35 protein-coding genes (2 of these 35 only partly in view) are annotated in these 57671 nt (G+C 39.0%); 14 read left to right on the top strand and 21 right to left on the bottom strand.

Translation table 11 applies throughout. The annotated features are described in order from the left end of the window. The 8 genes from ACN9MR_RS07120 to ACN9MR_RS07085 form a co-directional block, all read right to left on the bottom strand. Window positions 1-2084, bottom strand: partial view of a SusC/RagA family TonB-linked outer membrane protein gene (locus ACN9MR_RS07120; RefSeq protein WP_426328922.1) — the 5' portion only. 913 nt of this gene lie to the left of the window's left edge; only the first 2084 of its 2997 coding nucleotides appear in the window; it begins with the start codon at window positions 2082-2084; its stop codon lies beyond the left edge, outside the window. A 258-nt stretch (window positions 2085-2342) separates the two neighbouring features. Then, entirely contained in the window at window positions 2343-4184 is a 1842-nt protein-coding gene (locus ACN9MR_RS07115; protein ID WP_426328921.1) for a glycoside hydrolase family 35 protein, read from the bottom strand. Between the two features lie 107 nt (window positions 4185-4291). Further along, window positions 4292-5413, bottom strand: a complete 1122-nt coding sequence (locus ACN9MR_RS07110; protein ID WP_426328920.1) for a glycoside hydrolase family 43 protein — start codon at window positions 5411-5413, stop codon at window positions 4292-4294. Window positions 5414-5489: 76 nt separating this feature from the next. Next, entirely contained in the window at window positions 5490-6737 is a 1248-nt protein-coding gene (locus tag ACN9MR_RS07105; RefSeq protein ID WP_426328919.1) for a DUF2264 domain-containing protein, read from the bottom strand. 16 nt (window positions 6738-6753) lie between these two features. Beyond that, the gene (locus ACN9MR_RS07100) at window positions 6754-7887 is read right to left on the bottom strand and encodes a glycoside hydrolase family 88 protein (protein WP_426328918.1); all 1134 of its coding nucleotides are present in this window, start codon (window positions 7885-7887) and stop codon (window positions 6754-6756) included. After that, a complete protein-coding gene (locus ACN9MR_RS07095) occupies window positions 7887-10058 on the bottom strand; it encodes a family 43 glycosylhydrolase (protein ID WP_426328917.1) in 2172 nt (723 codons plus the stop codon). The genes ACN9MR_RS07100 and ACN9MR_RS07095 overlap by 1 nt, the downstream gene beginning before the upstream one ends. Window positions 10059-10074: 16 nt before the next feature. After that, a complete protein-coding gene (locus tag ACN9MR_RS07090) occupies window positions 10075-11397 on the bottom strand; it encodes a BNR repeat-containing protein (protein ID WP_426328916.1) in 1323 nt (440 codons plus the stop codon). 143 nt (window positions 11398-11540) lie between these two features. Beyond that, entirely contained in the window at window positions 11541-15536 is a 3996-nt protein-coding gene (locus tag ACN9MR_RS07085) for a two-component regulator propeller domain-containing protein (protein ID WP_426328915.1), read from the bottom strand. A 321-nt stretch (window positions 15537-15857) separates the two neighbouring features. On the opposite strand from ACN9MR_RS07085, the gene ACN9MR_RS07080 reads away from it, so the two are divergent. Next, window positions 15858-16064 carry a hypothetical protein gene (locus ACN9MR_RS07080; RefSeq protein ID WP_426328914.1) on the top strand — a complete coding sequence of 69 codons (207 nt, stop codon included), beginning with the start codon at window positions 15858-15860 and terminating at the stop codon, window positions 16062-16064. 91 nt (window positions 16065-16155) lie between these two features. Here ACN9MR_RS07080 and ACN9MR_RS07075 read toward each other — a convergent pair whose 3' ends face one another. The 3 genes from ACN9MR_RS07075 to ACN9MR_RS07065 all read right to left on the bottom strand — a co-directional run bounded on the left by ACN9MR_RS07075 (window position 16156) and on the right by ACN9MR_RS07065 (window position 23159). After that, window positions 16156-16437: a SelT/SelW/SelH family protein gene (locus tag ACN9MR_RS07075; RefSeq protein ID WP_426328913.1), complete on the bottom strand. Its 282-nt coding sequence runs from the start codon at window positions 16435-16437 to the stop codon at window positions 16156-16158. A 349-nt stretch (window positions 16438-16786) separates the two neighbouring features. Further along, on the bottom strand, window positions 16787-21625 hold the full coding sequence (locus tag ACN9MR_RS07070) for a chemotaxis protein CheB (protein ID WP_426328912.1): 4839 nt from the start codon (window positions 21623-21625) through the stop codon (window positions 16787-16789). 4 nt (window positions 21626-21629) lie between these two features. Beyond that, window positions 21630-23159, bottom strand: a complete 1530-nt coding sequence (locus tag ACN9MR_RS07065) for a GAF domain-containing protein (protein WP_426328911.1) — start codon at window positions 23157-23159, stop codon at window positions 21630-21632. 337 nt (window positions 23160-23496) lie between these two features. On the opposite strand from ACN9MR_RS07065, the gene ACN9MR_RS07060 reads away from it, so the two are divergent. Further along, window positions 23497-23916: an SRPBCC domain-containing protein gene (locus ACN9MR_RS07060; protein WP_426328910.1), complete on the top strand. Its 420-nt coding sequence runs from the start codon at window positions 23497-23499 to the stop codon at window positions 23914-23916. A 49-nt stretch (window positions 23917-23965) separates the two neighbouring features. On the opposite strand, the gene ACN9MR_RS07055 is transcribed toward ACN9MR_RS07060, so the two are convergent. After that, a complete protein-coding gene (locus tag ACN9MR_RS07055; RefSeq protein ID WP_426328909.1) occupies window positions 23966-25075 on the bottom strand; it encodes a PepSY-associated TM helix domain-containing protein in 1110 nt (369 codons plus the stop codon). A gap of 3 nt (window positions 25076-25078) precedes the next feature. Continuing rightward, on the bottom strand, window positions 25079-27430 hold the full coding sequence (locus ACN9MR_RS07050) for a TonB-dependent receptor (protein WP_426328908.1): 2352 nt from the start codon (window positions 27428-27430) through the stop codon (window positions 25079-25081). A gap of 176 nt (window positions 27431-27606) precedes the next feature. Here ACN9MR_RS07050 and ACN9MR_RS07045 point away from each other — a divergent pair, with 176 nt between their 5' ends. The 7 genes from ACN9MR_RS07045 (at window position 27607) to ACN9MR_RS07015 (ending at window position 33080) form a co-directional block, all read left to right on the top strand. After that, window positions 27607-28380, top strand: a complete 774-nt coding sequence (locus ACN9MR_RS07045; protein ID WP_426328907.1) for an SDR family NAD(P)-dependent oxidoreductase — start codon at window positions 27607-27609, stop codon at window positions 28378-28380. A gap of 977 nt (window positions 28381-29357) precedes the next feature. Then, complete coding sequence (locus ACN9MR_RS07040) at window positions 29358-30164, top strand: phytanoyl-CoA dioxygenase family protein (RefSeq protein WP_426328906.1); 807 nt, start codon at window positions 29358-29360, stop codon at window positions 30162-30164. 4 nt (window positions 30165-30168) lie between these two features. Then, entirely contained in the window at window positions 30169-30321 is a 153-nt protein-coding gene (locus ACN9MR_RS07035) for a hypothetical protein (RefSeq protein WP_426328905.1), read from the top strand. A 1-nt stretch (window position 30322) separates the two neighbouring features. Then, complete coding sequence (locus tag ACN9MR_RS07030; protein WP_426328904.1) at window positions 30323-31012, top strand: CDP-alcohol phosphatidyltransferase; 690 nt, start codon at window positions 30323-30325, stop codon at window positions 31010-31012. Further along, window positions 31012-31479: a GtrA family protein gene (locus tag ACN9MR_RS07025; RefSeq protein ID WP_426328903.1), complete on the top strand. Its 468-nt coding sequence runs from the start codon at window positions 31012-31014 to the stop codon at window positions 31477-31479. The genes ACN9MR_RS07030 and ACN9MR_RS07025 overlap by 1 nt, the downstream gene beginning before the upstream one ends. 93 nt (window positions 31480-31572) lie before the next feature. After that, window positions 31573-31758, top strand: a complete 186-nt coding sequence (locus ACN9MR_RS07020; protein WP_426328902.1) for a hypothetical protein — start codon at window positions 31573-31575, stop codon at window positions 31756-31758. 284 nt (window positions 31759-32042) lie between these two features. Next, complete coding sequence (locus ACN9MR_RS07015) at window positions 32043-33080, top strand: IS110 family transposase (protein ID WP_426325144.1); 1038 nt, start codon at window positions 32043-32045, stop codon at window positions 33078-33080. A gap of 428 nt (window positions 33081-33508) precedes the next feature. On the opposite strand, the gene ACN9MR_RS07010 is transcribed toward ACN9MR_RS07015, so the two are convergent. The 3 genes from ACN9MR_RS07010 to ACN9MR_RS07000 form a co-directional block, all read right to left on the bottom strand. After that, window positions 33509-34600: a phosphotransferase enzyme family protein gene (locus ACN9MR_RS07010; RefSeq protein WP_426328901.1), complete on the bottom strand. Its 1092-nt coding sequence runs from the start codon at window positions 34598-34600 to the stop codon at window positions 33509-33511. A gap of 112 nt (window positions 34601-34712) precedes the next feature. Further along, on the bottom strand, window positions 34713-36062 hold the full coding sequence (locus ACN9MR_RS07005; RefSeq protein ID WP_426328900.1) for a Gfo/Idh/MocA family protein: 1350 nt from the start codon (window positions 36060-36062) through the stop codon (window positions 34713-34715). A 126-nt stretch (window positions 36063-36188) separates the two neighbouring features. Next, window positions 36189-38516, bottom strand: coding sequence for a beta-galactosidase (locus ACN9MR_RS07000; protein ID WP_426328899.1), 2328 nt, complete (start codon window positions 38514-38516; stop codon window positions 36189-36191). A gap of 603 nt (window positions 38517-39119) precedes the next feature. On the opposite strand from ACN9MR_RS07000, the gene ACN9MR_RS06995 reads away from it, so the two are divergent. From ACN9MR_RS06995 to ACN9MR_RS06975, 5 genes are read left to right on the top strand one after another with little or no spacing between them, the layout of a single operon-like run. Then, window positions 39120-40934 (top strand): type VI secretion system Vgr family protein, encoded by a 1815-nt coding sequence (locus ACN9MR_RS06995; protein ID WP_426328898.1) that lies wholly within the window; start codon window positions 39120-39122, stop codon window positions 40932-40934. A 1-nt stretch (window position 40935) separates the two neighbouring features. Beyond that, on the top strand, window positions 40936-41103 hold the full coding sequence (locus tag ACN9MR_RS06990; protein WP_426328897.1) for a hypothetical protein: 168 nt from the start codon (window positions 40936-40938) through the stop codon (window positions 41101-41103). Window positions 41104-41143: 40 nt separating this feature from the next. Further along, window positions 41144-41956 (top strand): hypothetical protein, encoded by an 813-nt coding sequence (locus ACN9MR_RS06985; RefSeq protein ID WP_426328896.1) that lies wholly within the window; start codon window positions 41144-41146, stop codon window positions 41954-41956. Between the two features lie 11 nt (window positions 41957-41967). Continuing rightward, complete coding sequence (locus ACN9MR_RS06980) at window positions 41968-45540, top strand: PAAR-like protein (RefSeq protein ID WP_426328895.1); 3573 nt, start codon at window positions 41968-41970, stop codon at window positions 45538-45540. Next, complete coding sequence (locus ACN9MR_RS06975) at window positions 45537-46769, top strand: hypothetical protein (protein WP_426328894.1); 1233 nt, start codon at window positions 45537-45539, stop codon at window positions 46767-46769. Before ACN9MR_RS06980 ends, ACN9MR_RS06975 begins: the two co-directional genes overlap by 4 nt. 810 nt (window positions 46770-47579) lie before the next feature. Here ACN9MR_RS06975 and ACN9MR_RS06970 read toward each other — a convergent pair. The 5 genes from ACN9MR_RS06970 to ACN9MR_RS06950 all read right to left on the bottom strand — a co-directional run. Beyond that, window positions 47580-49229: an arylsulfatase gene (locus ACN9MR_RS06970; RefSeq protein ID WP_426328892.1), complete on the bottom strand. Its 1650-nt coding sequence runs from the start codon at window positions 49227-49229 to the stop codon at window positions 47580-47582. An 18-nt stretch (window positions 49230-49247) separates the two neighbouring features. Next, window positions 49248-50903 (bottom strand): arylsulfatase, encoded by a 1656-nt coding sequence (locus tag ACN9MR_RS06965; protein WP_426328891.1) that lies wholly within the window; start codon window positions 50901-50903, stop codon window positions 49248-49250. A gap of 25 nt (window positions 50904-50928) precedes the next feature. After that, complete coding sequence (locus tag ACN9MR_RS06960) at window positions 50929-52404, bottom strand: RagB/SusD family nutrient uptake outer membrane protein (RefSeq protein WP_426328890.1); 1476 nt, start codon at window positions 52402-52404, stop codon at window positions 50929-50931. 11 nt (window positions 52405-52415) lie between these two features. Further along, window positions 52416-55568, bottom strand: a complete 3153-nt coding sequence (locus tag ACN9MR_RS06955) for a SusC/RagA family TonB-linked outer membrane protein (RefSeq protein WP_426328889.1) — start codon at window positions 55566-55568, stop codon at window positions 52416-52418. A 616-nt stretch (window positions 55569-56184) separates the two neighbouring features. After that, window positions 56185-57671, bottom strand: the 3' end of a protein-coding gene (locus ACN9MR_RS06950; RefSeq protein WP_426328888.1) for an efflux RND transporter permease subunit. The gene runs 1537 nt beyond the window's last position; the window shows 1487 of its 3024 coding nt (coding positions 1538-3024); its start codon lies off the right edge, out of view; it ends in the stop codon at window positions 56185-56187.

Raw genomic sequence — 57671 nt, 5'->3', positions numbered from 1 at the left:
TTGTTTAATATGCCAAAATCTAAACCGATATTAGCTGTTTTAGTAGTTTCCCATTGCAGTGAGGTATTACCTAAGTTGGCTGCAATAACCCCTATGGTACTGATTCCATTAAATGGTGAGCGCGAAGAACCTTCAGTTGTGATAGTTCTGTACACAGTAACTGCCTCGTTACCTGTTTTACCGTATGATAATCTTAATTTTAAATTGTTAAAAAGTCTAACATTTTTCATAAAATTTTCGTTAATAATATTCCAACCGATAGCTGCTGATGGGAAAACACCATATTTTGTTGTGCTTGAACCAAATACCGATGAACCGTCTCTACGTGCAGTCAAGGTTAATAAATAGCGGCTATCATAAGAATAAAAAACACGTGCCATCTGCGAGTTGAGACCGTACCTATCTCGATAAGAGGCACTGGTTTGTGTTGCACCTGCGCCAATATTGTCTAAACCAAGTTCGTCATTAATAAAACCAGTAGCTCCAGCAGTAGTTTCATTGTATTTACGTTCTTGAGCACTATATAAAGCGGTAATGTCGAAATGGTGTTTTTTAATGTCCTTAGCATAAGTTAAAATGTTCTCTAACGTATAACTATTTGTCGAGGCATTAAAACTTCTGGCAGTTCCAAGCATATCATTGGCTAAGCGGCCAGTGTAACTTCCTTCACGTTTTGGAAAATAAGTATAGCCTGCATTTAACCTATATTTTAATCCGGTTAGTATCCCTGGAAATTTAATCTCCGCGTAACCATTACCATTTATATTGGTGGTTCTACTAATCTGAGTTGTGGTTAAACCCAACAGCGGATTTACATAAAGCTGCTCCGGGTCCATTGGATAAATGTTGTAGGTTCCATTGGCGTTATACTCTTTACCATAAGGGCTCATGGCTGTTGCCAGCAAAAGATTTGCCCTGCCTCCATCGTAATTATTGCTAGATAAGAATAGCGATGTTCCAACAGTCAAGAAGCTTGTTACATCTACATCGAGGTTTGAGCGTAAACCAATTCGCTTGAATTGATAACCTTTAACCACCCCTTTCTGATCGAGATAATCGCCCGAAATGAAATATTTTACATCTGGGCTTCCACCAGAAATGCTTACGTTATGATCCTGAATTTTTCCTGTTTGAGTAGCCTCCGCAACCCAATCGGTGGTTGTACCAGCATTGTATGCAGCTAATTCACCATTGTTTGGCACCGGTTTGGTTAGTGTTTGCCCAGTTTGTTTCATGTAATCTGCATATTTCTGTACATATTCAGCACCAGTACGCGGCTCCAGAATATTCGTTAGATTTTCGACCCCATAATATCCACCATAGCGGATAACAGGCTTACCGGAAGTACCTCTTTTTGTGGTGATTAAAATAACCCCATTTGAACCATTGGTACCATAGATAGCCGTAGCGCTGGCATCTTTTAAAACTTCTACCGATGCAATATCATTAGGGTTAATGTCATTTAAAGACCCACCTGTTTTACTTAAAGGCACCCCATCTACAACTACATATGGCCCAGCTGAAGCAGTAATGGAATTCTGCCCTCTAATTAAAGCACTAGGTTCTTTGCCTGGAACAGATGATGTAGTGGTAACATTTACACCCGCAACAGCACCTTCGATAGATTGAAGTACGTTGGTAACCGGCAATAGCGACAACCTAGCTTTTGGTACAGAAACAATGGAACCGGTAACATCTGATCTTTTTTGTGTACCGTAACCGATCACCACAACATCATTTAAACTTTTCCCTGTGTCTTCCACTAGGGTAATATTGAACTGTGTCTGATTATTAATTAAAAACGTCTGGGTTACGTATCCAACGAAAGTAATCACTAAACTTTCTCCATTCTGGGCGGTTACTTTAAAATTTCCATTGGCATCGCTGGCCACTACCTGGCTTGTTCCCTTAACACTAATGGAGGCACCGGGAATGGGATTACCTTTATTATCTTTTACTTTTCCAGAAATTGAGATTTGAGCGTTTGTTTGAGCAATTGCGTCGTTTGATTTACCTAATGATAAGATTAAAGCAAACAACAATATTACTGCACATTTAGATGTGACTAGTAGTTTTTTTTTCATTTTTTAATGATTACTTGGTTAGTTAATAAATTGAACCACGAAGGGGTTCAAAAGGGTCGCCTATCAAAAATATTTTTATTAAATATTTAATCTGATCTGCTGCGGAAATTATTCATGAATAGGGATGGATTGTTTACAACAAAGTAAACATTTAAAACCACAGTGTAGTGAGGGGTAATACGGTAATAAGTAGGGGTTAAATCGTTACTTTTTGTTAAAATTTTGCCTTTAACCCCTATTTTAAAGATTTTTAAACGTCTAGTCTACGTTTAATTTTTTTATTGTATTTAAGATCGGTTGATCTATTGCCTTTAAAATATTCTGATCAGTTTTAATCAGTTCTAAAACGGCGATATCATTTTTACCTTTTTTTAACCATTCCTGAGGGATATATAATGTTTGTTGTGGACCGATTGCCCAATACTTTCCTAAGTTGTGCCCGTTAACCCAAACTACTCCTTTTCCCCAATCGGTCATATCTAAATAGGTATCTGCAATGGTTGAAATTTGGAAGGATCCTTTCTGCAATGTTGGGCCATTTCCGGTGCCTGTTGATGGAGTAGCTTTAGTAGTATAACTATTGATGTTGCTAAAAGGAAAGCCATACATCGACCAGTTTTTAACTTCAGTCCCGGCAAAAGTTACCTGTTCAGTAATTCCTTTTTTGTTCTCTAACAAATACTTGCCAAAGTTTACCCGCCCCATATTTTCGACAAAAATATCGAGTTGTACTTCACCTTTCGGGAGTGTTAATGCCAGCGTATTTTGGTTTAACCTACGGTCTAAAATACCTACCCTTTTTTGATTGATAAAAATGAGGGCATAATCGCGCAACTGTCTAATTTGCAATTCGCCTTTTTTACCTCCTTCAATAGTGGTGCGGTACAATACATAGCCATAATCCTGTTTAAGATCTTCGAAAGTTAAAGGGGTCGTATTTTTCACCGCTTTTGGCAGTGCATTAAACAAAGCTACTTTACTCTCCAGTTTAAAAGGTGCAATAGCGATACTTGGTTTAGCAGCTGGGATCGGCGGTAAAGTTTGTCCTCCCGGAAGATGTTTTTCGATCACGCTTCTAAACGCTTTAAATTTGTCCGTTACGTTCCCAGCCTCATTTAAAGGCGCATCGTAATCATAGCTGCTGGTTTGTGGCTCGTAAGGAGAAATATCTTTATAGTTTGCCCCATTCATAAAATCGCGGTTTGTACCGCCATGAAACATGTACATGTTAATCGAAATACCTGCCGCTAAAACAGAATCTAACTTTTTGGTGTATTGCGCTGCCGGAACAGTGTGATGAGGCGTTCCCCACCAATCGAACCATGCAGGGTACCACTCAGCTATAAAATACGGGCCTTTTCCATTATGGTTCTCGTTTACCAACTGCCTGATTTTTGTCGGATTATCAATTCCGTTTACGGCTGGCAGTAATCCATCTAAATGTCCATCTTTTACATCTGCAGCCGGATCGCAGGTATAAAGCAATCCATCGAAACCTGCTTCGATAAACATTTTTCTGTTGATATCTAAATAATTTTTGTCAGCAGCGTAAGAACCATACTCGTTCTCTACCTGTACCATAATGATGTTACCACCATGATTAATCTGCAATGGTGCCAACTGTTTCCCTACTTCTATAATATACTTCTTATACTCATCTAAATATTGTTTTTCGGTACTTCTTACCACAAGACCTTTTTCGTTCTGAAGCCAATATGGATAACCACCAAATTCCCATTCGGCACAAACATATGGACTTGGTCTTAAGATAACCCAAAGGCCTTCTTGTTGGGCAATTTTCACAAATTCGGCAATGTTGTTATTCCCTGAGAAATCGAATTTTCCTTTTTGTGGTTCGTGCAGATTCCAGAATACGTAGGTACCAATCGTATTTAGTCCCATTGCTTTGGCCATTTTCATACGTGCCCGCCAAGCCTCTCTTGGTACACGGGGATAATGCAACTCGCCAGATATAATCTGAAAGGGTTTTTCATCTAATAGAAAGGCTGTTTCTCCTAGCTTAAACGTATGTTTAGCTTGCTGGCCAAAAGCTGGTAAGGAGAAACATATCGCCACCAACCATAATAATTTTACTTTCATTTTTTAAAGTTGTTTTAAGATGACCCGAATTTTGGGCAAAAAGAATCCCGTTTGCGCATTTTTACGCAATTCATCACCTAGATTTATACAAAAATTTTGTTTTTTCTCTACTTTTTAAACACGCTCAGATCCCATTCATCTGCCCAGTTTATCGAAATTTTATCGTTCTCAAATTTAATCGGCAACCATAAATAACGGCCATCAATAGCATTTTTGGGTTCCCATTTATCAGCCATAAAAATAAATTCTCCTTTTTTACCTGGAGCAGGCAATACATGTGTACTCTGCCCGCCATAGGTTAGCTTAGCCCCTTCGCCCTGGCATGGATTCCCCATATATGTCCACGGCCCCCAGATGGAGCTTGCTTTGAACCATCTCGCCGGATTTGGCGCCCAGCCTGTGCAGCCCGAACCAACCATATAATAGGTTCCGTTTTTCTTAAACAAAGCTGGTGCTTCTGTTTGCTGCCCCACATAAATTCTGATAAATTTTCCGGTATGCCCTAAATAATCAGGAGTTAACTCAGCTAAATGCAGCGTAAAATTTTCTTCTGAAGAGAATACATGATAGGCTTTTCCGTCATCGTCTACAAAAACTGTCATATCCCTCGCCATTTGCCCGCCAGGTAAATCCCTACAGAAAAAACCATCACTTTTATTGGCTGGTTGCTGGCAATTTACCATATCTTTTTCTGCTGTTCCTGCCGGATAGAAAGGCATTTTCTCTGGATTTGGGCGATAACTTTTGATAAAAGTATATGGACCAGTTGGGCGATCGGCCACCGCAACGCCCGATCTTGCCGCTGCATAACCTTTGCCTAAAAGTTCTAAGTGAAACCACATTACAAACTTTTTGGTTTTCTTGTTATACACCACTTTTGGGCGCTCCAGGATCGAGCCTTTAGCAATATCACTTTTCAAATCTTCGGAAACGGGAAGTGCAATGCCTTCATCTTTCCAATTGTATAAATCTTTTGATGAGTAGCAATGTACGCCTACTTGAGCCGTATTTCCTTTTTCACCTTCAATCTTATGCTCACCAAACCAATAGTAAACGCCTTTATATTCAACAATGCCTCCGCCATGGGCGTTAATATGAACACCTTTATTATCCTTCCAAAGTTTACCGGGAGTAAAAGAAGTATATTTTTCCTGCGCTGAAACATAACTATTTAGCCCCAAACTGAGGGCGATAAATCCTAAAACAAAACTGATTCTCTTATTCATCATTTTAATCAAATAATTTTTAACGTTACAAAGACGATAATTTACTTACATCTTCTTCAATTGTATAGCTATCTGCTATTTATTTTAAACTGGCACTATGATCGTTTTCAAAATTCTCACCACTCCAGATCTTTTGCGCACTCCATGTCTCTGCTGGATTGGCCCAAAAAGGATCTGCTTCTGGCAAACCTAATGGCAAAAAGATATTTGAAGCAATATATGGACTACCCTGGTTATTATAGAAGTCGCCCAGATTTGGCTGATCGCCATATAAACCTATCGTTAACCAACCATTTTTGTAGGTGCTTGGGCTCTCTAAAGTTTTTTTGATTACGGCCGTTAAAGCGCAACGTACCTGAGCTGGACTTAACTGTTTTGGTAATGCTTTTCTCCAGGCCATATCTGCCAGATGATGAAATGCTGCACCACGATAAATGATAGAGCGACCAGTTGCGGGGTAAGTGCCATCGGCGTTGATTAATCTTTCCTGAATGATGGCATACCGTTCATTGCGCTTTTTAATCTTCTCGAACATCTCTTTATAACTGCTCGTTTTAGCACCAATGATATTGGCCAAAGTAGCCAGATAAGGGTGGATAACATAACTATTATAATAATCGAAGGCAAAGGATGTTCCATCTGTGTACATTCCATCACCTGTGTACCATTGTTCCATTTGCTGTAGGGCATAATCAACCCGCATTGGATCCCAGCTATAACCGAACTTAGCCAGAAAGGCCTCGTTCATGGCAGAAAACAGTAACCAGTTAGAAAAAACAGGTTTGAATCTCCTGGTCGTCACAATAGATTTCATCATCAGTTCCTGGTTCTTCTTATCCAGGTTTTCCCACAACCAAGGTGCACGTACCAAAGCTAGTGCAACATAAGAAGCATCTACCAGTTGTTGCCCGCCGATATCGAAATTCATAAAATCTTTAGCATTAGAATCTAAAGCATTTTTTAGTCCTTGAATGGCCCACTCCCTGTACTGTTTCCTTAAAGCTACTTCTTCTGTAGAACCTCCTTCTAACTGCAACCATGGCGCAATACCACTTAAAACCCTACCCAAAACTTCTACATATTGGACTTTAATACGGTGTTCTTTATTATCAATATGGATAGAAGTAACTTTTGGCATCGCAATACGCAGGCTATCTTTAGCCAGGTTGTACAAAACGGGTTTCACCATCTTATCCATCTGTTGCAACCAAAACTGCCGATCGGTTAAAACTGCATTTTTGGTACTCTTGGTTTTCTTTTGCGCAAATACAAAACCACCAGACAAGATGACCAATAAACCAGTAATCAAAATATTTTTAAGTCTCATTTTTTCCGATAAAAATTTAGTTTTTGTTTGATAAATAGTGGTACATTTCACAACCAGCCAATAAAAAGGCCCCTACGCCAAAATTCGCTGTAGAATTTACATCAACCACCTGCCCTGGAATGGCTTTCTCTCCTATTGGCTGTACATACCCCAGTTTACCGTTAGGTTGTAATGCGGTTTTGCTTAGATATGTCCATGCTTTTTGTGCAGCAGGTAAATAGTTTTTTTCTTTTAAATACCCGTTGTTTATCCCCCATAACAAACCATAAGTAAAAAAGGCTGTTCCACTGGTTTCTGGTCCTGGGGCATGTTGCGGATCAAGGATACTTCTGGTCCAATAACCACCTGACTGCTGGCTTTTAACAATTGCTTTGGCCATATTCTGGTACTTGCTTAGGTATTCATTCCGATGTGGATCGTTAAGGGGCAGATCTTTTAACACTTTAGCTAAACCTGCAAACACCCAACCATCACCTCTTGCCCAAAAATCTTTTTTACCGTTTACACTTTTATGTTTTGGATACACGTATTTGGCATCCCGGTAATAAAGTTTTTCCTTTTTATCGTACATAATACTATTCGCATACATAAAATATTCGTACAGCTTATCGAGGTATTTTTGGTCTCCACTTACTTTATAAAGTTTGGTCATAACAGGCATTACCATATATAAACCGTCGGCCCACCACCAGTAGTCGTTATTGGGTGTACTCATCTCGTATTGCATTACCTCTTTTGCCCTTGCAATTTTATATTCTTCGGGTTTTAAGTAGTATAAATCGATATAGGTTTGAAAGCAGATCTGCCAATCGCCAAACAGTACATGTTCATCTGTTTCGCCATATTTATATTTCCAATTGGATTTATCAATTGATTTTGCACCCATCCATTGGTTATGAACGGCCCAGTCTTCTGAATATTTACGGTAAGCTTCGTTCCTGGTAATTCCATAAACTTCCATATTTCCGGTATGGTAAGCAGCATGATCCCAAAAAGCACGTACTTCGGGTTTATTGTTGCTTTGCCAGTAGGTATTTGCACGGTCGATCATTTCGAGCACTTCCTCTTTTGAAGTTGAAGTTTGTGCATTTACAGCAATGCTGCTAAAAAACAACAATAAGAAAAGCGCTTGATACAATTTAAAATTCATTAGTGTATTGGTTTAATGCCTATTACGGTTGGTATTGCAGGTTTAATGGTTCCATCGGTATTAAATTCCATTTTATCGATGCAAACCTCGCGGTTGTAGCCTGCAGCCCTTCCCATTGAGATTCCTTTTGGTCGGGTAAAACGATGGTAAACCATATACCATTCGTCTTTTCCGTTAACTTTGATTACACTATTGTGCCCTGTTCCGTAAATACCTTGTGCTGCATCTTTTGCCAGAATCAGATTATTTTCCGGAATGGTCATTTTTCCTGTGGGCGAATCAGAAAAGCCATAACGTACCCTGTAATTTTCGCTCCGCGTATCATCCTCAGACCATAGGAAGTAATACTTTCCATTACGATAAAAAACTTCTGTACCTTCTCTAAACCCCTTGTTAGGTGTAATGACTTTAATCTCATTGGTATCAATCGAAACCATATCATCATTTAATGGTGCAACAGCCATATATCCATTTCCCCAATACAGATAACTTTTATTGGTTTTAGGATCGTTAAATACATCAGGATCAATCTCCTGTCCGCCTTTAATTCCTTTTGGTTTGCTTGCAATTAAAGCTTTTCCACTATCCTTAAACGGACCGGTCGGATTATCAGCAACAGCTACTCCAATTTTCTGCGCTGCTGTGAAATAATAGAAATATTTATAAGCGCCGTTCACTTTCTTTTCGATAATGGTGGGTGCCCAGGCATTCCTTTTCGCCCACAAAACATCTTTTTCAAGGTCCAATATTTTACCTTCATCTGTCCAGTTAACGAGATCAGTTGATGAAAAAGCGTTAAAATAGGTACCACTCCAGTTGTTAAAACCATCGCTGGTTGGGTAGATGTAATATTTGCCTGTTTTATTGGAATATAAAATTTCCGGATCTGCGTAATAACCTTTTAAAACAGGGTTATTGGCTACAGCAACACTTACCAAATAAGTTTTAGGTTGTTGATTGGCAATACCTATCTTAATTTTTACAGGGCCTTTAGTAAAATCTAATTTTCCTTTGGGCACAATACTAATCTGATTAAAGGTATTAAACTGCGGATCAAAAGCCCTTAAATCTGTCCCATAATTTACAGGGAGATAAAGTTTTTGGTTCACACTATCTAAAACAATATTATTTTGGCTGATTGCCTTATTCTGTGCACTTTGCAAAACAGATTCGATAGTATACCACTGATTGAGCAACCGGTTTAACTCTTGTTGATTAATAGGCAAAACAGTTCCGTGCCTAGGGTGAAAATCCATGGTAATATCTTGATCCACTACACTAAAATTTGCCAGATCTTTGCTTCTGGTAAACTGATAGCGGCCTTTCATATATACATCGTACATTAGGATATATTCGCCACTATGGTTCAGTTTAAAAACACCAGCCCCTTCTACAGCCTCTTTGGTCTGTTGTAAATATTTATCCTGTTGCACGTAACCTGCGGTTAGTTGATCAGAAACTGCTTTTTTTATGCCATTGCCATTTCCTTCTGTTTTAAAGAATAAATTGTATTTCCCTTTATCATAAATAATGTCACCATCAATACAAGCGCTATTTGTTGGGCTAAAAAAGAGCTGTTTTGGAGCTGTTTCCAGATCTGTAAAATCTGAATTGGCGTAAGCATAATAAATTTTATCAGGATCATCGCCATGCTTCATCGACCAATAAACCATATATTTTTTCGCTGTTTTATCGTAAATGGTCTGTGGAGCCCATACACGTAGCAGATTTTCATTGTTTGGAAAACGTTTTTGAATATCAACAACTGCCGATGTCCAATGAATCAGATCATTGGATTTAAGCAATATCATTGCCCTGTTCGAGTTCCAGCCATTGGCCGAGACCATATCGGTAGCTACCATGTAAAAGGTTTTGCCATCTTCGCCACGCAAAATATGCGGATCACGTACACCTCCGGTACTGCTGATTTTTTCGGAAGAAATGACTGGATTGTTGTTGTTTAAAGCTTTGTAATGGTAACCATCGGTGCTTACCGCAAAACGGATCGCTTCTTCTGCTTTAGCATTTCCGGTGAAATAGGTAAATAAATAAGCCGTGTTTTCTTTTGATTCGGCTATGCGGCCAACACGTTTTTTAGGTTGTGCAATTATTGCACCTGATAAAAATATCAGCAATAAAAGAATACTATATTTTGTTAATTGATACTTCATTTTCTGTGTAATTCAGTTATTTCTTAGGTTTCCAATCCAATACCTGCACCTGGGTTGGCGCCTGATTTGCTTTCCCTTCGCCATCTATTTGACTAACTTTTTGCATAAACATACTCAAAACCCCTTTACTTTTCCAAAGTTCGGTATCATAACTGGGTTCCCAATCACCAAGGCTTTTTTGAGTAAGATCTTCAACCTTCCAATTTCCTGATCCAAGCTCACCGTTTAAAGCAATTGAAACCTTATTGCCCCGATCAGCATCTCTAAACAATAATCCCGCAGCATAATGTTTTCCACTTGGCCAAACAATAATCTGTGGCCGCGAAATTGGAATCTGTTTGGTACCTCCACCACTTAAACTAAAAGCCGTTTTTCTAAAATTAAGGTTGCTTACTTCCCAATGGCCACCTGTTTTAAAAACCAGGTGATATTGTGGTATGGTTTCGTTCGTATCGCGCCAATAACCAGCAATAAATACTTTGCCTTTGGCATCCGCAAACATCGATGTCTGGTTAATCAGCTCGCTTTTTTGCGGAATTTTAAGTGCATATTCTGCATTAGCGGCAGTAATGGGAAGACTATATTTTTCATTGGTAGATTTTAACCAGGTTAAACCTCCATCAGTGGATTTGGCATAACATAAATCATGGTTAGTGGCTACATCAGGGCTTTCCCTCCACACCCACGATAAATGGATGGTTCCAACCTGATCTATTGCTACCTGCCAATATGCATTTCTCTGTCCTTCGCCATCAATCATCCCATCCTGTACACGTGTCCATTTTTTGGTTTTCAGACTATAACGGTTTATCATCAGGTTTCCGTTTCCAGAGCCGCCATCGCGGTAAAAAAATAAGAGATCGCCATTCCCCATCTTATAAAACTCAGGATAACTGACTTTATTTTCCTTTGCAGAAAGCATAACTTCTTTATTCCCTAAGGTTAATGAACCTGCAGAAACTGATTTGGCATAGTTTAGATTGTTATTATGCTGGCCCCAAGCAATATGAAGAAAACCATCTCCATCTACCATGATACTGATTGATTTATGGGCATCAGTGGCATCGCCTTTATAGGGTGTGGTAACTAATTTCCAATGGGCTGAGCCGATTTTGCGTTTGGCCAATACCACATTTTGTTCTTGATCATAATAAGCTGCATACTGGCTATCTTTAAAGCTTATTAAAGAATTTTTACGAAAAATAACAGTATTTACCGAGTTGTTTGCCCAGCCGTTACTGGTAATGGTACTCAACCGTGTTTCTTGCGCAACACCCATCAGGTTAATGCCAATGAATGTGCAGATTAGAAATATACTTTTATTTAGGGATTGATACATTATACCGTTTAGGCTGTTCTGTTTGTTACATTTGGTGAAGGCCGAAGTACCGAAATTTTTATGCTTTACACAGGGGGCTAAATCATACTTTGCAGGGGGCGTTTTAAGATAAGCGTCTTTAAAAGCCCAAAATAGCGTAACTTTTATGTTGTGGCATTAATATTATAATATTTATGAAAACTTTTTCGGTGTTTCTTTATAAACTCTGATGGCGTTAATTTAAACAGCTTTTGAAACTGTTCTCTAAAGTATTTACTATCGTTTATACCTACCCTAAAGGCAGCTTCGTTAATATTTAAATTGGTATTGATTAACAATTCGGCAGCCTTTCTCAGCCTGATAAAACGGATAAAACCATTTATAGACTGGCCTGAAGTGGCCTTGATCCTTTTGTAGAGATTAGAATGGCTCATTCCAAGATCAGATGCCAGTGTTTTTACGTTAAAACTGTCTTCCATCAAGTTTTCTTCTATAATGGTAATGCACTTTTGAAGAAAGCCCTTATCCTCCTGAGATACTTTATGCGCATCACTCTTCAAGGTTATTTCATTATAGAAATAAGACTGAAGATTGGTCCTGTTTTTAATAATGCTATTAATTTTGGCTGTAAACAGTTCTTTATCGAAGGGTTTACTAATAAAATCGTAGGCACCAACTTCGATTCCCTTAAGTTTTACCTCCGGGCTAGGGTCGCCGGTTAACAGAATTACCGGAATATGGCTCAAGGCAGAATCCTCTTTAATTGCCTTGCAGAGTTCAATACCATTAAGGCCCTCCATATTTACATCAGATATCACGATATCAGGCAAATATTCTTTACAGAGTTTCAGCCCATCTGTACCATTTTCGGCCTTGTAAATTTTGAAATTATCCTGAAAAATATGCTTGATGTAATCAATAATTTCGGGGTTGTCATCAATAACCAAAATCGAATGTAAATCCGAAATGAGCAATTCGAGGTTACCCACATTCTCGGCATCGTTATTTTCTGCCTCTTCCTCTTGCGCAATGAGCTCGTTTACATAGGTTAATTCGTTTTGGAAAACACCACTTTGCTGTAAATTTGGTTCGCCAACCGGAATATCGATCAAAAATATGGTACCCATCCCCTGATTGGAGCGGAACGAAATTTTCCCTTTATGTAATTCTACAAAGTTTTTGGCCAGGTAAAGACCAATACCGAAACCCATCTTCAGCGATTCGTTCGACATTACCTTATAAAATTTATCGAACAACTTTTCACCCACATGCGCCGGTATACCCGGACCACTATCGCTCACCTCGATCTGCACCCGCATGCCGAGAGTTTTAACACTAAATTTTACAAAACCGCCTTTTGGGGTAAATTTAAGTGCATTAGAGAGCAGGTTAAAGAAAACTATTTCGAGTTTGTCTTTATCTGCATAAATATCCAATTCCTCTTCCTCGCACTCAAAAGTATATTCGATATGGTTCTGCTTTGCCAAATAATTAAAGCAGAGGAAAATCTCGTTTGTAAATTTATAAAGGTTGATCCTTACGATCTTCAAGGCGTCGTTCTCACTTTCCGTTTTTCTAAAGAGTAACAACTGATCTACCAGGCTTAACAAACGCCTCGAATTGCGGTAAACAATATTTAAATCGTTTTTCTCTTGCCCCGGGTCTTTTTTATGGATAATATCTTTAATCGGATTAACAATTAAGGTTAACGGCGTTCTCAGCTCGTGTGAAATATTGGTAAAGAAATTTAGTTTTTTCTCATTCAGATCCTTTTCACGCTCCATTTTAAGGTTGGTAATCTCTACCTCGTGTTTTAATCTTCTCTGGCGGTTACGATAGGTTTGAAAAAGATAAAATAATGACGATCCTATAATGAGATAAATGGTATAGGCCCACCAGGTACGGTACCAAGGCGGTAAAATTTTAATGATTACAATTTTTTCATTGTTGCTCCAGGCACCTTCGGTATCGGTACTTTTAATGTGCAGTTTATACTCACCTTCATTTAACCTGGAATAATAGGCAGTGCTTAATTTGTTTACATAATTCCAGTCCCTGTCCCAACCTTCCAGGTAATAAGCATAAGAAATCTGATCCTGAAAAGAGAATTCTATGGCCGCGTAATCGATAGAAATCACCGCAGCACTAAATGGGATTTCTATACGTGCTAAATTAACAACAGAGATATCGTTATAACCTGAATCCTGATCGAGGGGAATATTATTGATCCTAAAATCGGTTAACACTATTTTTGGTATCCTTTTATTTTTCTTAATGCTATCGGGCGAAAACAGGTTGAAGCCACCAATTCCACCAAATAAAAAATTACCGTTTGCGAGTTTTAATGCAGCATTATAATTAAACTGATTGCTCTGTAAACCATCAGTTGCAAAATAATTTTTAAAGTTATGGTGTATAACATCAAATTTTGATAAGCCATTGTAAGTGCTACACCATAAATTACCTTGGGCATCCTGAAGGATATTGAGCACCGAATTACTTGGCAATCCATCGCTCTGGATGTACCGCTTTATTTTTTTTGTTTCCGGATCAAAAAGTAATAAACCTCCACCTTCGGTGCCGATCCATATCTGGTGATTAAAATCTTCCTGAATGGCCCTAATGGCAAAATTGATCTTCGTATAGCTATGCTTTTTGTTTATTGGATCGATTTCGATCAGTTCGGTATAGTTGCCTGCCCAAAGCCTGCCTTTCGAATCCTGGAACAAGCTGTGGATGTCCTTTAGATTATGGTCGAAAAGTTCAAATTTATCGGCAATTTTATTGTAACGATACAGTGCACCACCTTTTGTTGTACCTACCCAAATATTTTGTTGTTTGTCTTGATAAAGCTTCCAAATGTTAATGTCATCAATGCCTTTAAATGTATTGTAACAGTTATAGTGAACAAATTTCCCTGTTGTTTTATTAAAACGATCTATCCCACCGCTAAAACTGGCCACCCAAACGTTATGATCAGCATCGTTTAAAATACTGGTAACAAAATTACTGGTTAAAGAGTTTGGGTCGCTGGTTTTGGCATAATTAGCAAAAGTATTTTGCTTTTGGTTCCAAACGCTTAAACCACCCCCATCAGTCCCGATCCAAATGTTTTTGTTTTCATCTTCGCTAAAGGAAAGTACAAAATTGTTAATTAAGGAATTGCTCTTTAATGGGTCATGTTTAATGGTGGTAAACTGCTCATTTTCTGGATCGATGATGTTAACCCCACCACGTAAGGTTGCAATCCACTTTCTAGATTCGCGGTCTTCGTAAACCTGGGCGACAGAATTACTGCTCAGTAAGCCCTTTTCTTTTCCTGCAGATAGGTAATTTGTTTTTTGATTTTTTGTATTATAAACAGCAATCCCTCCCCCATCAGTCGAAATCCAGAGTTTTTGTTGCCGATCAAACAACAAACTCATAATATTCTCATTGTTTAAATGCTGGTTAAACCTGGTGAGGCTACTATTGGCTTTATCAAACAGAAAAAGTCCGTGCTCTGTTCCAACCCAGAGTGTTTGGTTAGTGCCTTTTGTAATGCATGTTACCGAGCGTAAGCCAGCGGTTACTAAACGGAGTTTATGTTTATCCTTATCATACCTGCAAAGCCCTACATCTTTTATAAAAACCCATAGGGTTTCTTGTTCATCAACATATAAAGCCTTTACTGTGAAATCGAAATTTTTGCCATATGGAATCCGTTCTGCTAAGCTGCTATTCGTTTCTAGCATAAACAGGCCTTTTTCTTCAGTAGCTACATAGACAGAGAAAGCCTTACTTATTGCAATGGAATTAATAGCATAACTTACCTCATTTTTTCTTCCCTTGTCTAGATAAATCAATTGATGAAACTTGGAATCTGCATAATCATAATAAGAAATGCCCTTTTGCGTGCCTACCCAAACCCTGTTTTTCGCATCTCCATTCAGAACCGTAATGTGGTTATTTACTAATGAATGTTCATCTCCCCACCCATTTCTAAAAACCTTAAAATGATAGCCATCGTAACGGTTTAATCCATCATAGGTACCCATCCACATAAATCCAAAATGATCTAGGTATAAAGAGTTTACCACATTATTAGACAGGCCACTTTCTACACCCAAATATTTAAGGCGAATAGTTGAAGACTGGGCAAAACAAATACCTGCGCCCATCCATAAAAAAAATATGAAGCAAGCAGTTTTTTTCTGAATAAGGAACATAGAGAAACCGTACCGTGGTATGCATGGCAGGAAACGAATATACATATTTTCCTAAAACTCGGCTATCGGTAATTATTAGGATTAAATAGTAAAAATAGTAAGATTTCTTTTACATTAAAGACAGTCCTATCCTTTCCTATCTTTATATTTTTTCACCTATACATCAACAATTCCGCTACAAAACCCATTCATTTACAGACAAAATCTGTATTATTTATCATTACACATAAACGTGAAATGTACATTTTGAGACAAAAATCCTATCTAAAAAAAATGTATTGGCTTATTTTTGTTACTATGACACATATTGATGCATTGACTCCCATCAGCAGATTAGAACAATTGAAGGTTGGCGATCTTATTTCTGACACATGGGGCAGTTCTGGCGCCATTAAAACTATTGAAGTTTTAAAAGGCAGAACTTCTTTAACCTATTATTTCAGAATTAAATCAGGTAAACTGATCTTGGCTTTAAGATAACAATTTACCAAAATCTGTTCGCGATCTAAATAATGATGTAGTCTACCAACCATTCGATCAATTATTTAGGATCCTTAAACTAAAATGTCGGCTATTTAACATCAGAGTGCCCAAGGTTCATGGTTGGGTTCACTTCATCCCGAATAAGCTGCTTTAATTCTTTAATTTCAGGAAAACGTTGCACCTGCTTTCTATCGAAAATTAGTTTCTCGTTAACATGCACAGTAAAAACACCCGATGTTTCACTCGGAATTAAAGTTACCCCCTTTACCTCGCTTACAAAAGTGGTTAAAATTTCTTGTGCCATGTAAGCCGAACGTAGCATCCAGCCACATTTAGGGCAATAGGATATATTAACAAGTGGTTTCTCCATTTTTATTTTTTACAAGGGTACAAAAAATATGGAGGGATGAAAAATGGAAGATGTTAAACAGGTGCTAAAACCAATTAAGCATCTCACCTGCAGAGGTGTCTTCTCTTTTGTTTTTTGATGTAAAACTTTTCGTCATTAATTTCGGATTCAGTCAAAAAATATTGAACAAAATGAACTAAACAAGTTCGCCGCTTAAAATGTTGTCAAAAGAGAAAAGGGTAGCCACATCCATGTTTACCCCTTTCTAATTACTCCCGTGTTAGAGGAACTATAATTACATCAATGAGGCAATTTTTGTTTGCTTCAGCTAGATAATCATACAACACCAGTCTTAAAACAGATACTGATTCTACTGTTTATCTTTTAACGGAATTTTAAACCAGAATACAGAACCTTCGCCTTCTTTGCTGTTAACACCGATTTCGCCTCCGTGGCGTTCAACAATTTCGGCAGAAATATATAAACCAAGCCCAAGCCCCGAAAAGCTATAGGAAGAAGCTTCTACACGGAAAAACCTGTCGAAAACAAATTGTGCTTTATCGTTAGGTATTCCAATTCCAAAATCCTGTACCGAAACCAACAGATAATCATCCTCTGCTTTAGACTGCACTATAATTTTATCCGCATTAGGAGAATATTTGATTGCATTGGAAATAAAATTGCTTAAAACCTGTTCAATACGATTACGATCGGCATACACCTGAACATCAGCAATATCCTGTATAATGCGGTGTTCATTCATGCTTTCCTGTAAACCATCAATAGCATCTTCAATAACGCCAGCAATATTGAATTCAGAGAAATTGAAAGTCATTTTGCCAGCTTGTATCTTGGTTACATCCAATAAATCTTCAACAAGCGCAGTCAATTTTCCAATCTGACGGTTCGCCTTATCTACAAACTCATAAATTTTCTCAAACTTCTGCTGTTCGGCCATCCTCAGCGCAAACTGTAAAAAGCCCTTAATACTGGTAATCGGTGTTTTTAACTCATGACTGGCAATACTCATAAACTCATCTTTGCGGTGCATAAGCTCTTTAGTAGCCTGTTGTGCTTTCATTAAATCGGTTACTTCGAAACCAAAGAAAGCAATGCCATCAATTTGCCCCTGATCAGAAAAAACTGGATTTAGGATAATATCAAACCACTTTTCTACCGAATTTCCTGTAGCACGGTTTACCTGGTCGATCTTATAAGCATTGGCGACATAAGTTTCGCCTGTTTTCATCACATTTTTCTCTATTTCCAGCAACTCGGGTGATTCGAACTTAGAACCATTTCCAATCCTTGAGCGGCCAATATAATCGGATCCGCCATCGAAAGTTTTAAAAGCTTCGTTGACAAATTCGTACTTGAGGTCTTTACCTCTACGGATGGTGATTAAAGCTGGTGCATTTTTAAAAATGCTATAAAACTCGTCTTGTTGTTTCTTGATCAGCTTTTGAAGTTCGCTGCGTTTTTTCTCGGTATGTTTTTGCTTACTGATATCGATAACATAAGTAATTGCCCCGTTCTGAACATCTTCGTCTAACAACGCCGAACCAACCAAAACATCTACAGGAACGCCCGCTTTGTTAAGGTATTGTTTTTCGAATGGTGGGCAGAAACCTTTTTCTTTTAATAATTTATGCGATATTTTGCTTATCGGCAAAAAAGCTTCCGGTGTAATCTCCATCCAGTTAATATTTCCATCTTCGAAATCAGATCGCGAATAACCTAAAAGTTTTAAAAAGATATCGTTAGCATCTTCTATCCGCCCGGTTTCAATATCGCTAAACAAAATTCCGATTACATTCGATTCGAATATCTTTCTAAACTTGCGTTCTGTCGAGTTCAATCTCACCTCAGTATCTACCAGTTTTGATATATCTACCATAGAACCAACCATACGGTAAGGGGTATGCAGATTATCTAACAGGATACTTCCGCGGTCGAGCAATGTAGCATAACTGCCATCTGCTTTTTGTAAACGATACTGGGCCGTCCACTGGGTTTTGTTATGGTTAATGGCTTCATAAACACTCGCTTTAACACGCTCACGGTCATCGGGATGGATTTTATCGAACCAAAATGCGATATTTTCGGTGTGTGCATCTTTCTGATAACCGAACATAGAGGTGAAATTGTCGCTCCGCCACATGGTGTTATGGGCTAGATTCCAGTCCCAAATGGTATCGTTTGTGGCATGCGACACCAGATTGAAACGTTCTTCACTTTCTGAGAGTTTCATGGTACGCTCTTTCACTTTCAGTTCGAGATCGGTATTGAGTTGACGCAGGTTCTCGCGCGTGCCTAAAAGTTCGTTATAATTCTTTTTCAACTTATGTTCAACCATTTTTTGCTGACTGATATCGGTTAATGTAGCTACAAAACCATCAGACATTTTTACCACAATTAGCTGTAACCATTGTTCTTTAGAAAACTGAAGTTCTGTTTCGAGCACCTTGCCGTTTTCTACCACACTCACGTATTTGTTAAAAAGATTATTTACAGTAAGCTCAGGAATCATTTTCATCAACCTGGCTCCGGTAAGTTCCGATTTGTTCTTCTTTAAAATACTTAGCGCCGAATCGTTATAGGTGCTGCACTCAAAATCTACAATAAAATGTTTAGCATCTCTCACAGCTTTAAATGCCAAAATCCCATTGAGGCTCGCATTAAAAACACCGCTTATGATATTGTTCAGTTCTGTAATTCTGGAAATATCTACAAAAGAGATTACCACACCATCTGCCCGCTTATCTTTTCTTAAATAAGGCATTACACGCATCAGGCATCGGGTATTATTTTTCAGTTGTACTTCCTTTTCGATTACATGCCCATTAAGCAGCACCTTTTTAATATCGCTGATTAGATTTTCTGCCTTAATATTGTTCGAAATATGTTCTATAGACCTGCCAACATCAGATTCGATAAGATTCACCATACTTACTGCCGCAGGATTAAACTTGCGGATAAACATTCCGGCGTCGAGAAAAATCTGACCAATATCGGTACTCCTAAAATAATTATCCAAATCATCATTTAGTTCGATCAGTTCTTTGATCTTTAACTGGTGTTCGGTATTTAGGGTATGTAATTCCTCGTTTAATGATTGAAGTTCCTCATTGCTGGATTGTAGCTCTTCGTTGGCAGAAAGGAGTTCTTCGTTGCTCGATTGGAGTTCCTCGTTGGTGGTTTCCATTTCTTCTACAGCCAGCTGCAGGTTCGAGCGGGTTTCGTTAAGTTCGGCCTCCAGTTCAAATACATATTCAGATTGGTTGGCATCATGAAAGCCTGAAAGAACAAATTCATCCTTTTCGGCAACTATTTCTGAAACATGTTCTGCAAAAACTACCATGGTAAAACCATTGGTATGAACCGGGGATGCTGGTATAATGGAAATATCTACAAAAATATCTTTAGTAATCTGTTTAAAACGGATCTTCTTTAATTCAATCTTTTTATTTTCTTTCCAGGCTTTCCGCAACCCGGTATTGAGCACGATAGATACCTCCCGTGGTACCATCTTTAAAATATTGAGTTCGATACTTTGTTCAGGAAGCGATAAATATTGACGGTAATCGCCAACAGCATCCTGCATGATGTACGCTTTATCAATAAATACCGCAACATAACCCAGATCTGATGAAAGAAAATCGACCAAACGTTTTTCTAACGGACTTTGTAGCGCATCGGTGTTACCGACTTTTTTACGTTCCTGGCCAATTGCAGCCTTAGCACCCGTATTATAGGTATTGTAAGAGGAATAATTGATTTTTCCGGTTTTTTTATAGATTTTCGATTTACCCGAAACTTCTGTTAAACCAGCCTTCATGGAAGAAGCAGTTTCGCTCGATCCCAGAAACAGATATCCATTTGGCAGCAGGGAGAAGTGGAATATGGAAAGGATTTTTTCCTGAAGAATGCCGTTTACATAAATGAGCATGTTTCTACAGGTAACCAGATCATTTTTAATAAAAGGAGGCGATTTAATTACGTCATGTTTGGCAAAAACAACCTGTTTGCGCAGGCTCGCAACAACTTTAATATGCTTCCCTTCCTGCACGAAATACTTCTTAAAAAGTTTAACGGGTATTTCGTTTTTTACAGACACCGGGTATTCGCCACGAGAGGCAATCTCAATACTTTTTTCATCAATATCAGAAGCGAATATTTTAATCTCGATCTTTTTGCCCGACCGGACAACGCAATCGTCTACAAGTGCCGCAATAGAATATGCCTCTTGCCCCGTACTACAGGCACAAACCCAAATTTTGATTACATCGCCGTTTTCTTTCCGATTAACAATATCTTGGATGGCGAACTCATTAAGCTGTACGAAAGCCTGCTCATCTCTAAAAAATTTAGTTACGCCAATCAGGAAATCCTGCGCTAAAATCTTTACTTCATCAGTATTGTTATGCAAAAAATCGACATAACGGTCGAGTTTTTTTATACCTCTTTCGTTCATTCTCCGGCCAATACGCCTGATAATAGTAGGGGTTTTATACAGGTTAAAATCATTACCACTAATGTTGTGTACCAGTTTAAAAACCTCGTCGAGCAGCTCTTCATTAACTTTACCATTTTCAAGCACTTTAACAGGCTCTTCATTTACATAGCTAAAAAGTTCTTCCTGCATCCTCGAAGGAACCATTATATGATCTGCATTGCCGGATGCGATGGCTGAATTGGGCATACCATCAAATTTGGCAGACCCCGGATCCTGAACAATAACCATCCCACCGTTTTCTTTTATGCTTTGTATGCCTTTGGTACCATCGGTACCAGTTCCTGAAAGGATAATCGCAATTGCTTTCTCTTTTTTATCTTTTGCCAGGGTATGTAAAAAATGATCGATTGCAGTATTAGGTGCCTTAATCTGCGATTTATCAGCAAGCTTAAGTCTCCCCCTAACCAAAGTCATAAGTTTATTATTAGGAATGATATATACACAATCCTGTTGGATGGCCATATCATTTGCTGCTTCGAACACCTTCATATGGGTGTGCTTTCCTACAAGCTCTACCAATAAACTTTTATAATCGGAAGAAAGGTGCTGGATCACAACAAAAGAAAAACTCGAATTTGCCGGCATGTGGTCAAAGAATTCATGAATGGCCTCCAAGCCACCGGCAGATGCACCAATGGCAACAATGTATTTATCGTAACGCTTATTCAATGCTGATTCCTGCTTTTTTTCCATTAAGCTAATTGTAAAGTTGCTTTGTTCTAAATTCAAATATAAAATTCCTTAAGGATTCGGCTATTTCCAGTTCATTATTGCTCCAGGGCAACGATTGTCCATAAACGGTTTGTAACCAAAGCTTAAACGAATTTCGCGGGTGATAGTTTTTGCCATCTTTATCAAATTTGATCACCTGCTCAGGATCGCCCCCCCATTTGATCTGCTGTATTACCTCAGGCCTGAAACAGATGATATAATCGCCATTCCGGCCGTCAATCGGGATAACCAAAATCCCGCTTCCAAATTTTTCATATGCTTTCGCTTCCTCATACACCCCACTCAAATGATCACTGGTATATACCTTTTCAGTTTCTTTTCCCTCAAGCCATAACATCAGGTTATATACTTCACTTTTATCAGGTACATCTCCACGTGATTCGATTCTGTTACCCATCTTCACTACCACTCCGCCTGCATTAAACAAAGAAAGAATATTTAAGTTTTCATCGTCGAGCAAGCCTTCGATAATGTCATCTTTCGAATAAATAAGATCAGTTATTATAGTTCGTTTTTCAAGTCTGAAAGCAGACTGCTGATAATCTTCCTGGCTTAATATGGCCGTGATGCGATTGGAAATTTCTACCGAAAGCCATTCGAAAAGATAGCGCATATCTACATTCGGATGTTTTGGTTCGATATGATGACATGAAATTAGCCCCCAGAGTTTGTCGTGATGCAATACCCTGATTGACATTGATGCGCTCACGTTCATATTCTGCATATATTCCAGGTGTACAGCTGCAACACCGCGTAAATTACAATCAGATAAATCGATAAAGGCATTGGTTAAAGGGTTGATAACAGGAAACAATCTAACAGGTTTATACGCGCGGTTAGAAATAAGTCTGAAAGGATTTTTAAGGTAAAGTGCTCTTGCTTGTTTAGGTACGTCAGAAGCCGGAAAAGTTTGTCCAAGATAACTTTCCAATGTCCCCGAAATTTCCTCTGCAACTACCGTCCCGTTCCAGGCAGAATCGAACTGATACATTCTTACTCCATCGAAACCTGAAACCTGACGTAACTGCTTAATGGCAACATTGCACACTTCCTCCAGCGTAGAGGCACTCTCCATGGCAGAAATAAACTGTCTTACTTCTTGAAAAACATCTGAAAAACTTTTCTGGCCATCCTTTAAAGCAGTTTCTATTTCCAACAAGGTATAGTCATTTTTAACATGAATCAAACCACTGAAATTCAATTGATTATCATCACTACCAAACATCAGATTAACTGGAATTCTGTCTTTTGCGTCTCCTTTAATCAGTTTAGTAATATTATCTACGTCTTGTTGGCTAAACCATTGCGATAAATGTTTATCCATCATCTGCTCTGGTGCCTCATTTGTAATTGTACTTAAGTTTTCGCTGATTTGTATAACATTCAACGTTTTATTATCCAGTACGATTAAATATCCATAATCCTGAATGGAATTAATGTGGTGAATTGGTAAATTTCCGCAGAATTCTGCATCATAGTTTCGTTTATCTGACATTTCGGACTATTCATTTATGGAAAATCTAATACTTAGGAAAAGCAAAAGATTTCATTCTTAACAATTATAAGGCCAATTAAATCCTCATTTAGGTTAAACTTCTTCAAATGGATTATTAAGCGCATTATGCAACTAAAATATAGATTAGGAGCTTTACTGAAAGAAAAACAATAAAAATAATACCGTTAATACAACCCGTAGGAATGTTATTTTATATTCAGGCTGAAATCCAAAAATATTACACATCAATAAATTACCCGAATAGCCTCTTATTTGTCTTTAATGGCCACCTAAAAGCAGACCATGAACAGTTAATTTAGAATATAATTTAGCCTATATGAACAAAAATGCTTTAACAGCCAGTATTGAGATAAATCAACCGGTTAACCTGGTATGGAAAATCTGGAATGAACCCGAACACATCATCAAATGGAATGCTCCATCAGACGAATGGATCAACAAGAAAATTGAAAATAATCTGGTAGAAGGAGGTGGTTTTTTATATGTTATGGCCAAAAAAGACGGAACCGAAAATTTCGATTTTAAAGGAACCTACACCGAAATTATTGAATATGAGCGAATTGCTTATACATTAGACGATGATCGGAAAAGCCTGATCACCTTTACAGGAAACAACCCCGTTACGCTTACCGAAATCTTTGAGCCCGTTGCAAACCTTGATTTAACCATGCAACAGGAATTCTGCCAATCGGGACTCAACCAGCTTAAAGCATATGCTGAGCAGCTTAATAAATGACTTCAGGTTTTAACACAGAACTGGTTTCACTGCGATTTAGATACTACGTTTACTTTGAGGTAAGAATAGCTTTGGCTTTTCTGGGCTTTTTCCTTTTCTTCCACCAGATGATAAAGCCAGTAATCGGCAAACTCGCCGCAACCAAAGCCGCTATAAAAGAAAGAATTTTATTTGGTAATCCTAAAAGCTTACCTGTGTGGAGATCGTAATTGGTGGCTTCTATTAAATCGGCCCCGTTAAAATCTTTATACAGTTTAGCCCTGATCATTGTGCCTGTAGCTTCCTCATAAAAAAAGGTATTCTGGTTGCGTGCCCAACGGTAGGGATAAATCATTCTTAATCGCAGTTCGCCTTTACCACGCAGCGAAAAACTAGTGGAAATAGCTCCTGGGTATTTAATTTTAGCTTCAGTATAAATTTTATTGTAACGTACAGGTACCGGATCGATGTGTGTAGGTTTGGCTAAAATGATCGCTTTGCCTTGTCCTAATTTGCTCCCGGTAAAAAAGCTAGCTGCATTTTTTACCTCCTTAAAAGCAAAATACAAACCACTCAAAGCAGTAATCAATAGCACAACCGATGCATAAAAGCCCAATACGTTGTGCAAATCGTAATTTAACCGTTTAAACGAGGCTTTTCTTTTAATGGTTAAAGATTGTTTTAATAATCGCATTTGACCAGGAAACCAGAGTACCAGTCCCGTAATCAGCATCAGCACAAAAATAACCACCGACCATTGCATGATAAACTTTCCTGTTTTTCCCAGCAACAGAGAGGTATGGATATGCTCTACAACTTGAAGCCAATCTTCGCCACCTTTTTTTACCAAGGCGGCATTATAAGGATTAAAATAATAAACAATACCTTTTTTGGTGGTAATTTCTACCGTTGCATTTGAAAACCCATCTTCAATTCTGACTAGCCTTAGCTCGTCTTTGGGTGATAACTTTTCGAAATTTGAAATGATATGATCTAAACCTATAAAAGGCTTCTGTTGAAGCGCAACATAGCGAAAATCTTTTTGTGTAAAATCTCTGATTTCTTCTTCAAAAACATACAATGCGCCAGTTACACTAATAATAAATACAACCAGGCCAGTCGCCAGGCCGAGCCAGAGATGAATGTTCCTGATGGTATTTTTAAAATTCCTGTTCTTCATTGTTTAAAAAGCGTAGCCTAGTGATAGGTTAAATCTGCGACCATTCCCTCTCACATAATTTACATTGCTGCCATAAAATTGAGAAATGGCAGGATAATAAACCTTGTTCAATAAATTCTCTACACCTACCGATAGTTTTAAAGGCTGTGTAACCTGATATACTGCTGCAACATTAAATAAGTTGAAGGCTTTTACCGGACCTTCGCCAATTAAATATTTACCTGTCGCATTGGTTTTAAAGCGGTCGCGATTTCCCACACGCATCCAGTTTACATCCAAACTTAAGTTTCTAATACCTGAATATTTAAGGTAAACGGTGGTTTTTGATGGTGGGATACGGGTTGTGTTTAAATATACATCTTTCTCTCCGTTAAAATTACCATCATCATCTACGTCGCCTTTTCCTTCTACCTGTGCGTAATTACCACCAATGCTCAAATCGCGTAGAACCTGATAATCTGCCTGGATTTCAAATCCATATACGCGCTCGGGAATACGTTGAGAGATGTAAGTTCCATTAACTTCTAAAAGATTGGCACCCAGTTTAGAAGTGCTGTAATAATAAGCAGCACTGAAATTCAATTTACCTATGGTACTGCTAAAACCAGCTTCGTAATTGTTTACGATGATTGGTTTAGTTTCTAACTGCGATAAGGTATTGCTTTTTGCTGCCCTTAACACCCTTCCCAGCTCGAACACCGAGAAAGATTGTGCATAGCTGATAAAAGGATTAAAAAACTTGAATTTAGAATAACGAGCGCCAGCATTAAATACCAAAGCATTGTAATTTAATTTACCGCCCTGCACCGCTATACTTCCTGCACCGTTTGCACCGGTAGCCAGGGTATTAAAATCGTCTACATCAATGTTAATATTTTCTACCCTTAAGCCACCCTTTATGGTTAAATCATTAATGAAAGTTGCAGAGGCCTGTAAGTAAGGTGCAAAGTTCACCATATTCATATTAGGTACCCACAAACGGCCATCTGTTAAGCTTTGAGCAGTTTTATCGTTCATTAAATCCAAGCCATAGTTCAATTGCATTGGTAACCGATCTGCAATGTTAAAAGGTGTATTCAGGTTTACCCTTGCACCCTTTTTTGTTGAAGTAATGGCCGATTGGCCACTGCCGAAAAATGATGCTGAGTTAGAATAAATGGTATAAAAGTCCTGATAATATACATTGGCTGTTAAATCTGTTTTACCGAAAATCTGCTGATTGGTGTATTGTAAATTGGCATTATGGTTAAACCTTGTTCCTTCATCTTCGCCCAGTCTTGTTCCATAAATACCAATAGCCGGCGATTGACCATAAACGCCTTCCTTGGTTAAATATTTAGAATGCTGTCTGGAACTGAAATAATTATACATCACCTGCAAACGCTGTTTTGGAGTAAAGTTATATCCCAGTTTTACAAAGCCATTGTAAGATTTAGTCTCCCCTAAACCATACTCAGGCGAAATTACCATGCCTTCAGCATCGCGGAAAACGCCGGTTTTTTCGAACATACCACTTACCAGGTAATCGAACTTACCTGTTTTGCCGTAAAGCTGTTGCGAAAAGCGGTAACCTATGGTGCTATCGCCTTTTAAGTTTCCTGTAATTCCGGCTTGAGAATAACCTCCGAATGATTTTCCTTTATCGGCTTTTTTAGTAATGTAATTAATCAAACCACCTTCTGCACCATTACCATAAATGGCAGTGGCACCTTTAATAACTTCAACACGCTCTATAACCGAAGGATCGATACTGCGGATATCCCTTCCTCCTGCCCTTAATGGAGTAGATTGCGGAATACCGTCAATTAATACCAAAACATTTCTACCGCGCAAAGTTTGACCAGAGTTACCCGTTTGGTTGGTAGAAAAACCCAATCCGGGTACGCTGTAAGATAGTATATTGGCTAAATTCGGACTAATTGTAGATTGTGTATTTAATTCCTTTGCTGTAAGCACCGTTACCGAAGATGGTGTTTGCGACAAAGATTCAGGTCGTCTACTTGCCGAAACAATTACATCGTTAAGTTCTGAGCGTTGCTCTTTTAAAACAAAAATTACCTGAACTGTATCGTTTGCAGTAACCGATACGGCCTGTTCCAATTGATCGTAACCAGTAATCGAAATACTGATCTGTTGGTTTCCTGCCGGAACATCCGTTAACTTAAATGCACCGTTTTTACCTGAAGTGGTTTTAAGATTTTGTTTTTTAACCTGTATGTTGGCAAACGGTATGCTGTTCCCTAACGAATCGACAACTTGTCCAGTAAGTGTGCCCTTTCCTGTTTGCGCAAAGAGGGGAATTGTGGATAAAAGAATAAGCGTAGCGGCGAAAAATTTTATGTATTGGAGTTTCATGCAATTTTTAAATTTCGGCAAAGCTAGCATTATTTAGACTTGTTAAAAATAATAACTCAAAAAAGATACCTACATGGTGTTTAATCATTCATCATTTTAAAATAAATAAGTCATAAGATTTAATTTATCTGATATTTGCGTTAAACCGTTTGTAGTAAAAAATGTTGGAAACAAAGATGAAGTACGCACTGATAACCGGAGCCAGTAAAGGTATTGGAAAATCTATGGCCATTGCGCTGGCCAGGAGAAAAATCAACTTGTTGCTTATTGCCCGTTCAGGTGGTGAATTAAGCGCTTTACAAACAGAGATCAAAAACCAATATAGTGTTGAAGTAGATATCTTGTCAATCGACCTTAGCCAGGCTCAAGCTCCAAAAGCAGTATACAATTGGATAACAGAAAAGAATTACGCCATTAATATCCTGATTAATAATGCAGGTTATGGATTATGGGGAAAATTTGAAGAACTGGATTTAAGTGCCCAGTTAGAAATGTGTCAGTTGAACATGACTACGGTAACTTCATTGTGCCATTTATTGCTTCCAATCCTTTCAACAGAAAAAAAAGCTTATATACTCAACGTTTGCAGTACTGCAGCCTACCAGGCAGTACCAACTTTGGCCATTTATTCGGCGACTAAAGCTTTTGTTTTATCTTTTACAAGGGCTTTGAGGTTCGAACTTAAAGATGGTCCGGTTTCCGTAAGCTGCCTGAGTCCAGGCCCTGTTGATACTGGTTTTGCTCACCGGGCTGGACTGGACGCCTTTAACAAAATGGCCGAAAAGTTTAACATGAGGCCTGAAGAGGTGGCTGAAATAGCGCTAAGAGGAATGTTTGCCAAAAAATCTGAAATTATTCCGGGTTTTACCAATATCATCAGTGTATACGCCAATAGGATTCTGCCAAAGGGATTTATCGAAAAAATGGCCGCAGGGATTTATAAGACTTAAAAAGTCCGAAAGTCAGGGGTCAGAAGTCAGAAGCTTTGAATGTAAAAAATACTTTTTTCATTAATATTTAAATTGTCTGATGGTAAAATCGAATTCCTGAGATGGCTAGAAATAGCTATAATACTATTTGGTGGTTGTGCAGTCAGATGTTTCCATCTGACTGATTGTATACCCTCATTTCCATAAATTATCCTGGTTGATGTATGAGTGTCGGATGGTAACATCCAACACCACAGATATAATACTATTGGTTGTTTGGAAAGGAAAGGGCAGTTATTCTTGGCGGTTTGCAGTCCTGCTTTTGGTACAAGTCCCGATGAAAAATCGGGAGCTTTTCCCGTCAATCAGGTTTAGGAACAGAGGTGAGTGCACTATACAACCCTAAAAATGAAATACTGTTTAGGCCATCTAGCCCCGATTGAAGCGCTACCCTACAGCAAGGAGGCACGACGAAGCGAAGCGTATAAGCGGAAAACGGGAACAAAATAACCTATTACTACTGCAATTGCGCTCCAAATACTAAAAGATCTATTTCAATTTGATAACAGATCTGATTTTCAGCTAGTAGCATCTAATATCATGAGGTTGTGCAGCTGATGTTTTCATCAGACTGATCATATACCTCATTTCCATAAATTATCTTGGTTGATGTATGAGTGTCGGATGATAACATCCAACACCACTATTAGCAGAATTACAATAAAACGGCTCCAACGTCCTTTATTTGCACAGCTCTACCCTACCGCAACCCCCTCCCAAAAAAAAATATTTTAAAAAATTTCAAATAAAATTCTTTGGAATATTAAAAATATGTTACGTTTGTATTAAATACTACTAATTCTATAGACTATGTCGAATAAAACAAACGCGTTTTATTTTCCTCCAGTACCGAACCACTCGCCCATGCGAATGTGCTGTTGCTGCGCATAACTCTACCTCCAATTTATCTTTTTCCTAAATCTTTTAAATTTTTACACATGGCCACATCGTATCCAACCTTTACCTTATCTGAAAAATTAACACAAGAACAGCTTGATTTTTTTAATACAAATGGGTTTATCCATTTCAAGAATTTCATCAAACCCGAAACAGTTTCTTCCATTATCGACGCTTCTAAACAAGTAGAACAAAAATGGATACAGGAAGATATTAAAAAAATAAACGGCGTACCAATTAAATACGGAAAAGATCTTGATGGCTCAGCAATTGTGCAACGGTTTGCTTTTATTAACCAACAGCATCAAACGCTAAGTGGCCTCTTATTGGATCCACGCTTTAACGCATTGCTTCAATTGGCTGGCGATGGCGCACGTTTAGGTACTGAAGAAAAAGACGGTATGGTATTTAACCACTACATTAACGGACCAGAAAGCAAATTCAGTAAAATGGGCTGGCATACGGATGGTTTAAGAGATATTTTCTACGGCACTAAACTGAATCCGATGCTAAATGTAGGCATTCATCTGAGTACCTTAAAGCCTGAAAATGGTGGATTAAAAATTATCCCTGGCACCCATAAACAAAGTATTTACCAAATGCTCTTTCGCAAAAAATATTTTCTGGATAATAAACCTGATGCTGAAGAGGTATCGATATTGCCAGAAGCAGGAGATTTAACCATCCATGATGGAAGACTGTGGCACAGGGTGGCAGAATCGGCCATTCGAGGGGAGGAAAGCAGAAGACGTGTAATCTACATTCCAATTATTGCTGGTAAGTATGCCCCAAAAAATGAGAATAGTCCAACAGTATTTTATCAGCGCTTCGCCGGAATTGTAAAATAAATTTATGTTATTTGCCCTATTGTTTACTTACCTGGTCAGATCGGGGAAGCTAAAGCGAATGGCTGATTATTCTAAAGGTATTCCGAAGAAGATCAGTTTAAAATTTTACCGACCAGAAACAGCTGTTCTCTTTGGCGTAATTTTGATCGGCACTTAAATTGGAGGCTATTATTAAACTAAAAGAAGACCATTTAGATGGCAAAAGGGTATTTGCAGACCGCGAAAGGACAAATATTTTAAGAAAAGTCGAACAGGCACTGATCTTATTTTTGCTTCAAAGGGTTCCTACGTGGATTACACCCAATACGATGACAGGGATTGGCATGTTCGGATCACTGATTGTGTTTTTAAGCTTTATTTTGGCTGGTTTTTATGCGAAAAGTTATTTGCTGATCGGAATATTTGGTTTTATGATCAACTGGCTTGGCGATTCGCTCGATGGCCGATTGGCGTACTTTCGTAAAATCCCACGGAAATGGTATGGCTTTGCACTCGATATTGTGATGGATTGGCTCAGCATTATTCTGATCGGTTTGGGCTATTATTATTACGCTGATGGTAATACACAGATTTTCGCATTTCTTTTTGTGGTATTGTACGGTTGGTCGATGATTATTTCTCAACTGCGTTATAAAATTACAGGCTTTTACCAAATTGATTCTGGCTATTTAGGCCCAACAGAATTACGCGTAATTATTTCGCTTATCTTAATTGCCGAAACCTTATTTACCGGGGCCATTACTTATTTCGCTATTGTTATGGTATCGCTGTTATTGGTGCTCAATATTATCGATACGTTTAAACTTTTGAAAGCCGGAGACGTTAAAGATAAGGAGGAGAAGCTATAATGACCTGGGCATCTGTTAAACTTTTCCTCAAAGCACAGGTATCGGCTTTTTCTGGTGGCGTTACTGATTATGGTTTAATGATTTTGCTAACAGAATGGTTGCATATTCATTTTACCATTTCCATCTTGATTTCTGGCACCATGGGTGGGATGGTTAACTTTTGCATTAACCGTTTCTGGGCATTTAAAAGCAACGATGGTTATTGCAGTTCTACAAGCGGCCAGTTGATCCGGTTTTTCACCGTGGTTTTGGGGAGTATTTCACTAAAATCAGCTGGCACCTACTTATTGCACCGAAGTTTAAATCTGGATTATAAACTTGGCAGGCTTTTAATCGATAGCATTGTTTCTTATGGTTTTAACTATCCGCTAATGAAGTATTGGGTATTTAAAATTAATAAGTTAGGCGTCTATGAAACAGAAGAAGAAGATTATTTTGAAACAATTGGCGAAGAACAGCGGGCTTAATGGCTTGCTTCTACCCTTTCACAACCAGTTTGGTTTAACCTATCAAACGTTTGCGCTTTATTTGTTAAAATAAAGCTATTTTGAGCAATTAGTTTGAAATTATTTTTTCCGCTCTATGCCGCGGGGCATGGTAGTTTTTCGCAAATCACATTGTTTTTATTTGTGCTCAAGAATGCTGGCGCATTTTGGAGCGCCAAAGTACCCAAAACGCTTTGTCAATCCGGCAAGGTGGCTCCTCACCGCCAACGCTCATCAAAAAAACAGCAGCACTTTGTTTAATCAGTTTTTGTTTGTGTTTTTTTGGCTGATTGAGTCCTCCTATGTTTGTTCTCAAATCGAAAAAGAGATAAATTAGAATACTTAAGTGAAAAAGAGTGAGAGTGGATCTGAGCCTAAACAGCTTTTATATAGCATGTTCTCCCGAAGATAGCACCTCACTCTTTCTTGTCTTTTAGAGTCTGAACAGAATGTAAGGCGTACATATGTTGATGTATAGCCAGGATACCCAATCAGGAGAGAAGATGAAGGGAGACAACTCACTTTTGCTAATTTAATTAAAATTTATGGCAGAAATTGTAAAACAGGTTGTAGGCATTGATGTAGCACAAAATGAATTAGTGGTCTCGCTCGGCAGGATGAACCACGACACAGGCGTTGATATATATGCCTATAAAATATTTGCAAATACTGTAGCCGGTTTTGGCAGCCTTACCTCATGGGTTGAGAAAAAGACGGTGAAAGATGTTAAGGTACGATATGTAATGGAGGCAACCGGGGTTTATCATGAACATTTGGCTTATTATCTTTCAGATCAGGAAAAACAGATCAGTATTGTACTTCCAAACAAGATCAGCAATTATTTTAGAACATTGGATGTAAGGACAATTACAGACAGGACCGCCTCGCAGGCGATATGTCAGTTTGGACTGGAACGGAAACTGGAAGACTGGTTACAACCAAAAAAAATATTCAGAAACCTTAAGCAACTTACCCGTGAAAGAGACCAGCTAATCGCCGATAGAACAGTACTGAAAAATCAGCTACATGCCGAGATGTCGGAGAAATTCCCAAACCAGGGCAGTATAAAAAGAATATCCAAGCGTATCCAGCTCATCAATAAACAGGAACTGGAGATCAAAACCGAGCTTTCCAAAACCGTAAAAGAGGATGCAGAACTGGTTAAGAAGATAGACCTTATCACATCAATACCTGGGGTAGGTAAATTAACGGCCATAATTGCCCTTGCAGAAACAAATGGATTTGAACTGATAAAAAACAAAAAGCAACTGATAAGTTATAGCGGGCTTGATGTAAGGCTAAAGGAATCTGGAACCTCTGTAAAAGGAAAACCAAAGATATCCAAAAGAGGTAACAGGCATTTAAGGAAAGCGATGCATATGCCGGCAATAACAGCCATAAGGCACAATGCAAACCATAAAGCGATATTTGTACGCCTTGTGTCCAAACACGGGATCAAAATGAAGGCAGTGGTGGCCGTACAAAAAAAAATACTCGGACTTATATATACCATATACAAAACCAATAAACGCTTTGATATTGACTATAATAAGATCGCGATAGAAGAGGTAATAAATGGTTAGAGCAGCCATTAAAAAATGAACTGCCCTAATGAAGCTAGCTTAGAGCTGCCTTTAATAAATAAAGTTAAAAATTATTTGCGTATAAACACAGAATCTTCGGGGTTTGTGTTCAATACCCCTAAAAGCTTTGAATCAGCACTAATGAACACAAAACCACTGCGTTTAAGGTTTGGTAGTACTATTTGTTCTTTTCTGCAACTGTTTTTTTGATTCTCCTGCCACTTGGGATTGACTGCGTTCTTGGGTAAAACCTATGGTTTATTAAAGGAAGCTAGCAAAACGCCTAAAACTGTTCCTAAAAGATGTGTCCAGACCATGGGCTTTTGCAGGAAAAATGATGCTTTTTTTGAAATCTACTTAATAAAGGTAAGAGGAATGTCCAGCCCAAACGATGAAGCATAAAAACTGAACACCTTACCTTTACCTTATTAGTTTAATATTGTTTTAGCGTCACTTACTCTATTTTCATTAATCTTCTTAATAATCTCTTCAAATTTCGATTCTTTGGCAATGTACTTATTCAACAGATCGATCTGATTTAAGCCCCTCACCAGGTTGTGCTCAGCATAATTCGTTTTATAGTAAATGTCGCCGTTTAAGAAATCGGCTATAAACCTTACCGCCTGCATGTAAATCATAAATTTACCCGAATAAATAAAGAACTGTTTTTCGGTAAAGGCCAAAACCTGGTCCATTTCTTCCATGTAGCCTTTATGTATTGCGGCAAATACGTCTTCTCTAATGGCTATTTTGCTAAAATCCTTTTCTTCTTCATTGGCTTCTGAGAGATAAGTACGCATCATATCACCCACATCGCTGATAAAGTATCCGGGCATTACGGTATCTAAATCGATTACGCATAAGCCTACTCCAGTTTCGGCCTGTAATAATACATTGCTGATTTTGGTATCGTGGTGTACCACACGTAAATTAAGCGCACCGCTATCTACCATGTGTACATACTGTTCTTCTATTTCGTAATGTCTGATAATCTCTTCTATAGCAAACTTTGCCTCATTAATCCTTTCATCGCTAGCTTGTTCTAAAGCTTTTTTAAACTGCTCTACACGTAAGGGCAGGTTATGAAAATCTTCGATAGTGGGCTTTAATTTTTGTACGTTGAAGGCGCAAAGCATCCTGGTAAATTTACCAAACTGTTTAGCAGCATGATAAGCCTGCTCAGGCTCATGCACAAAATCAATAGAGCAAGAATTTTCCACAAATGGAAAAATCCTGTAAAAATGATCGTCAATAACCACAAAATCATCTCCATTTGCAGCCGCAATTGGGGCAACAAATAAATATTTAGGGGCTGTTTGATCAAGATATTTTTTTATCGTCTCAATATTTTGAGCAATATTTTGAGGCTGGCGAAAAACCTCCGTATTTACCTCTTGCAAGATATAGGCTAATTTCTCACTATAAACTTTCCAGGTATGGTTGATTAGGCCCGAGCCGAAAGGTTCAATTTTAAATTTTTCTGCGTTAAGTCCATAAGCACCTAAAACTGCTTGAAACATAAGATGTTAATATATATTTGAATAAAAATGCTTCAGGAAACCATTTGATCAACCTGAATAAAGTTGCGTATTAAATATGCGGGTACGCCATAAGCAATACCCGCAATCGAGACTAAAAGCCGCTATCGTCTAAAGCGAAAGTATTTTTTCGATCTTTCCATTTTCCTTTTGTAAAATCAGGGAATTTTTGTGGCATATTTCCTTCTTTTAACGATTTGGTAGAAAGTGGCGTAATTACACTCATTGTAACTGAATCATAAACATCAATAGGTGTTTGTTTTTTCTGTTTTACCGCCTGGATAAATCCATTAAATACAAACCAATCCATACCACCGTGACCAGCACCTACAGCTTCTGCTTCATATTTTTTCCAAAGTGGGTGATCGTATTTAGCAAACCATTCATCAGCTTTATCCCAGGCATGATCTTTCGATTTATGCTCAATGTGCACTGATTTGTTTACATCCATCCATAGACCTTTTGTTCCCTGCACCCTGAAACCGATAGAATATGGTCTAGGCAAGTGGGTATCGTGACTTAACATTACCGTTTCGCCGTTTGCACAGTTGATCAATGTAGTGGTTACATCACCGTTTTTATAATTGATTTTGGCATTAGGGTGGCCCGGCGACATTTCTTCTACGTAAGCGGCCAAACCTCTTGCTTTAGAACTGAACGATACCAGGCTGGTAAAGCTATTTCCCCTGTTAATATTAGCATATTGCATTAAAGGGCCAACACCGTGGGTTGGATATAAATCGCCATCCTGATCGATGTTGAACTGCGTACGCCATTGTGCCTCGCTTAGTGCTTTTGGCCCAAACTCTACCCCACCACCATAATAATCTTTACCGTTATTAAAAAGTACGTTTCTTAAGTTATGTTGGTAACCACCTTCAAGGTGCACCAATTCGCCGAACAAACCTTGTCTAACCATGTTTAATGCCGCCATTACATCTCTACGGTAACAAACGTTTTCTAAGGTCATGTAAGGCATTCCTGTTTTTTCAGAAGTGTTTACAATATCCCAGTGATCTTGAACACTTAAACCTGCAATTACCTCGCAACCTACATACTTACCAGCTTTCATGGCATCAACTGCCTGGTCGCGGTGAAACTGCCATGGCGTTGCAATAATTACGGCATCAATATCTTTACGGTCTAAAAGTTTTTTATAAGCATCTAAGCCACCGGTATATTCTGTTGCTGCAGGTCTACCTTTTTTGGCAATAAAATTACGGCAGATTTTAAGTGAACTTTCCTGGGTATCGCAAATTGCAACAATTTCTACATCGTCTCTTAATGCGCCTTCAGAAATATGGCTCATACCACGTGCACCCACACCGATATAGCCTAATCTTACTTTTCCACTGTCTGATGATGCGAATAAACTTCCGGTTGGCAGGATGGTTAAACCAGCAGCCGTAAATGCACCATTTTTGATAAAATCTCTACGTTCCATTTGTGTTATTTAATATTTATTGTTTAGTTTTTTAATTGATCCGGTTAATACTGAACAAACGTTTTACTTGCTATTCTTTCGCACTTTTAAACACCAAAACCCATTTACTTACAGCGCATTAATGGGCTAAAGGTTTTTAAAAAGTTTTTGGTTAAAATATAATCTGTAATCTTTAATTCTTCCATTGGCATTATCCTGTCTGGGTAATAGCTTTAATTCCTTTATGGTGTAGTTTTTACCCAGGTCTATTACGATCTGATGTGGTGGCTTTGGCGATTTAGATTCCCATTGTGTGTGCCATATGCTGGTAAACTGCAAATCGAAAACATTTGCGGCATTTCCATCATCGCCACCCAGTTCTTCACTATCGGCATATACTATTTTCCAGTCGCTGCGCGGAATTTCGTTCCCCTTATCATCAAGCAGTACAATCTCTGCAACCGAGGTATAAGGCTGTCCTTTCTGTTCAGATAATGCTTCCAAACAAAAATAACGGGCGGTTACAGGTTTAAAACTAACCTGCTGCCATTTGTTATCGTTCGCAAAGCTGCCTTCGGCATAAGGTTGCTGTGCATCAGAAACCCATTTCTGGTTATCTTTTTTGTGCAGCTCGGGCTGTTTTTCGTTCACTACATCCAAAATGGGTTTATCTAAAAAGCTCAATGCCGGTTTTTCGGTTCCGAAGAGGTCGAACACCACCACTTCATTTTTCCCTTTTTTGAGCCAGCTGCCCGGTACAAGCATGGTTTGCGTTGGGCCGATATTCCAGTACCTGCCCAAACACATTCCATTTAACCAAACTAAACCTTTATTCCATTTACCCATATCGAGGTAAGTATCTTCTAATTTATCGGCATTAAAACTTCCCTTATAAAAAGCAGCTGCAGCAGGCTGATTGCCAATTTTTTCGTAACGGAGCGGAATATTTACCTCACCAAGCCTGATGGGATAATTTTTCCAGCCCTTTAAAACAGTCTGTTTTCCATTTTCCGTTAAGTATACCTCGCCATGGATCCCTTTCCGATCGTGCATCTGGTAACCGTAATTTACCCTGCCCGTGGCTTCTACCAAAACCCTTAATACACTTTTGCGCAGGCGGGCAGGAATTTCGATGCTGAATTTATTTTTTCTCCTATCCAGTTCGCCAATCTTTTTACCATCTATATATACCAATGCATAATCGTGAATGTCTTTAAACACCAGGTTCGATTTTTGGCCCGCATTTAAATTAGCTTCATACACCACACAACCAAAATCCTGGTCTAAATCTTCCATCAACATGGCTGTATCGGCTAAAACAGGCTTAGGCAGGTTTTTGGATAATATGGCGATTGAACTGAATGTTACTGGTTGTAATTTCTGGATCTTGTTTGTCGCAGGTACATCGGGCAATACCTCCCCCTCCTGAAGGTAATTGGCAAATAACTTGCGGATGGCGTAAAACTTTTCGGTTGCATTTCCGGCTTCATCAATAGGTGCATCGTAATCGTAACTGCTGGTTTGTGGCAGGTAAGGCGGTGCATTGGCGCCACTGTAAGTACCAAAACTTGTTCCGCCGTGCGCCATATAAATACTAAACGATGCTTTATTATCGAGCATGTATTTTAACTCGGCCACAATGCGCTGGGTATCGCCTTTGTGGTGCGGCCTGCCCCAGCTATCGAACCAGCCCGGGTAATATTCGCCGCACATTAACGGCCCTGTAGGCTGTATGGCCCTTAAGGCTTTAAAATTAGCTTCTGGTCCGCTGCCAAAGTTTACCACCGCGAACAAACCTTCAGGGTGGTCGTTTTTTAACTGCGAAGGCCCATCGCAATGAAATAAAGGAACAGTAAAGCCAGCTTCGTGTAAATTGGCTTTAATGATGTTCATATAATCTTTATCGTTGCCATAACTGCCGTACTCGTTTTCTACCTGCACCATAATAATGTTGCCACCGTTGCTAATCTGCAATGGGGCAAGCTGCTTGCCTACGGCTAAAAGGTACTTTTTGGCCCTTTCTAAAAAATAGTGATGTTGTGTGCGCAAACGGATGCTCTTATCTTTTAGCAGCCACCAGGGGAAACCGCCAAACTCCCATTCGGCACAAGAATATGGCCCTGGCCTTAATATCACGTACAAACCCACCTCTTTTGCCAGTTTACAAAATTCGGCAGCATCGCTCTGCCCTGTCCAGGTAAACTGATCGGGCTGTTTTTCGTGTATATTCCAGAATAAATAAGCACAAACTGTATTTAAACCCATGGCTTTGGCCATTTGCAAACGTTGTTTCCACTCTGCTTTTGGTATACGGGCAAAATGCATTTCGCCACAGCGTATTACATACGGCTTGCCATTAAGCTCAAAAGATTCGGCACCTATTGCAAAGGTGTTTTCTTTTTGGGCCCAGCCATTAATAGATAAGCCTATTAACAGCCCTAAAACAAGTGTTTTTGTAAGCAAATGGATACGCATTTGTTTTGGTTTTTTTCGGTTTTGTTGATTTGTATTTTTTAAAAGTAGAACAAGCAAATGAGCATTACAACATAAATATCAGCGCAAACGATTGACTAATTTTTGCGTTACCAATTATTCAAGCCCAAAGCAAATGATCTATTTACTGCGCTTATTTAAGCTGTGCTGTAATGCCTTTGCTGCATACGCCTATTGCCTGGCAAATGGTAACTAAAGCTTTTCGCCTACCCTATTTTATCACTATTTAAAAGGCTTTACATTTTAACAAAGGCCATACTGTAGAATTAATAAAAATATGAGGAAGTATTTCCACAAGGGTAGCGCGAAATGGGGAAACAACGTCAGCAAAACTCCTTTCGTTTACTCTATAAAATTATACTTGCTTCTCTTCAGCAAAACACTTAAAAACAAGCTCTAGAGGTGCTTAGGATGGGTTTCATCTTATAAAACCCATGGCTTAGCAAGCGCTTGCCTATTAAACATTAACGCAATATTAAAATTTGGTTAAACTTTTGTCTAATAAGTTTGTGAGCGGGTAGCCATCAGCAATAAAAAGAAGATGAGCATTCGTGTTTAAGTTATTGTTTTTCTAATAGCCTTTATATGGAAAAAAAACTCATCACCGAAATCAATATAGAAGACAAAGCCATAACACACTTTGATTCATTCGATCTGGAGCAACAATTTAACGGGCATCATTATTTCGAGCTTCGGTTTAAGCAGAATCAGTTTGGCTTGCCCAGTTTAATCAATCTTGACGATAGCCGCGATTTTGTAGGCAAAACACTTACAGCCTCATTCGGATATCAGGTTAATAGACTACAAGAATTTGCTGGTTTGGTTACCAAGGTAGAACTCGCACAGAACCATGGCTACCATGGCGTTTTAGTTGTAAGTGGCTATAGTCCTACTATTTTAATAGACCGTGGCCCAGATTTGGGTTCTTACTTAGATAAAGATCTAAATGAAATTGTAGCCCTAGCCACAAAAGATACCTCAGTAAATGACCTTAAAATTATATGCAATGCCAGCAGGAAAAAACCTGTCGATTATCTTATTCAATATAAAGAAAGTGATTTTGAATTTCTGAACCGCTTATCGGGCGAATATCATGAATGGTTTTTCTACGATGGTAAACAGCTCAACTTTGGCAAACCAGATGAGCAGAAAGAAGTAACGCTTTTTTATGGCCGAGACGTACAAAGTCTTCAATATGGCATGGAAATTTCACCGATCAAGCATAAACGCTTTATGTATAACTCTAAACAGGATGAAATGCTACAATGTGAAAGCATAGGCATAACAAATGGCATACCCGATCTTGCTCATGCTATACAAGCTTCGAACCGCACTTATAGTAAAACATTTAACCAACCCTCGCTCATCCGTGTAGATAATAGTGACGACATTAAAAGCCATGTAGAGAATGAAGAAAAAGCGACCATATCAGAACTTCTAAAAATCAGTGCAACAGGAGATAATGCCGAACTAAGTATTGGCAATATTGCTGAAATTGCCATGAGTGTTAGGCAGGAATATGCTTTTATAACCGAAAGCCTAGGTAAATTTCTGGTTACCAACATTCATCACCGTATAGATGCTGCAGGCAGATACCAAAATACATTTACAGGCTTGACAGCCTCCACCGAACGCATCATGGTAAAGAACTATAAAAAGCCAAACCCAGATATATTGTTGGCAGATGTAATGGATAATAATGACCCCGAAGGGCAAGGCCGGATCAAAGTAAAGTTTAAATGGGAATGCCTAACGAATGATATCACCGAATGGCTGAGGGTAATTGCCCCAGATGCAGGAAGTAGTGAGCAAGTAAATACAAACAGGGGGTTTGTTTTTATACCTGAAGTTGGAGATCAGGTTGCCGTAACTTTTGAAGAAGGAAATATCGCCAGACCAATTGTGTTGGGCAGTGTGTTTCATGGTGTTAACGGCGCCGGTGGTTACGAGTATAATCATTTAAAAGCAATTGCAACCAGAAGTGGTCATTTAATAGAATTTAATGATGCTGTCGGCACCGAAACAATTACCATTACAGATAAAAACCGGAACATTATACGCTTTGATACTAGTGCAGCGAGTATTGAGATTTCTGCTCCCGAAAATATTAGTATCCGGGCTAAAAATATAGATATCAATGCCGAACTAAATGTATCGATATCTGCTGGAGAACATATCTACAGCAACGCAGGCGGAAATATAAGCGGCAATGCAGGTGAAAATCTTTCTTTAATGGCCGAAAACATTACCATGGTAGCTAATGATAGTATTAATAAAACCGCTACACATATCGAAAAAACCGCCGAACAGATTAATCTGAATAGTACCCAAGAGAATATTGAATTTCATAGTGCCAAAGAGATCGTGAATAAGAGCGGTAGCAAGGTTAAATTATTTTAAGATGGGAACGATTAAATATCTCAGCAAAATCATCACCGAAAACATAGGAAGTGTTAAGTGGTTTTCTACCCAAGGAGGTATAAATTTTAATGCGACAAAAGAAGTAATTCTGCAAAGTAAATATAAGATAAAATATGATCGATACGTGCCCTCAAAACAAGCAGGGTAAACCGATCTTGCTGTTATTAACTAAGAACAAATGTATATCCATGAATAAAATTGATTATAAATCTTTGGAAAAGCCTTTAAATACGCATTTCAAGGTAGAAATCTCTGAAAAAACAGCATTTAAAGATGAGTATACCTCTAAACTTTTTGATATAGATATTTTACCAGGTAAAACATCTTTTTGGTCTGGCCATCAGCATATCGAAATTATACGCAAACAAAGTTTGATCGATGCTTTACCTGGTAACGATGTTGATTTATTCGTGCAGCAGATTTCTGCAGCATTACACCAATTAACCTTAAAAATAGGTTTTAACGGAATGCCAGTAAACGTAGAAAAACAAAATGAGCTATGGCAAAAATGGCTGGCTATCAGAGAAAATGTAGCTAATGCTTATACTGGAGATTGGATTGATTCGACCTTAATAGCAGTTGATAAAAAAATATTGCCTGGTGAAGCACTAACCGAACATATCAAGCAAGACTTATTTCTTAATGAATATTTCAGAGGAGTTTATGACGCCCGTTTTGTAGAAAACAATTTTAGCCGAAAAAGAGAAGTGTACGGTTTATGTCCGTTCCCTATCCAGTTCAACGAAAATTGGACACTTCAAATATCAGAGAACCAGAAACTGATTAAATTTTCTGGTAACTGGACCAAGAATGTTGATCAACCAGAATTTTATAGCTGGTTAAAAGCGAAGACAGATAATGATATAACAGAAATTAGTGTCGAAGGCTTTTATCAGATAGATCCAATTACTGGCTGGTGCAATGCCTTAGAAAGCAATTATTTATTAATAGCAAATAATAGCTATATAAAAAAACTAAAGATTATTTTAACAACCAATTAGAATTAACCAAAATGGATTGGCGTACTGATGTTGAACCAACAAATAACGAAGAAAACCTAACAGATGGTAAGATTACAGATAACCTAACTGTATCCAAAGCATCAGACAGGCAAGGAATAGATGAGCCTAAACAAAATGAAAAAATTACCGAACTATTGATATGTCATGGGGCTAAATGCACTTGCGATCAAGCGGTAGATCCCGCTCCAAAAAAGATGAACGTACTTAGCCATAACAAATATCTTATTAACGACAGTGGTGAAAGTAAATTTGTTGCAACCACCTTAGAAAACAAAGTGCTTAACCTAAACTTTGGGCAATGCAAAGTACCCGACCCCAGTAAACCTGTACCTTGTATTGCCAAACTGCAATGGAAAGATTATTATGAAAAAATAGAGCTGCCAGACCGCACTTATGTATTAACCAACAAAAGCACAGCCATTTGTACTGCAAAAGGTGGAAATATTAAAATAGTTCAACATGGCCAGCAAGCCAATATTACTGCACAGGAATTAGAAAATGCCAAAGCTGGCAGTTGGCCCGCTGATGGTCCGCTGCTTACGGAAGAACTGATTCATATCGAACAGGCAGCAAAAAATGAAGATGAAGATGGTGCAACAGTAAAATCGATAACACCTTTATCTTACGGCGATCAACAACCGCTAGATACGCCTATTACTTTTAAAGCCAGTTTTGTTGGCAAACCAACCGATGCAGATAAGCAAGGAGTAAACTGGATAGTTTATGATACAAATGGTATCCCCATGCAATTGCGAAACGATGCAGGCGAAACCCTCACCATTACCTTTAAAAAAGCTGGCACCTATTTAATTGAAGCTTATGGCAAAACCAACAGTGATAAAAGCGTAACCAAGCCTTACACCATTAAAGAAAACGAGATTGAAACCGTGACCACGGTTGATGGAAGCACAAAAGTAAGAATAAATATACCTGTAACCTTTAGGCTCCAAAGCCTTTTTCAGTCCGTGGCTCTACCAGGCGACATCAATACTATTACTTGGGAGGTAACCAAAACAGGAGGGATTGGTATCCCTACGCTATTAACCCCGACAGGGAACATTACTCAGGTAATCTGTAGCGAAGAATGTAGCTATGTGGTATCTGCATGTTTTAATGGTATTCCAAAACAATCAAAACAGATACAGGCTTTAAAAAACGGTATTACTTCAATCACCACTTCGACAAAAAGTACAAGAATAAAAGAAGAGATAACTTTTAGCGTAAAAGACCATTTTAAAATATTGCCCGTGCTACCGCAGGAAATTGCTGCCGTAAAATGGATATGCAAAGATACTGATGGTAAACCAGTTGAAGCTTTTAAATCGAAAATAGGTGAAACCATAACCCATCTATTTTACGAACCCGGTGAGTATACCGTACAGGCATATATGGTACAACCAAGCGCAAAAGTAGCGGTTAAAATAACAGTTGCCCAACCTGAAATTATATTTGCACAATGGGAATATCCTGAAGGTGGTAAAAAAACAAAAACAGGCTGGGGCGAACTAAACCACGCCTACATTAAATTTAAAGCGGCAGAAGGTTTAATTGTAAATTTAGAATATGGTTATTTAGATCACACTGGCAAAACGAGGGCTATCCATGTAATTACAGGGTTCAGAGTCCCTCAAAATCAAATATTAGATTTAGAGAAATACAATTTCATCCCCAATGCAGATAAGTATAGAAAACTGCTAAAAGAAGGGACAGCATTTTACTTCAAAGTATACTCGACTGATAAAAAATATGAAATCTTAAATGGGAATATTCCTCAACCGCTACAAAAACTAAAGCTGGTTACCAAAGAAGAAATTGTAAGTATCGAGTTTTTAATCAACAACAAACCGGTTATACAAGCACTATACGGCAGCAAGATGAAATGCCGAATCCGCACGCGTAATCTAAACGCAAAAAATATATCCGTTAAAATTTACAGAAAAGAAAGCCGCCTTGGGCTAGACAATTTAAGGAAAGATACGCTTGTACACCATAAAGAATATCCTTTAAATGATAACGGTCTTGTTGAGTTTGATTTTATATTGGCCAAAAGCTGGGAGAAAAGTTATAGTGAAAAACTGCATCGTTTTTATGCCGTGATAGAAGAAATGGAGTTTTTAGGAACAAGCAATACTTTAGTAGCCTTTAAGAATGATGTACCAGCAAATGGAGGGAAAGTATTAGTGGGCGTAGGGAAACAAGAAGGTAACAGTCATGGCGATTGCCCCAGATGTAATAAAGACATTACTACAACAGAACTAAAAAAAATATTTAAAGATGCTGATGATGCCACCCTCACAACAGTTGCTACCACCTACAACAAATACATGGCCGATCTCGGCATGAATACCTGCTGGGTTAAAGCGCACTTTTTTGCCCAGATTAGGGTAGAATCCGGAACCAAACTGCATGTAAAAAGCGGAGAAAATATGAATTACAGTGCAGATACGCTAATCAACGGTAACTTAAATAAAAAAACTGGGAAAAGGGACAATCCGCCTTTTTCGTATTTCACCAAACATAAAGAAGACGCTTATAAATACGGAAGAACCAAAGATCATGAAGCAAATCCGCAAATGATTGCGAATCTGGCTTATGCTGATAAAAATAGAGATGTAAACAATAGAATTGGTAATACACAGGAAGGTGACGGGTGGAATTTTAGGGGAAAAGGCTTGATACAACTAACAGGAAGAGAAAATTATAGTAAAGCAAACACTTATACTTTAAAATATGAGCAGGTAGATATCCTTAAAAATTCTGATATTGTAGCTAAGGACATTAAAATTGCGGTACTAACTTCAATGGCGTTTTATAAGTGGAATGGGTTGATTGCAAAGAGTAATGGCAAGTTGAAAAATAAAAATGTTTCTGTGGGAGTAAGCAATGAAGTTGGTGACAGTTATACGCAAAAACAAAATGCATTTGATAATTATACCTCAAAAATATTCAAAGTTAATGAATGTACTTGGGAGAAAATAGAAAACATTAAGTTAGATGGAAGAAAAGCTCCATGGATGATATTTGCATTAAATGAAATCGGCCAGCAAGCAGTAAAAGGAGAGATTAACAATAAAAGAATAACCGAATATTTTAATTCTTCAACAAATGGAAAAGGATTAAATGAAGGAACAAATTGGTGTGGAGCATTTGTGAGCTGGTGCTTTAGCAAAGCTTCTTACATGCCTCCTCCATTATCATGTAGGGCTGCAATGTGGCAATTTTGGAAAAAATCTAAACCTATTTATGGAGCAGCAGCTGTTATTGATTGGAATGGTAATGAATTAGCTGAGCCAAATGGACAAAACCAAGCCGTAGGTGGTGATGGACATATAACTTTTGTTATCGGTATTAGTGAAGATGAAAAATACTACTATTGTGTAGGAGGAAATCAGGGTGGTGTATCAGGGGCAAGAAAAGTTAGTGTTTCAAAATATTCAAAGGCAGTAATAGACTGGTTTGTTATCCCACCTGATTATAAGCCGGAAAAAGAAGAGTATAATTTAAAAATAATGCATAGTGTAACCGATATCGGAACAGAATCAACAACTAGAACAGGAAAATGAAAAAGATAGTAATATATGCAATAATGATTCTACTTTATTCTTGTAAAAGCAATAATAAATCTTCCAGTAAACAAGATACTAGTACATTGACAATGGAAATTTTAAAAAAACAAATTGAAGCTGGAGCTTCAGCAGAAAAGTTCGAAACGGACTATCCTAATTATAAATATTCTGAACAAGATTTGTTTGCTACATTACCGATTTTAAGAGAAAAACTAAAATCTAACGGTTTTAAATTTTTAGATGAGAGAAAATTTATTGAGAAAGTAAATTACGTTTTCGGAAGAATTATCGACCCTGCTTCAAAAAATTCTTTTCTCATTTTAAACACAGATAACGATTGTAATAAAGAAGTAAGGTTTAGTAGAAATGATTTTTCAATTGAATTAAACCCTTATTTATACTACATCGTCAAAAAGGAGAACTTTTTAACAGAACTATATGCTTTACCTGAAATTGTTAATTATAAAGATCAATCACCTGAAATTTTTGCTTTTGAAAATACAATACCATTATCAAAAACTGATTTTGATGGTGAAAAAATTAAAATTTATCCATGGAAAGATGTGGACTCTATTGATTCTAAAAGACAAAAGAATCTTGAAACTTTTGTTCATCGTAACAAGTATCTATTTAATGAAGATAGGGCGAGTTTAGCATGGTTGTTGAATAATGATAAATTATTTCTTAAAATGCTTGTTGCCAATTTTGGTTATGATAAAGACGCAAAAATAAATAAGATGGCATTAACATCAATTTTTAAAGAACACTCAGCTTCCCCTGAATTTATTGGGCAACTGTTTTTTGTTAAAGATTGTGAAAATAAATTAAAGATTAGGGAAGGCTTGCTGAAATACGTAGAAGAAAATACCAGTGCTACAGATAATCGTTTTATCTATGCTTTGGGAAGTTATATTTTTGACCTGTATTCAGAAGATATTGACAAAATTTTCGATGAAGACCCCTCAAAAAAGTTCACGCCTGTAGAAAAAGCTGAAATAGTTGCCAACATTGCTAATATCGAAAACCCAGCTAGAGAAAAATACAAATCTCCTGAATCATCTTTGGTATGGAACATTCCTGGCTCTTCGTTATATAATCTTTCTGTTTCGCATCCTGAGGTGATTAAAATAATAGAAGAACACAATTATTTTGGCCTGCCTAAAATGAAAGAGATTATTGTAAAACTACAGGAAGAGGCACCGCCTATCGGAGCAGACCCAGAATAGGTGAATTATTAACGAGAATGAATTCATATGCACATTTATGTATTATTTTTTTAGCTTCTTAATTACACAACAAGTGCATATTAAACAGAAATTCACAAGCCAAACCTGGCTCATAATAGCTAAAAACGACTGCTTTTAAGCTCAAACATGATTAATAAACTCCGAGTCGACGAATATTTATTTACACAAGCTGCAACCATCTACAGCCAAAATAATGAATTAAACACATATTTTGGCTGCAGATATTTATTTATTATCAGCCAAAATTGTATATTTTAAGTATATTTTGGCTAGGGATAATTTTATTACAAGGCGGGTTACTGGACCAAGAACCACAACCCCTTCGTTCATAAACCCGGTAGCAGCGGAAATCCTTTTTATTGCTTAAGAGCCATCTCTCCTATTCTTGCTGCTGGTAATGTAAAATTTGCAATAAAAAGATTGGAGTGCATAACGGGGCTGCAGTACCCACAGAGTTATGAATGTTCGTTTTCAAATGAAAATGCACGAACTATTACAGACTACCCAAACCTGCCGATGAAATTGGTATAAACGATCAATAAAGGAGAAGAATTGAATCTTACGGCCCTACCGATGAAAATCGGAACATGTTATAGAAGGTATTTTTAATAGTCGAAACAAAAAACATTTGCTCTTCACTTCGGCTTCGCTCAGTGCAGGCTGGCTCAGGATAACAATGTTTTTTGTTTCTTCTAATTGCAGCCCCCAACCCCTCCTAAATTAGGAACGGAGTTGGAGGCTACAATAGGGGTCTTCGATAGGCTCAGACTGACATTTGTAAAAAATCAATTAAAAACCAAAACCCTCTGATACAACTTCCTGTACCTTACTTTTACGGAACTCTTTCATCGATTGTGGCTCTTTCTCCTCTAGCGTGGCAAAATCTACCACACCTGTTCTTTTAGCCCAGTCGAAATAAGCTACCGATAACCTACTTACTACATCGTGGTTTTGCCTGGCTACATTGGTGGTTTCGCCGCGGTCGGTTTCTAAATTGTACAGTTCCCAGTTGTAACCTGGCCAGGTAGATACCAGTTTCCATTTGCCAGCACGCACTGCGCGATTGCCTGCACGTTCCCAAAATAGCGGTTCATCGCGTTTCAGTTCGTTATCGTTGCCAAACAACACTGGCAGTAAACTTTTACCCGCCAATGCATTCGGCGTAATGCCCTGATAGCTTTTAGGGTAAATAGCGCCAGCCAGCTCGTAAAAAGTTGGGGCAATATCGATAATATGGCCTGTACCTTTTTTTAGGGTACCCGGTTTAATTTTAGCCGGATACCAGGCAATAAACGGCGAGCTGATGCCACCTTCGTACATATAATCTTTAAAGGCTTTTAAAGGCGAATTTGAAGCATAAGACCAGTTTTTGCTTTGCGACTCGTACGAACCAATGGTACCCACCTGGCCCGAATTGCGCACAGCACCTTTATACCATTTTACCAGATCTTCTGCAGGGGCACCGTTATCAGAAATAAACAGGATGATGGTATTTTTATCGGCTCCGGTTGCCTTTAACTTATTTAATACCTGGCCAATGCCCTGATCTAAACGATCGACCATGGCTGCAAAAATCTCCATCTTTTTGGCCCACTGACTGCGCTGATCGAACGATAGTTTGTTCCAGTTATAGATATCGGCATCTTTTTCTGAGATGGTAGAATTACCATCAATAATACCCAGTTCTTTTTGTTTTTTAATTCTTTCGGCACGGAGTACATCCCAACCTTTATCATACCGGCCTTTGTATTTGGCAATATCCTCAGGCAAAGCATGTAAGGGCCAGTGTGGTGCAGTATAGGCTAAATACAGGAAGAAGGGTTTGTCTTTAGCGCTTTGATCTAAAAAATTTACCGCATTCTCGGTAATTACATCGGTTTGGTAAAATTTACCAGCTTCTAATGGGTAAGGTTTCCCATCAATAGTATATGCGCGTTTTTTACCCCCTTCGTAATCGCCCTGATCGAAATAACTTCCATTTTCGGACATCATTACATGATCGAAACCGCGTTGCCAGGGAAAACTTACATCTTTACCGGCAACGTGCCATTTACCCGACATTAAAGTGTTGTAACCCTGGGTTTTTAAAACCTCGGCCAGGGTAAGCGATTCTTTATTGAGATAACCCTGATAGGCCGGAAGCCCCAGATCGTTGGCGAAATACCCTACCCCTGCCTTATGCTGGTACTGCCCTGTTAATAAGGAAGCACGCGTTGGTGCACAAATGGAATTGTTATAAAATTCTTTTAGCCGAAGCCCCTCATTGGCGAGTCGATCTAAATTGGGTGTTTTAATTTCTGAGCCATAGGCACCAAGATCTGAATAACCCAGATCATCGGCCAGGATAAGGATAATATTAGGCTTTGCCGGCCTGGCATTTTGCGCAAAACCCTGAATGGCCATTAATGCGCCTACGCATGTTAATATTACTTTGTTCATCTTTTTCTTTATTTAATGCTAAAAATTCTGATTGCCGCGGTTGTTTCCCTGAGCAGGGCGGGTTGGTGCAGTTTTAAGCAATTCGTAATCTACTACCCCATTTTCTGCAGCCCACTTTACATAAGCGGCTTTTAACTGTGCTACTATTTCGGGATGCTGAGCGGCTACATCGGCGTTTTCGGCCCTATCTTTTTCGATATCGAAAAGCTCATATTTTTCGGCTAAACCTGCCGGAGAAACGAGTTTCCATTTGCCCCAGCGTACGGCTTTGTTGCCACCACGTTCCCAAAACAAGGGTACTGAGCGTTGCACGGTATCGGTTACTCCGCTAAGCAATGGCAACAAACTTTTACCAGGGAGGGCATTGCTGGTTATGCCGTTTAACTGTTTTGGATAATTGATGCCTGCCAGTTCGTAAAAAGTTGGGGCAAGATCGATTAAATGCCCGGTGCCTTTGGCAATTGTTCCGGCTTTGATTTTATTCGGAAACCAGGCAATAAAGGGTGCACTAATGCCACCTTCGTACGGCGCGCCTTTATAATTGCGAAGAGGCGAGTTACCCGTTTGCGACCAATTGCTGTTCTGTGTTTCGTAAGATCCGGCTGTACCTACAGGGCCAGTGGTGCGTTGGGTGTAAGGCCTTGTACCATTGCCACCCTGAGCGCCATTATCTGAAATAAAAATGATCAATGTATTTTCGTCCTGCTTCAGTTCTTTTAGTTTAGCCAGCAAACGGCCAACACCCTGATCTACATGATCGATCATGGCGGCATAAACTTCCTGGCGGGTTTGCCAGTATGCCTGTTCATCATACGTTAACTTGTTCCAGGGTTTTACCTGATCATCGTGTGCGGCAATTTTCTGATCACTACCAATAAGTCCTTTTTTAACGGCATTGCGGTAGCGTTGTACGCGCAACGAATCCCAGCCTAATTTATATTTACCTTTATATTTGGCAATATCGGCCGGGAGTGCCTGAAGTGGCCAATGTGGTGCATTGTAGGCCAGGTATAAAAAGAATGGCTTTTTAGCTTTTTGCTGGTCATCTAAGAAACCTAATGCATTATTGGTAATTTCTTCAGTTAAATATTTACCTGGTTCCAGAAAATACGGTTCATTATCTTTAACCAATGGCACTGTTTCAGCTCCTTTTTCTCCGATTTCGTAATAGTTGCTGGCACCACCAACAAAGCCAAAGAAATGATCGAAACCGCGTTGGTTCGGCCATTGGTTCCGATCGTCGCCCACGTGCCATTTACCCGCCATGAGTGTAGTGTAACCGCCTGATTTAAGTACCTCGGCCAGGGTTAACGATTCGCGGTTCAGAAAACCTTGATAAGCCGCCAGCCCAAGGTTGTTGTTAAAAAAGCCAACACCCGCCTTGTGCTGGTACTGCCCGGTAAGCAACGATGCCCTGGTAGGTGCACAGATCGAATTGTTGTAAAATTCTTTCAGTTTTAGGCCACCTGCAGCGAGTTTATCTAAATTTGGAGTTTCTATCTCGGTTGCGCCAAAAGGGCCAATATCCGAAAAACCAAGATCATCAACCAGTACCAGTACAATATTTGGTTTTTGCTTTTTCTGGGCATATGCCCCCTGCACAACCAATAAGCCTAAGGCCAGCAGGCATGCTTTTGCTATGGGCAAAGTGGAATGTTTTTGTTTAAAATTCATGCGATTAAATTTTAGTGTAAAACGGTTAATAGTTTACCCAATCTGGGTTTTGTTTTAATTTAGGATTGAGGTTAAGCTCGCGTTGCGGAATAGGGAAATGGATGTGGCGCTTGGCCGCTAAAGTTTTTCCGGCTGCTTTAAGTGTGGCCACATAATAATCGGCTCCCCGTCTGGCCAGATCGAACCAGCGCTGATATTCGAAAACCAATTCCTTTCTGCGCTCCTGAAAAACAGCATCTCTAAACTGATCTACAGTTAATGCCGGAGAAATATCGGCCAGTTTTGCAATACCTGCACGCTGGCGTACTTCATCTATTGCGGCATAAGCTGCTGCATTTGGCCCATTATTTACTTCATTTAATGCTTCAGCATAAATTAAAAGCACTTCAGCATAACGGATAATGGGTAAATTTTTAGAAGACTGCGATTGATTGCCCACCACAGCCGGATCGTAATATTTATTAAACTGCGGTGAAAAGGTGTATAACTGACCATTTGTAGGGCTTACCATCTGCGTAACAAAGGTGATGGCCTTTCGGGTATCGTTATCGGCAAAACTGGCATACAAACCGCCAGCGGCATGCAAGGCATCGGCATAATCGCCATTAATACCGGGCACATCTGCCGGGGCCGAACGGCTGGCCAAACTATTGCCCTGAAAGCCAGCGTTACCTACAAACTGTGCCGAGAAAATATGCTCTTTACCATTTTTGGTGGCTACATTAAATACATCGGCAAAATTTGCAAACAGCGAATAGTATTTACTATCGATTACCTCTTTGCTTTTTTGAGCTGCATTTGCCCACTCTTTATGGGTAAGGTATACTTTTGCCAACAGACTTTTAGCTGCACCAGAAGTTGCCCTTCCTAAATCTTTGCTGCTATATTCTGCCGGGGCAGGCAGCGATTCTGCATCTTTTAAATCCTGGATAATCTGTGCATATACCGCAGCCTCGGGTGCGTTGGGCACATATAAATCTTCGGGCGCTAAAGAAGTATTTTCGTGCAGTACAATGGGTACATCGCCAAACCAGCGCACCAGGTTAAAGTAATGCAAAGCCCTTAAAAACTTCGATTCGTTAATTAAACGTTTTCTGACAGCTGAGCTAATTTTCCCCTCATCAATCAGCGCAATTTTATCGATGGCGATGTTCGAAGCGTTAATGGCATCGTAACTTTGTTTCCACAGCTGCTCCATCCTATCGTTGGATGAATCGTGGGTTAGGCCAGATATGGCCCTAACGTGTGCATTTCTGGCCCTTGGCCCTGCTTCATAATCGTCGGTAGCCATTTCTACGCCAATCTGCATTAAACTGTTGTAGAGCGACTGGCCACTTTCGTAAAGTTTGCGGTAATTGGCCGTAACAGCAGAAACCGCCTGACCTTCGTTTTGGTAGAACTGTGCCGTAACAAGCACAGCATCCGGATCTTCTTCTAGCTTGGAGCAGGCCGAGAGTGCCACTGCTAAAATGGATGCATATATTAAGTTTATCTTTTTCATTGGGATATAGATTAAAATGTTAACCTTAAGCCAGCCCTAACCGATCTGGCGATAGGATAAATCCCGGCGTCGGTTCCTGGCGATACATTACTTCCAGAGGTAATTTCGGGATCGAAGCCTGAATAGTTTGTCCAGGTAAGGAGGTTCTGCCCGGCTACATAGAAATATACATTTGATAACTTGGCCTTAGCAGCGATCTTTTTTGGCAAGGTATAACCCATTGATACATCTTTTAACCTTAAGAAAGAACCGCTTTCGATAAAACGATCGGAAAATACAGGTGCAGGATCTAATTTGGCTCTTGGAATGGTTTGGCTTGGATTACTTGGTGTCCACCGGTTTAAAGCGGTGGCAGAGGCATTTTGTTGCCCGGTAAACAGTTCTAAAGTTTGCATATTCGAGTTCAAAATGCTGTTACCATATGAGCCCTGTACAAAGATTAACAGATCGAACCCTTTGTACTCGAAATTATTGGTTAGCCCAAAAATGAAATCGGGTTGTGCATTGCCAATAATGGCTTTATCTGCAGCAGTGGTAAACAAACCATCGCCATTAATATCTTTGTACAACCTATCACCAGGTTTTGGCACGGCGCTACCCGTATATTTACCTTTAGTGGCTTCTTCTCCTGTTTGTAGAATTCCATCGGTTACATTTCCATAAAAGCTGCCTAAGGGTTCGCCAACTTTTACAATGTAGTTTCCGCTGATGTACGACTGTGCGCCATTGCCAATACTCAATACTTTATTCCGGTTAACAGAAAAGTTTAAATTGGTATTCCAGATAAATGCTCCGGTAAGGTTGCGGGTATTCAGGCCAATTTCGAATCCTTTATTTAATACCGATCCATAATTCTGTAGCGATGTACCATAACCTGTTGTCCAGGGGATCTCTACATTTAACAATAAATCTTTGGTTTTCTTGTAGTAACCATCTAACGTTAATTGGATGCGGTTGTTAAAAAAGCCGATATCTAAGCCAGCATCGTATTGATGGGTGGTTTCCCAGCCCAGTTTATCGTTCGCAATGCGGTTAGGTGCAAAACCCGTTGCGGTTGTACCACCAAAAACATAGTTGAGGCTGTATAAGGTTGCCAAAGACTGGTACTGACCAATCTCCAGGTTTCCTGTTGTACCGAAACTGGCACGTACCTTAAGCTCACTGATTGTTTTTTGTACAGACTCGAAAAATTTCTCGTTACTGATTTTCCATGAAGCCGCCGCTGAAGGGAAATAACCCCATTTGTTTCCTTTCCCAAAACGGGAAGAACCATCGGCACGGATACTTGATGTTAAGAAATAACGGTTATCGAAACTGTAATTTACCCTGGCCAGGTAAGAATGTAATACCCATTTCGTGGCATCAGAGTAAGGCGCTACCAAAGTTGCACCGCTTTGCAGGCTGTTAAAGGTTAAATCGTCGGTTACAAACTTCTGGGCATTTGCCCGGGTGGTTTCGCTGGAAAATTCCTGTTGCGTAAAACCGATTACAGCATCTAAAGCATGTTTACCAAAAGCTTTATTGTACGAAAGGGTATTCTCATTTAACCAGGAATAAGAATTATAAGTTCCCTTTCCGGCAGAACCACCAATGGTACTTCCTTCATAAATGGTTGATGGGATATAATTCTTTTCATTTACGCTGTTTATATCAGCACCAAGCAACACTTTTAAATTCAGTCCTTCAATAATGGTGTATTCTCCAAATGCTGTTCCCAAAAATTTATTGGTGGTTGATTTATTGATCTGCTCTTTTAATGAGGCAATAGGATTGGCGAATATATTTTCGAAAGGATTACGCAAAGTGTAAGCACCCGAAGCATCATAAATAGAAGCGGTAGCTGGCATAATCAACAGGCCATTGATAATGCCCGAAGGAGATACATTGGCATCGGCCTTGCTCCCGGTAATACTTGCACTTACTTTAAATTTCTCAAAGGGCTGGGCATCTACATTGGCCCTGATACTGATCCTCGAATAATCGGTATTCTTTAAAATACCATCCTGATCAAAGTAGTTCCCTGAAATGAGATAACGTGTTTTGGGGTTACCGCCACTTATGGTGAGTTGATGGTTCTGCGTTGGTGCGCGTTCGAATGCTTCAGTCTGCCAGTCTGTTCCTGTACCCAACTGGTCAATCTGCGCCTGACTCAAATACTGGAAACGGCCTTTGGTTGGATCCGTATCGTACAAAGCATCATTTCGGAGCAAAGCAAAATCGTGGGCATTTAAGAGGTCTAATTTCTTTCTTAACGATTGCGTGCCATAACTGCCTTCATAGGTAAGCGCACTACGATCTGCTTTCCCTTTTTTAGTGGTGATGATCACGACGCCATTAGCCCCTCTCGAACCATAAATAGCCGTTGCAGAAGCATCTTTTAGAATATCAACCGTTTCAATATCAGAGGGATTGATACTGGCCAATGGATTAAGCGGCGTACCGCTCAAAGTACCTGCCGAAGCCGAACTGTTGTACAAAGGGAATCCATCAACCACATATAAAGGCTCATTTCCGCCCTGTACAGAACTTCCACCCCTTACGCGGATGCTTACGCCACCACCCGGCTGACCAGATGTTTGGGTAACCTGTACACCTGCCGCAGCACCTTTTAACAATTGATCTACCGAACTTAATGGTTGTTTCAATGCCGATTTAGAAATAGAGGAAACAGAACCTGTAATATCACTCCGCTTCTGTGTGCCATAACCCACTACCACCACATTATCAAGTTGGTTGGCAGCTTCTTCCAGTTTAATTTCAATCGGACTTCCATTTGCTATAATTTCGATGGTTTTATAACCAATGTAACTTACGGTTAAGGTATAAGGAAACTTCTGTCCGGTTACGAACCTAAATTTACCTTCATTATCGGTTGCTGCAGAGTGGGTAGTTCCATTAATGCGGATCACTACGCCTGGAATGGGTTCTTTTGTTTTCGAATCGGTAACCAAACCACTGAGGGTAGAGTTAATAAGCGGTACGGTTTGTGCCTTAACCGCAATTGAAAAAATAAATTGAGTGATAATCAACATTCCTAAACGGCGCAACATGCGTAAGGAACGGACTGATAATCTGGATCGAACAGGTTTTTCCTGCCCGAAAACTGGTAACGAGACTTGCGAAGCCGACCCATAGGGCCACCTGACTTCTTCAAATTTTTGCATACTTTTGTTTAGGGTTAAGTGGTAAATTGATCCAGGTGCCAACGCCAATTGAAGACCTGTTTCGATGATTTAATCCAGGGGAGATACAGCTGTGTTTCCCCGTTTTTATATAGTTTGTAAAATTCTTATATGCTATCCTCCTATTGTTTAACGGTTTGTTTATCCTTTATCAATACCATACCTGCTCATTTCCTACCAAATGGATTTTGTTCTGCGTATCTGTTATCGGATCTGGATTGAAAAAACCAGACAAAGGAATGATTACAAGAGATGTCCTGTAAAATAAGGCGAAGTTCATAATAAGGATATATTTTAGTTTATGACTGGTAGTCAAAGCATTATTGTTGAGCGCCTGGCCATTTTGAAAGCCATATTTACAATAAGTTTACGCGTAACAACAACAAATTCGCATTGATTCGTGGTATTTCGAACAATAGATAACGTAGGTAGAAAATGAAAGAAAGTAAAATTTATTCATATCGTTATTTGCAGGTGGCAGGCAAATATAATATTTAATTCTATAAATCCTATAGAATTTATAGATTAATAAGTTAATTTATTCCATCCATAGATATTAGTAAAAAAGCTTAACCCAATAGCCCTGTATCCCGCTCTACTATTTATAAATTCCCCTGATCAAGCTTGGTAAGGCAATGAGCAATAAAGGCATGGCTACTATAAAACCGCCAATTACGGCTATAGCCAACGGTTGATGCAATTGTGCACCAGCACCGATACCTAAAGCCAAAGGCATTAAGGCGATAATTGCCCCAAGTGCAGTCATTAATTTTGGCCGTAACCGGGTAGAAATGGCAAAGGTTATGGCATCATCAACACTTTGTTTGGCAAGGGATTCTTTAAACTGTAGAAAGGTAAATATGGCATTCTCGCCGATAATACCCACAATCATAATCAACCCTGTGTAACTGCCTACATTGAGTGGTGTATGGGTTAAAAACAAGGCTAAATAACTCCCAGAAATGCCCAGCACCGAAATCAATAAAATGAGAAAAGCAATTTTAAAATCTTTAAACAGAAATAAGATTACGCTAAACACCAACAAACTCGATGCGATAAGAATAGTGAGCAGTTCGGAGAAAGATTGTTGCTGTTCTTTATATGCACCGCCATATTCGATATGATAACCCGAAGGCAGGTTTACATTGGCATTTACGGTTTTCTGAAGATCTTTCATTACACTTCCGAGATCTCGGTTATCGAGCCTTGCGGTAACTACCCCAATGGTTTGCAGGTTTTCCCTAGCAACTTCGGCAATTCCGGCTTTAAGATCAACCTTTGCCATTTGTTGAATGGGCACCGCTGTTCCATCAGGTAAGAAAATTTTAAGCTTACCGATATCAGCCACGCTAAAAGTTCTGCTTCCAGGGTAAACCATACGGATGGGCGAAAGCTGTTGTTTATCGTATAAATCGCCAATTAAAGTTCCCTGCATTGCGGTTTGGAGCTGCGATTGAAAGGATACCGGACTAACACCATATTGCGCCAGCATCGTAAAATTGGGCTGGATATTTACCGTTGGCCCGGAACGTACAATACCATCAAATACATCGGCTGTACCATCTACATGTGAAACCAGATCGGCTAACTTTTTAGATAAAACCTGCAGTTTTTCCTGGTCGTTTCCAAAAACTTTCACCTCGATGGGCTGGGTAGAACTCATTAAATCGCCCAGCATATCGCCAATTACCTGCCCGAAATCGATTACCAACGCAGGTTGTGTATTTTCGATGTGCGTGCGTATCTCTGAGATCACCTCCGCTGTGCTTTTTGTTCTATTATGTTTCAGCTGGATCAGGTAATCGCCAGTATTGGGTTCGGTAATAAAAAAGCCCATCTGCGTTCCTGTTCTCCGCGAATACGCCTGAACATCAGGAATTTTAACAATTTCCTTTTCCAATTCTCTAAGCATCCTGTCGGTTTCTTCTAGTGAAGTACCCGGAGGTGAAGCATAATCCAATACAATGCTCCCCTCATCCATTTCGGGAAGAAATCCGGTTTCTAAACGTGGGAAAACGAGCACAATCGATGCGATCAGCCCGAGCATAAATATGATCGAGATATAAGGTCGCTGTATAAAATAAC

The organism is Pedobacter sp. R-06 (assembly GCF_049913135.1).
GTDB lineage: Bacteria > Bacteroidota > Bacteroidia > Sphingobacteriales > Sphingobacteriaceae > Pedobacter.
This window is presented reverse-complemented; position numbering and strand designations above follow the sequence as displayed.

What these genes read in the sequence shown, in the direction of transcription:
- ACN9MR_RS07115 (WP_426328921.1), bottom strand. Translation starts at nt 4,184, where the DNA reads ATGAAAGTAAAATTATTATGGTTGGTGGCGATATGTTTCTCCTTACCA.
- ACN9MR_RS07110 (WP_426328920.1), bottom strand. Translation starts at nt 5,413, where the DNA reads ATGATGAATAAGAGAATCAGTTTTGTTTTAGGATTTATCGCCCTCAGT.
- ACN9MR_RS07105 (WP_426328919.1), bottom strand. Translation starts at nt 6,737, where the DNA reads ATGAGACTTAAAAATATTTTGATTACTGGTTTATTGGTCATCTTGTCT.
- ACN9MR_RS07100 (WP_426328918.1), bottom strand. Translation starts at nt 7,887, where the DNA reads ATGAATTTTAAATTGTATCAAGCGCTTTTCTTATTGTTGTTTTTTAGC.
- ACN9MR_RS07095 (WP_426328917.1), bottom strand. Translation starts at nt 10,058, where the DNA reads ATGAAGTATCAATTAACAAAATATAGTATTCTTTTATTGCTGATATTT.
- ACN9MR_RS07090 (WP_426328916.1), bottom strand. Translation starts at nt 11,397, where the DNA reads ATGTATCAATCCCTAAATAAAAGTATATTTCTAATCTGCACATTCATT.
- ACN9MR_RS07085 (WP_426328915.1), bottom strand. Translation starts at nt 15,536, where the DNA reads ATGGGCGCAGGTATTTGTTTTGCCCAGTCTTCAACTATTCGCCTTAAA.
- ACN9MR_RS07080 (WP_426328914.1), top strand. Translation starts at nt 15,858, where the DNA reads ATGTATTGGCTTATTTTTGTTACTATGACACATATTGATGCATTGACT.
- ACN9MR_RS07075 (WP_426328913.1), bottom strand. Translation starts at nt 16,437, where the DNA reads ATGGAGAAACCACTTGTTAATATATCCTATTGCCCTAAATGTGGCTGG.
- ACN9MR_RS07070 (WP_426328912.1), bottom strand. Translation starts at nt 21,625, where the DNA reads ATGGAAAAAAAGCAGGAATCAGCATTGAATAAGCGTTACGATAAATAC.
- ACN9MR_RS07065 (WP_426328911.1), bottom strand. Translation starts at nt 23,159, where the DNA reads ATGTCAGATAAACGAAACTATGATGCAGAATTCTGCGGAAATTTACCA.
- ACN9MR_RS07060 (WP_426328910.1), top strand. Translation starts at nt 23,497, where the DNA reads ATGAACAAAAATGCTTTAACAGCCAGTATTGAGATAAATCAACCGGTT.
- ACN9MR_RS07055 (WP_426328909.1), bottom strand. Translation starts at nt 25,075, where the DNA reads ATGAAGAACAGGAATTTTAAAAATACCATCAGGAACATTCATCTCTGG.
- ACN9MR_RS07050 (WP_426328908.1), bottom strand. Translation starts at nt 27,430, where the DNA reads ATGAAACTCCAATACATAAAATTTTTCGCCGCTACGCTTATTCTTTTA.
- ACN9MR_RS07045 (WP_426328907.1), top strand. Translation starts at nt 27,607, where the DNA reads ATGAAGTACGCACTGATAACCGGAGCCAGTAAAGGTATTGGAAAATCT.
- ACN9MR_RS07040 (WP_426328906.1), top strand. Translation starts at nt 29,358, where the DNA reads ATGGCCACATCGTATCCAACCTTTACCTTATCTGAAAAATTAACACAA.
- ACN9MR_RS07035 (WP_426328905.1), top strand. Translation starts at nt 30,169, where the DNA reads ATGTTATTTGCCCTATTGTTTACTTACCTGGTCAGATCGGGGAAGCTA.
- ACN9MR_RS07025 (WP_426328903.1), top strand. Translation starts at nt 31,012, where the DNA reads ATGACCTGGGCATCTGTTAAACTTTTCCTCAAAGCACAGGTATCGGCT.
- ACN9MR_RS07015 (WP_426325144.1), top strand. Translation starts at nt 32,043, where the DNA reads ATGGCAGAAATTGTAAAACAGGTTGTAGGCATTGATGTAGCACAAAAT.
- ACN9MR_RS07010 (WP_426328901.1), bottom strand. Translation starts at nt 34,600, where the DNA reads ATGTTTCAAGCAGTTTTAGGTGCTTATGGACTTAACGCAGAAAAATTT.
- ACN9MR_RS07005 (WP_426328900.1), bottom strand. Translation starts at nt 36,062, where the DNA reads ATGGAACGTAGAGATTTTATCAAAAATGGTGCATTTACGGCTGCTGGT.
- ACN9MR_RS07000 (WP_426328899.1), bottom strand. Translation starts at nt 38,516, where the DNA reads ATGCGTATCCATTTGCTTACAAAAACACTTGTTTTAGGGCTGTTAATA.
- ACN9MR_RS06995 (WP_426328898.1), top strand. Translation starts at nt 39,120, where the DNA reads ATGGAAAAAAAACTCATCACCGAAATCAATATAGAAGACAAAGCCATA.
- ACN9MR_RS06990 (WP_426328897.1), top strand. Translation starts at nt 40,936, where the DNA reads ATGGGAACGATTAAATATCTCAGCAAAATCATCACCGAAAACATAGGA.
- ACN9MR_RS06985 (WP_426328896.1), top strand. Translation starts at nt 41,144, where the DNA reads ATGAATAAAATTGATTATAAATCTTTGGAAAAGCCTTTAAATACGCAT.
- ACN9MR_RS06980 (WP_426328895.1), top strand. Translation starts at nt 41,968, where the DNA reads ATGGATTGGCGTACTGATGTTGAACCAACAAATAACGAAGAAAACCTA.
- ACN9MR_RS06975 (WP_426328894.1), top strand. Translation starts at nt 45,537, where the DNA reads ATGAAAAAGATAGTAATATATGCAATAATGATTCTACTTTATTCTTGT.
- ACN9MR_RS06970 (WP_426328892.1), bottom strand. Translation starts at nt 49,229, where the DNA reads ATGAACAAAGTAATATTAACATGCGTAGGCGCATTAATGGCCATTCAG.
- ACN9MR_RS06965 (WP_426328891.1), bottom strand. Translation starts at nt 50,903, where the DNA reads ATGAATTTTAAACAAAAACATTCCACTTTGCCCATAGCAAAAGCATGC.
- ACN9MR_RS06960 (WP_426328890.1), bottom strand. Translation starts at nt 52,404, where the DNA reads ATGAAAAAGATAAACTTAATATATGCATCCATTTTAGCAGTGGCACTC.
- ACN9MR_RS06955 (WP_426328889.1), bottom strand. Translation starts at nt 55,568, where the DNA reads ATGCAAAAATTTGAAGAAGTCAGGTGGCCCTATGGGTCGGCTTCGCAA.